At 32.5% G+C, this 53,921-nt stretch carries 50 protein-coding genes; 19 read left to right on the forward strand and 31 right to left on the reverse strand.

Going from position 1 to position 53,921, the window contains the following annotated elements:
• The first annotated feature begins 100 nt into the window (after positions 1–100).
• The gene (locus CD129_RS04665; protein ID WP_078357867.1) at positions 101–388 is read left to right on the forward strand and encodes a putative quinol monooxygenase; all 288 of its coding nucleotides are present in this window, start codon (positions 101–103) and stop codon (positions 386–388) included.
• Between the two features lie 43 nt (positions 389–431).
• On the opposite strand, the gene CD129_RS04670 is transcribed toward CD129_RS04665, so the two are convergent.
• Positions 432–1,700, reverse strand: coding sequence for a pyruvate MFS transporter (locus CD129_RS04670; protein ID WP_115337068.1), 1,269 nt, complete (start codon positions 1,698–1,700; stop codon positions 432–434).
• A gap of 374 nt (positions 1,701–2,074) precedes the next feature.
• Between CD129_RS04670 and isaB the strand changes: the two genes are divergently transcribed.
• Positions 2,075–2,581, forward strand: a complete 507-nt coding sequence (isaB, locus tag CD129_RS04675) for an immunodominant staphylococcal antigen IsaB family protein (protein WP_115337067.1) — start codon at positions 2,075–2,077, stop codon at positions 2,579–2,581.
• Between the two features lie 424 nt (positions 2,582–3,005).
• Here isaB and CD129_RS04680 read toward each other — a convergent pair whose 3' ends face one another.
• Positions 3,006–3,716: a MerR family transcriptional regulator gene (locus CD129_RS04680; protein WP_115337066.1), complete on the reverse strand. Its 711-nt coding sequence runs from the start codon at positions 3,714–3,716 to the stop codon at positions 3,006–3,008.
• A 360-nt stretch (positions 3,717–4,076) separates the two neighbouring features.
• Between CD129_RS04680 and CD129_RS04685 the strand changes: the two genes are divergently transcribed.
• The 7 genes from CD129_RS04685 to CD129_RS04710 all read left to right on the forward strand — a co-directional run bounded on the left by CD129_RS04685 (position 4,077) and on the right by CD129_RS04710 (position 10,551).
• Positions 4,077–6,062 (forward strand): BglG family transcription antiterminator, encoded by a 1,986-nt coding sequence (locus tag CD129_RS04685; protein WP_338121352.1) that lies wholly within the window; start codon positions 4,077–4,079, stop codon positions 6,060–6,062.
• 19 nt (positions 6,063–6,081) lie between these two features.
• On the forward strand, positions 6,082–6,549 hold the full coding sequence (locus tag CD129_RS04690; RefSeq protein ID WP_115337064.1) for a PTS sugar transporter subunit IIA: 468 nt from the start codon (positions 6,082–6,084) through the stop codon (positions 6,547–6,549).
• A 55-nt stretch (positions 6,550–6,604) separates the two neighbouring features.
• Entirely contained in the window at positions 6,605–6,883 is a 279-nt protein-coding gene (locus CD129_RS04695; RefSeq protein ID WP_078357873.1) for a PTS sugar transporter subunit IIB, read from the forward strand.
• Between the two features lie 89 nt (positions 6,884–6,972).
• On the forward strand, positions 6,973–8,232 hold the full coding sequence (locus CD129_RS04700) for a PTS galactitol transporter subunit IIC (protein WP_078357874.1): 1,260 nt from the start codon (positions 6,973–6,975) through the stop codon (positions 8,230–8,232).
• 20 nt (positions 8,233–8,252) lie between these two features.
• Positions 8,253–9,284, forward strand: a complete 1,032-nt coding sequence (locus tag CD129_RS04705; protein ID WP_115337063.1) for a zinc-binding dehydrogenase — start codon at positions 8,253–8,255, stop codon at positions 9,282–9,284.
• A gap of 40 nt (positions 9,285–9,324) precedes the next feature.
• The gene (locus CD129_RS13160) at positions 9,325–9,483 is read left to right on the forward strand and encodes a hypothetical protein (RefSeq protein ID WP_170167671.1); all 159 of its coding nucleotides are present in this window, start codon (positions 9,325–9,327) and stop codon (positions 9,481–9,483) included.
• Between the two features lie 30 nt (positions 9,484–9,513).
• Positions 9,514–10,551, forward strand: coding sequence for a galactitol-1-phosphate 5-dehydrogenase (locus CD129_RS04710; RefSeq protein WP_115337062.1), 1,038 nt, complete (start codon positions 9,514–9,516; stop codon positions 10,549–10,551).
• 173 nt (positions 10,552–10,724) lie between these two features.
• Here CD129_RS04710 and CD129_RS04715 read toward each other — a convergent pair whose 3' ends face one another.
• Positions 10,725–11,612 carry a nuclease-related domain-containing protein gene (locus CD129_RS04715; protein WP_115337061.1) on the reverse strand — a complete coding sequence of 296 codons (888 nt, stop codon included), beginning with the start codon at positions 11,610–11,612 and terminating at the stop codon, positions 10,725–10,727.
• 205 nt (positions 11,613–11,817) lie between these two features.
• Here CD129_RS04715 and CD129_RS04720 point away from each other — a divergent pair, with 205 nt between their 5' ends.
• Entirely contained in the window at positions 11,818–12,402 is a 585-nt protein-coding gene (locus CD129_RS04720) for a LysE family translocator (protein ID WP_115337060.1), read from the forward strand.
• Between the two features lie 39 nt (positions 12,403–12,441).
• Here CD129_RS04720 and CD129_RS04725 read toward each other — a convergent pair whose 3' ends face one another.
• Positions 12,442–14,085, reverse strand: coding sequence for an alpha-keto acid decarboxylase family protein (locus tag CD129_RS04725; RefSeq protein ID WP_115337059.1), 1,644 nt, complete (start codon positions 14,083–14,085; stop codon positions 12,442–12,444).
• A 211-nt stretch (positions 14,086–14,296) separates the two neighbouring features.
• Between CD129_RS04725 and CD129_RS04730 the strand changes: the two genes are divergently transcribed.
• Positions 14,297–14,743 carry a MarR family winged helix-turn-helix transcriptional regulator gene (locus tag CD129_RS04730; RefSeq protein WP_078357880.1) on the forward strand — a complete coding sequence of 149 codons (447 nt, stop codon included), beginning with the start codon at positions 14,297–14,299 and terminating at the stop codon, positions 14,741–14,743.
• Between the two features lie 218 nt (positions 14,744–14,961).
• Here CD129_RS04730 and CD129_RS04735 read toward each other — a convergent pair whose 3' ends face one another.
• Complete coding sequence (locus CD129_RS04735; protein ID WP_078357881.1) at positions 14,962–16,311, reverse strand: amino acid permease; 1,350 nt, start codon at positions 16,309–16,311, stop codon at positions 14,962–14,964.
• A 250-nt stretch (positions 16,312–16,561) separates the two neighbouring features.
• Between CD129_RS04735 and add the strand changes: the two genes are divergently transcribed.
• Entirely contained in the window at positions 16,562–17,539 is a 978-nt protein-coding gene (add, locus tag CD129_RS04740) for an adenosine deaminase (RefSeq protein WP_115337058.1), read from the forward strand.
• Between the two features lie 109 nt (positions 17,540–17,648).
• Here the strand turns inward: add and CD129_RS04745 are convergent, their stop codons facing one another.
• Positions 17,649–18,269, reverse strand: a complete 621-nt coding sequence (locus CD129_RS04745) for an NDxxF motif lipoprotein (RefSeq protein WP_115337057.1) — start codon at positions 18,267–18,269, stop codon at positions 17,649–17,651.
• A 178-nt stretch (positions 18,270–18,447) separates the two neighbouring features.
• On the opposite strand from CD129_RS04745, the gene bioB reads away from it, so the two are divergent.
• Complete coding sequence (gene bioB, locus CD129_RS04750) at positions 18,448–19,410, forward strand: biotin synthase BioB (RefSeq protein WP_115337056.1); 963 nt, start codon at positions 18,448–18,450, stop codon at positions 19,408–19,410.
• Positions 19,411–19,557: 147 nt separating this feature from the next.
• Positions 19,558–20,919: a CitMHS family transporter gene (locus CD129_RS04755; RefSeq protein WP_115337055.1), complete on the forward strand. Its 1,362-nt coding sequence runs from the start codon at positions 19,558–19,560 to the stop codon at positions 20,917–20,919.
• Positions 20,920–21,296: 377 nt separating this feature from the next.
• Here CD129_RS04755 and CD129_RS04760 read toward each other — a convergent pair whose 3' ends face one another.
• The 3 genes from CD129_RS04760 to CD129_RS04770 form a co-directional block, all read right to left on the reverse strand.
• The gene (locus CD129_RS04760; protein ID WP_078357886.1) at positions 21,297–22,235 is read right to left on the reverse strand and encodes a mechanosensitive ion channel; all 939 of its coding nucleotides are present in this window, start codon (positions 22,233–22,235) and stop codon (positions 21,297–21,299) included.
• A 229-nt stretch (positions 22,236–22,464) separates the two neighbouring features.
• Positions 22,465–22,950, reverse strand: coding sequence for a GNAT family N-acetyltransferase (locus CD129_RS04765; protein WP_115337054.1), 486 nt, complete (start codon positions 22,948–22,950; stop codon positions 22,465–22,467).
• A 164-nt stretch (positions 22,951–23,114) separates the two neighbouring features.
• Positions 23,115–23,444: a DUF4889 domain-containing protein gene (locus tag CD129_RS04770; protein ID WP_078357888.1), complete on the reverse strand. Its 330-nt coding sequence runs from the start codon at positions 23,442–23,444 to the stop codon at positions 23,115–23,117.
• 180 nt (positions 23,445–23,624) lie between these two features.
• Here CD129_RS04770 and CD129_RS04775 point away from each other — a divergent pair, with 180 nt between their 5' ends.
• The gene (locus CD129_RS04775) at positions 23,625–24,515 is read left to right on the forward strand and encodes a fructose bisphosphate aldolase (protein ID WP_115337053.1); all 891 of its coding nucleotides are present in this window, start codon (positions 23,625–23,627) and stop codon (positions 24,513–24,515) included.
• Positions 24,516–24,615: 100 nt separating this feature from the next.
• On the opposite strand, the gene CD129_RS04780 is transcribed toward CD129_RS04775, so the two are convergent.
• Positions 24,616–26,067 carry a SulP family inorganic anion transporter gene (locus CD129_RS04780; RefSeq protein ID WP_115337052.1) on the reverse strand — a complete coding sequence of 484 codons (1,452 nt, stop codon included), beginning with the start codon at positions 26,065–26,067 and terminating at the stop codon, positions 24,616–24,618.
• Between the two features lie 88 nt (positions 26,068–26,155).
• On the opposite strand from CD129_RS04780, the gene CD129_RS04785 reads away from it, so the two are divergent.
• The gene (locus tag CD129_RS04785) at positions 26,156–26,698 is read left to right on the forward strand and encodes a recombinase family protein (protein WP_115337051.1); all 543 of its coding nucleotides are present in this window, start codon (positions 26,156–26,158) and stop codon (positions 26,696–26,698) included.
• A gap of 270 nt (positions 26,699–26,968) precedes the next feature.
• Here CD129_RS04785 and betA read toward each other — a convergent pair whose 3' ends face one another.
• Together betA and betB are read right to left on the reverse strand one after the other, a co-directional pair.
• A complete protein-coding gene (betA, locus tag CD129_RS04790; protein WP_115337050.1) occupies positions 26,969–28,651 on the reverse strand; it encodes a choline dehydrogenase in 1,683 nt (560 codons plus the stop codon).
• Positions 28,652–28,692: 41 nt separating this feature from the next.
• Positions 28,693–30,183 carry a betaine-aldehyde dehydrogenase gene (gene betB / locus CD129_RS04795; RefSeq protein ID WP_115337049.1) on the reverse strand — a complete coding sequence of 497 codons (1,491 nt, stop codon included), beginning with the start codon at positions 30,181–30,183 and terminating at the stop codon, positions 28,693–28,695.
• A gap of 209 nt (positions 30,184–30,392) precedes the next feature.
• Between betB and cudC the strand changes: the two genes are divergently transcribed.
• Positions 30,393–30,947: a choline uptake/conversion transcriptional regulator CudC gene (gene cudC / locus CD129_RS04800; RefSeq protein WP_078357894.1), complete on the forward strand. Its 555-nt coding sequence runs from the start codon at positions 30,393–30,395 to the stop codon at positions 30,945–30,947.
• A 185-nt stretch (positions 30,948–31,132) separates the two neighbouring features.
• Here cudC and cysC read toward each other — a convergent pair whose 3' ends face one another.
• The 15 genes from cysC to CD129_RS04875 form a co-directional block, all read right to left on the reverse strand.
• Positions 31,133–31,732 carry an adenylyl-sulfate kinase gene (cysC, locus tag CD129_RS04805; protein WP_115337048.1) on the reverse strand — a complete coding sequence of 200 codons (600 nt, stop codon included), beginning with the start codon at positions 31,730–31,732 and terminating at the stop codon, positions 31,133–31,135.
• Between the two features lie 19 nt (positions 31,733–31,751).
• Positions 31,752–32,930 (reverse strand): sulfate adenylyltransferase, encoded by a 1,179-nt coding sequence (gene sat / locus CD129_RS04810; RefSeq protein ID WP_115337047.1) that lies wholly within the window; start codon positions 32,928–32,930, stop codon positions 31,752–31,754.
• A gap of 15 nt (positions 32,931–32,945) precedes the next feature.
• On the reverse strand, positions 32,946–33,854 hold the full coding sequence (locus tag CD129_RS04815) for a sulfite exporter TauE/SafE family protein (protein WP_107509621.1): 909 nt from the start codon (positions 33,852–33,854) through the stop codon (positions 32,946–32,948).
• Positions 33,855–33,857: 3 nt separating this feature from the next.
• Positions 33,858–34,490: an NAD(P)-binding protein gene (locus CD129_RS04820; protein WP_115337046.1), complete on the reverse strand. Its 633-nt coding sequence runs from the start codon at positions 34,488–34,490 to the stop codon at positions 33,858–33,860.
• A gap of 25 nt (positions 34,491–34,515) precedes the next feature.
• Positions 34,516–35,256, reverse strand: coding sequence for a sirohydrochlorin chelatase (locus tag CD129_RS04825; RefSeq protein ID WP_107509619.1), 741 nt, complete (start codon positions 35,254–35,256; stop codon positions 34,516–34,518).
• A 15-nt stretch (positions 35,257–35,271) separates the two neighbouring features.
• The gene (gene cobA / locus CD129_RS04830) at positions 35,272–36,042 is read right to left on the reverse strand and encodes a uroporphyrinogen-III C-methyltransferase (protein ID WP_078357900.1); all 771 of its coding nucleotides are present in this window, start codon (positions 36,040–36,042) and stop codon (positions 35,272–35,274) included.
• A gap of 19 nt (positions 36,043–36,061) precedes the next feature.
• Positions 36,062–37,765, reverse strand: a complete 1,704-nt coding sequence (locus CD129_RS04835; RefSeq protein WP_420896991.1) for an NADPH-dependent assimilatory sulfite reductase hemoprotein subunit — start codon at positions 37,763–37,765, stop codon at positions 36,062–36,064.
• A gap of 15 nt (positions 37,766–37,780) precedes the next feature.
• Positions 37,781–39,601: an assimilatory sulfite reductase (NADPH) flavoprotein subunit gene (locus CD129_RS04840; RefSeq protein ID WP_115337044.1), complete on the reverse strand. Its 1,821-nt coding sequence runs from the start codon at positions 39,599–39,601 to the stop codon at positions 37,781–37,783.
• Between the two features lie 109 nt (positions 39,602–39,710).
• Positions 39,711–40,442: a phosphoadenylyl-sulfate reductase gene (locus CD129_RS04845; protein WP_078357903.1), complete on the reverse strand. Its 732-nt coding sequence runs from the start codon at positions 40,440–40,442 to the stop codon at positions 39,711–39,713.
• A 225-nt stretch (positions 40,443–40,667) separates the two neighbouring features.
• On the reverse strand, positions 40,668–42,290 hold the full coding sequence (locus tag CD129_RS04850; RefSeq protein WP_115337043.1) for a BCCT family transporter: 1,623 nt from the start codon (positions 42,288–42,290) through the stop codon (positions 40,668–40,670).
• A 406-nt stretch (positions 42,291–42,696) separates the two neighbouring features.
• Positions 42,697–43,386 (reverse strand): LrgB family protein, encoded by a 690-nt coding sequence (locus CD129_RS04855; protein ID WP_078357905.1) that lies wholly within the window; start codon positions 43,384–43,386, stop codon positions 42,697–42,699.
• Positions 43,383–43,766, reverse strand: a complete 384-nt coding sequence (locus tag CD129_RS04860; RefSeq protein ID WP_115337042.1) for a CidA/LrgA family protein — start codon at positions 43,764–43,766, stop codon at positions 43,383–43,385. The genes CD129_RS04855 and CD129_RS04860 overlap by 4 nt, the downstream gene beginning before the upstream one ends.
• Before the next feature lie 467 nt (positions 43,767–44,233).
• A complete protein-coding gene (cidR, locus tag CD129_RS04865) occupies positions 44,234–45,118 on the reverse strand; it encodes a cidABC operon transcriptional activator CidR (RefSeq protein ID WP_115337041.1) in 885 nt (294 codons plus the stop codon).
• A gap of 35 nt (positions 45,119–45,153) precedes the next feature.
• Positions 45,154–46,488 carry a sodium-dependent transporter gene (locus CD129_RS04870; protein WP_115337040.1) on the reverse strand — a complete coding sequence of 445 codons (1,335 nt, stop codon included), beginning with the start codon at positions 46,486–46,488 and terminating at the stop codon, positions 45,154–45,156.
• Positions 46,489–46,628: 140 nt separating this feature from the next.
• Entirely contained in the window at positions 46,629–47,687 is a 1,059-nt protein-coding gene (locus CD129_RS04875) for a YkvI family membrane protein (protein WP_243832013.1), read from the reverse strand.
• A gap of 201 nt (positions 47,688–47,888) precedes the next feature.
• Here CD129_RS04875 and CD129_RS04880 point away from each other — a divergent pair, with 201 nt between their 5' ends.
• Positions 47,889–48,326, forward strand: a complete 438-nt coding sequence (locus tag CD129_RS04880; protein WP_160149108.1) for a VOC family protein — start codon at positions 47,889–47,891, stop codon at positions 48,324–48,326.
• A 64-nt stretch (positions 48,327–48,390) separates the two neighbouring features.
• Entirely contained in the window at positions 48,391–49,257 is an 867-nt protein-coding gene (locus CD129_RS04885) for a nuclease-related domain-containing protein (RefSeq protein ID WP_115337037.1), read from the forward strand.
• A 507-nt stretch (positions 49,258–49,764) separates the two neighbouring features.
• Here CD129_RS04885 and CD129_RS04890 read toward each other — a convergent pair.
• From CD129_RS04890 to CD129_RS04905, 4 genes are read right to left on the reverse strand one after another with little or no spacing between them, the layout of a single operon-like run.
• Entirely contained in the window at positions 49,765–50,733 is a 969-nt protein-coding gene (locus CD129_RS04890) for a sugar phosphate isomerase/epimerase family protein (protein WP_115337036.1), read from the reverse strand.
• A 23-nt stretch (positions 50,734–50,756) separates the two neighbouring features.
• Positions 50,757–51,800, reverse strand: coding sequence for a Gfo/Idh/MocA family protein (locus CD129_RS04895; RefSeq protein WP_078358580.1), 1,044 nt, complete (start codon positions 51,798–51,800; stop codon positions 50,757–50,759).
• Positions 51,801–51,817: 17 nt separating this feature from the next.
• Entirely contained in the window at positions 51,818–52,534 is a 717-nt protein-coding gene (locus CD129_RS04900) for a ThuA domain-containing protein (RefSeq protein ID WP_107510045.1), read from the reverse strand.
• A 17-nt stretch (positions 52,535–52,551) separates the two neighbouring features.
• Positions 52,552–53,628: a Gfo/Idh/MocA family protein gene (locus CD129_RS04905; protein ID WP_107510046.1), complete on the reverse strand. Its 1,077-nt coding sequence runs from the start codon at positions 53,626–53,628 to the stop codon at positions 52,552–52,554.
• Between the last annotated feature and the right edge of the window lie 293 nt (positions 53,629–53,921).

Consider the following 53,921-nt stretch of genomic DNA (forward strand, 5'->3'; position numbering starts at 1 on the left):
AAGCTATAGAAATTCTAAGCTTTTAAAATTTACTTTTCTATTATGTTCTGTCATGATGCATTATAGTAAATAAAATTGATAGAGAGAAAGAGGTCATCTTATGATTATTATAAATGCTAAATTCGAAGTTCAATCACAATCTGTTGAACAATATGAATCATTAATAAAAAATTTAGTTGAATCATCAAGAAACGAAGAAGGAAATATCGGTTACGAACACTTTAAGTCTACAGAAAAAGAAAATACTTATTTAATGTATGAAATTTGGGAGAACCAAGAAGCAATTGAATCACATAATAATAGTGAACATTTCTTAAGCTTCTTTAGCAATGTAAAACCATTACTAGCTGGACCTGCTGATATTAAAGTAAGTTTAAATAAAGAATAATAAAAAAATCTATTGCCACTTCTATGGCAATAGATTTTTTGTTTTATACAGTTTCATCTTTAACTAACGGATTATCCGGTTTAATAAAGAACCACATGATAATTGCGAATACTACAGGAACCATCATTAATTGTAATGTCCATGTCCAACCAATTTTGTCTGCTAAGAAACCAGCTAAAATCGGACTTAATAGCGCACCTATATTACCCCATAAGTTCATCCAACCAGAAACAGTACCGGCAAAGTTACGACCTAAGTCTGTAGCTGTTGCCCAACTCATTCCCATTGATAAACCTACTCCACCAAGACAAAGTGATAACCAGAAGATATTCAAGTATAAGTTGTCAGTAGCTAGAGCAAAGTATAATGAAATACAGAATACGACGAATCCAGTGATTGCGATAATACCACGTGCAGCAAACTTAGATTTACCGCTTGATAAAATTTTATCTGAAATTGTTCCACCTAACATAATCAATACAAACATTGCTAACCATGGAGCACCAGCAATGAAGCCCATTTTTTCAAAATCAACATGATACTCTTCGTGTATATATGTAGGTAACCAAATTAAGAATAATGTAATTACGAACTGTACTACAAAGTATTGTGCTGCAATAGCATAAAAGCTAAAACGACTAAAGAAGATTTTCCATGGTGCTGATGTCTTTTCAGTATCCACTACATCACGTGTTTGCATAATAAATTTCTTCTCAGCTTCATTTACCATTTTATGTTGTTCAGGTAAGTCTTTAGCGATAATTGCCCATAAAATCGCAATAATTATACCTATAAAACCAAAGATATAGAACACTGCTTCCCAACCGAATGAAGTCATAATAGCGATTGTAACGATTGGTGCAATAACTGGTCCAAAATATGATCCGGCTAATAATGCTGAAGAAGCACGGCCTTTTTCATTTTTGTTAAACCAATAACTATTAAACACAGCATTTGATGGGTACATTGGCGCTTCACCAATACCAAATAAGAAACGTACAAAGTATAGTAAACCGTGATTTTTAACAACACCAGTTAAAATCGTAAATGCACTCCACCATAGTAAAGCGATTGTTAACATTTTCTTAGGTCCAAATTTCTCAGCAAGAATTCCTGAAGGTACTTGCATTAAAGCATAACCTAGTGAGAAGAAGGATGCTAAGAACCCGAATTGAGTTTTGTTCATATTTAAATCTTCCATCATCGGCCCAGCAATAATAGAGATGTTTGAACGGTCCATATATGCAATAATCCCTATGATGAAGAATGCTATAGCAAAATACCATCTTATATTAGTTCTTTTTTCATTCATAAATATCCAACTTTCTTAATTAATTTCCCTTTATATTCATGCGGTCATATGATGACTTTAATTATTAGTAAGTCGAATATAGCATAATTAGGAAACGCTTACAATATAAAATTTAAAAAATCGGCATATATTTTATTGTGAATAAATACACAAAACACTTGAATTGACGGGGTCTATCATACAATACTCTGCAAATTTGTGTGTAAATAGATGACCGTAGTTACACTTCTTTCGACTTGTGTGAATATGGATCTCTATGTTCAATCATTTTATTTTTTGGTTTATGTAGTTCATTAAGGGTATTGTAATATTACAAGTTATTTTCTGACACCCAGCCAAAAGAGAAGTTATATCAATTAAAGGGAGTGAAGACGATGAAAAAAGTATATCAATTGATAGGTACAACTGCCCTATCGACAGGATTATTATTTGGTGTAACAGCTGTCGGAAATACAGACGATGCAATTGCAGCTCAATCAGAGTCAGAAACTACACCATGGTATAACTACGATGGATACACATACAATAATCCTAACTTTGTATTAGATTATAATTTTGTTGAAGCTTTATATGCGGACAATGTTACAATTAATGGCTATCAAACAGATGCTGACGCCAAAACAGATACTGGAGGAAAATCCACAGAAGTATACGATACAAAAATAATGAAAGATCAAAACGGTAAAGTCGGAACAATCATGTTTGATGTCAAATCAGGTGTTGTAACAAAAGAAGAATTTAAAAAAGCACATGAACCAACAATGATAGTAGAAAAAGGTGACCAATATTTAAAATATGGAACATTAAACCAATACTACCTTGCATCATTTGATGAAGATGGTTATCTCGTTCATATGGAACTTGGCGTAATACCTCAATAAAAGTAATACTTTAATATATGAAGAAGTTAGTAATATACAAATCTAATTTTATAGAATGTTAAGAGGCTAAGACAAATTAATTTGTCTTAGCCTCTCATCTTGTAAAGATATCCATATCAGCAATTTCACTGAAACTTGCTTTTAACACACCCCTTATCAGCAATTTTACCTAGAACTGCTTTTAACGCATCTCTTATCAGCAATTTCACTGAGAACTGCTTTTAACACACCTCTTAACAGCAATTTCACCTAAACCTGCTTTTAACACACCTCTTAACAGCAATTTCACTGAGAACTGCTTTTAACACACCTCTTATCAGCAATTTTACCTAGAACTGCTTTTAGCACACCTCTTATCAGCAATTTTACCAACTTTTGTTCATAACGTACCCCTTTATAAACAACACTTTCTACTCTTTTTCTATTAAACATGTGTTTCTATGCAGTAACTCTCAACGCCACAATGTGAGCATTCTAATTTTCTTGTTTGGTAAGTGTGATTGGACTTAAACCATTCTGAGAACAGTGGTTTGAACTCTTGTTGACAATTTGGGCATAAGTAACTTACTACTGAATAGTATTTCTTTGTTGCTATTGCTGCATATATAAAAATAAATGGATATACGGTAATTATGGGTTGCCACTTTTTCTTCATAATTGATGTGATAATACTACTATATTGAAATGCACCTACTATTAATGATGTGCCCATAAATTTTCTTCTGAATGTTTTCATTTCTTGATGCTTTTTTGATTTGTTTTTTAAATTAAGTACGTTTGATACTGGATATTCACTTTCTTTACTTATATTCTCTCTTATAAATTTAATTTGTTCTACTTGTTCTGTCTGCTGTTGTATTCCGTTTTCGAGATCTAATAGTTTCTCGCTTAATAAGATATTCAATGTATTGATTGAATGGTTTGAATTCAATAGTTCTTTTATTTCTTTTAATGAAAAGTTCATATCTTTCAACGTTAGTACTAGTCTTAATTGATTGATGTCCTCTTCTGTATAAAGTCTTCGATTGTTTTCTGAAGTATTACTAGGGCTAATAACTCCTTTTTTATCATAATATTGAACGGTTCTAACTGTAACGTTACATAAACTTGCTACTTCTCCAGTTGTTTTATTCATATTAATTCCTCCTGTTTCATTTTTCTTATCTCAATTGTACTTGATGACGCAACGTCATTATCAAGCTTTAACTTATACTTTTCTCAAAAAATCCAGGGAAGTCTACCCGCACTATTAATAGTATGTGTTCAAAATAAAACATTTACAAAAGAGCAGTACATTAGGGATTCTCAACTGTTAATCACAACGGTGTACAACTATTTATATAACATTTGTGATTAACGTTTGTACAACTCTTTGATGTGCTGTGTTAAGTTATATTTAACAACAAAGGAGGGATTCAAAATACAGAAGGAAAACTTTAATATCATTTCAGAAATGATTAAAAACCCCAAAATTAAAGGTAAAGACTTAGAATCAATGTTTAACATTTCTCGCAGACAACTAGGATATAGGATTCAAAAGTTAAATGACTGGTTTAAAGAACAAGATTATCCGGAAATCGAACGAACTAGCCAAGGTTATTTTATCGTTGATGACAGAATTAAAGAATTTCTAAATGTTCCAAACGAATCCACCTATCAAGAAAATGAGCAGGTATACACTTCTTACCAACGCGCGCATCTCATTTTGTTGATGTTGTTTAGTGAAGAAGAAGGACTTTCATTAAATCACTTTTCAATAGATTTAGAAGTTAGTAAAAATACTATTTTGAATGATATTAAAAAGTTGAAAGAACTTCTCAAACCTTATGAAGTTAATCTTCAGTATAGTCGTACAAATGGTTACTACTTAGTTGGTGATGAGTTTGAAATACGTCGCCTTCTTATGAGGCTAGTCGATAAAGCATTCACATTGCAAATTTCTCAGTCTGATATTGTAAATGGTTTAAAGGTTGAAGAAGATAAAATTGATTTAATTAATATACAAATTTCAAAAATCGAACAATATTTAGATAGAAAATTTATTGATCAAAGTACTCGAACATTACCATATAAACTTTACTTAATTTTACGAAGAATCAAGCACGACAAAATCGTTTCATCATTTTCTATTGGTTATGATGACTTATCTGATACAAAAGAATATCAAGCAACAGAAATACTAACATCAACATATTCAGATATTCCAAGACAAGAGAAATTATTTATAACATTGCAACTACTCGCAACAAGTGTTCAATGGTCAGATATCAGTGATGTTCAACATATTCCAGAGTTAAATAAGGCACTCGAAGAAATGATTGAACAATTTGAAAAAATTACTTTTATTAATTTTACTGATAGAGAATCTTTAATGAATCAACTGATGCTTCATATGGAACCAGCTTTTTATCGTATTAGATATGAATTGTCTGATATAGATGGTTTAGAAAATTCATTGAAAGAAGATTATAAAGAACTCTTTCATCTCGTAAAATTATCATCTAAACCTTTAGAAAAGTTTTTCGGTCACTCATTGCCAGAAAATGAAATTGCTTATTTAACCATTTTAATTGGAGGCAGTTTAAGAAGCCAAGACGAAGAAATCGAACAAAAAGTAAAAGCAGTGGTAGTTTGCACACAAGGTACTTCCATTTCACAGCTGATGCTACAAGAATTACGTAGTGTATTTCCAGAATTCATATTTCTAGATGCTTTGTCGTTACGTGATTTTAATCAATATGAGTTAGATTTTGACATTGTATTTTCTCCAATACATATCATGACGAATAAACGATTATACATCACTAAAACAATATTAACTGCTCAAGAAAAACACGAATTACGTCAGCATGTGTTTGGACAATTAAACAACACAATAGAAACTGATATACAAGTAGAAAAAATGCTGTCAATTATCAGAGAGCATGCAACAGTTCATAATGAATCTGAACTTTCCAAAAAAGTTAAAGAACAATTTGAAGATACGTATGCTTATTCCTCTGTGAAGGCATCAACATTATCGATCAATAGTACTTTGAATTTACAAGATCTGTTACCAACGAATCATATCCGTTTTGTTCATAGTGTTGTTGATGTCGAAGAAGCCATTCGCTTAACAGCCGAACCGCTTGTCAAAATGAAATATATTGATTCTCAATATATAGATAAAATGCATAAAGCTTTCGATGATACTTATATGGTTATCAACCAAAACATCGCAATCCCTCATGCAGAAGGAGACCAAGTCGTTCATAGAACATCTATGAGTATGTTGGTATTGGAAGAACCTCTTGAGTTAAGTACTGGATTCAAAGTTCAAATTTTTGTAGTGATAGCTGCAACAGACAAATTTAAGCATTTGAGACCACTACTCCAATTGAGAGATATGTCTCAAGATAATGATGCAATTCAACAAATTGTTAAGGCAGATTCAAAAAAAGATATATTAGAAATCATTCAACATTTTTCAAAAATAGATTAAATCAAAGGGGTTGCATAAAATGCAAGATTTAAAAATCGATGTCTCAAACGTCATTCTTGATTTAGAGGCAACGACAAATGTGGAAGCATTGAGTAAGTTATCAGAGGTCATGCACCAAAACGGTTATGTCAAAGATACCTACAAAGACGCTGTTATTGAAAGAGAAAAATCATTTGCAACTGGTTTACCAACTGTATATTGTTCCGTTGCAATCCCGCATACCGATATACAACATGTCGAATCAAAATCAATAGGTATTGCAGTTCTAAAAGAAACAGTTCCATTTGTCATTATGGGAGAGTTGGAAGAAACAACAGATGTTAAGTTAATTTTCATGTTAGCAATGGATAAAGAAGATGCTCAACTTTCATTATTGCAAAAATTAATGGGCATTTTCCAAAACGATCAATTACTATCATTCATTGTTAACGCAAAAGATAAACAATCAATTGTAGATGCAATAGACAAAGAACTAAGTGAAGCATAAAAAATTAAATGGAAGAGTTGATTCTTATATCGACTCAAATTAGGAGGAAATTATTATGAAACAAGTATTAGTAGCATGTGGAGCAGGAATTGCAACATCAACAGTGGTAAATAACGCAATCGAGGAAATGGCTAAAGAACACAACATTAAATTAGATATAAAACAAATTAAAATCACTGAAGTCGGTCCTTATGTTGATACAGCTGATTTATTAGTTACAACAGCAATGACTCAAAAACAATACGATTTCCCAGTAATTAATGCTCGTAACTTCTTAACTGGTATCGGAATTGAAGATACGAAAAAAGAAATTCTAGAAGTATTACAAAGTTAAAACAACTAAATTTAAAATCTAGCATGAGGTTGAAATAAGAATCATGATATTTCATCCTCATTCTTTTAAAAAAGAGGATGGTGTAGAGAATGAATGGTTTCGTAAATTTTATTCAAGCTTTTCTTGATTTAGGTGCAACGGTTATTTTACCGATTGTCATATTCTTATTAGGATTATTCTTCAGACAAAAAGTCGGTGCAGCATTTAGATCTGGTTTAACGATTGGTGTTGCCTTCGTAGGTATTTTCTTAGTAATTGATTTACTTGTTAACAACTTAGGACCTGCTGCACAAGCAATGGTTAAAAACTTAGGGGTTAGCTTAAACGTGATTGATGTAGGTTGGCCAGCAACTTCTTCAATTGCATGGGCTTCTGTTATAGCAGCATTTATTATTCCATTAGGTATCGTAATTAATGTCATTATGTTGTTAACTAAGACGACTAGAACGATGAACGTTGATATTTGGAACTTCTGGCACTATACATTCTGTGGTGCTATGGTTTATGCAATATCTGGTAGCATTTGGCAGTCACTAGTTGCTGCTGCATTATTCCAAATCGTCTGCTTAAAAGTAGCTGACTGGACTGCTCCAATGATGAGCAAATTCTATGATTTACCAGGCGTATCAATTGCAACTGGTAGTACGATTTCTTATGTACCTGGTATTTTCTTAGTTAAAGGACTTCAAAAAATCCCTGGTATCAACAAATTAAACGCTGATCCAGACACTATTCAAAAAAGATTTGGTGCTTTTGGTGAATCTATCTTCGTAGGTCTTGTACTTGGTTTAGCTATCGGTTTATTAGCTGGATACAATGCTGGAGATGTTATCAACTTAGGTATGTCTATGGCGGCAGTTATGGTATTAATGCCTCGTATGGTTAAGATTCTTATGGAAGGTTTAATGCCTGTATCTGAATCAGCACGTACTTGGTTAAACAAACGTTTCGGAGACCGCGAAATTTACATTGGTTTAGATGCTGCTGTAGCTTTAGGACACCCTGCAGTTATTTCAACAGCATTAATCTTAGTTCCAATCACTGTGTTATTAGCAGTTATTTTACCAGGTAACCAAGTATTACCTTTTGGTGACTTAGCAACTATTCCGTTTATCGTAGCATTCATAGTAGGAGCAGCACGTGGTAACATCATTCACTCTGTTATTGTAGGTACAATTATGATTGCTATCTCACTATACATTGCAACTGATGTAGCACCTATTTTCACAAGTATGGCTGACGGTACTAACGTTAAAATGCCATCAGGATCATCACAAATCTCAAGTCTTGACCAAGGTGGTAACATCTTAAACTATATTATCTTCAAGTTCTTTGATTTGTTCAACTAACATTAAGGGGATGACATTACATGAAAGCATTAGTAAAAACAGCACCAGGATTTGGCAACTTAGAAGTGTTAGATAGAGAAATTCCAGAACCAGAAGAAAACGAAGTGAAAATAAAAGTTCATTACGCAGGTATTTGTGGTACTGATGTTCACACTTATGAAGGACACTATAATGTTAACTTTCCAGTAACGCTTGGCCATGAGTTCTCAGGTGAAATCGTGACTATTGGAGAAAATGTTCAAGATTTCGAAATTGGTGATCGCGTTACTTCTGAAACTACTTATTACATTTGTGGAGAATGTGAATATTGTCAAACAGGTGATTATAACTTATGCAATCATCGAAAAGGTTTAGGTACGCAACAAAATGGTGGATTTACTCAATATCTTGTTGCAAGAGCTGCAAGTGTTCATAAATTACCAGATAACGTATCTTATAAAGCTGCTTCTATGACTGAACCTTTAGCATGTGCACACCATGCTGTATCAAAAATTGATATTAATCAAGGTGATACTGTTGTAGTCATGGGTCCTGGACCAATCGGATTACTTGTAGCACAAGTGGTTAAAAGTAAAGGCGGTAAAGTTGTTATTACTGGATTAGATAATGATAAAGCACGTTTAAATAAAGCTGAAGAACTTAATTTAGATCATGTAGTAAACATTCAACATACAGATTTAAAAGAATATGTAAACAACATAACGAATAACTATGGTGCAGACGTTGTATTAGAATGTTCAGGTGCAGTACCCGCAGCCAAACAAGGACTTGATTTATTACGTAAAAAAGGACGATATGTTCAAGTAGGTATTTTTAAGGATGCTGAAATTCCTTTTGATTTAGAAAAAATCGTTCAAAAAGAAATTAGAGTTGTCGGTAGTAGAAGTCAGAAACCTGCCGATTGGGAACCATCGTTACAACTCATGAGTACAGGTCAAGTTGATGCAGAAGCGCTTGTTACAGCTGAACTTGATATTACAGAGTGGGATGAAGGTTACAATCACATTAAAGGTGGCGAAGGGATCAAAGTATTACTACGCCCTATCGAATAAATAAATTATCTTTTATAGATAAAAAAGGAGAATGTTGATTATGGTAGAACACATGTTAGATTTTATGCTTGGACCGATGAGACGTATTACAGGATTCTATATGGATAACTTATTATTTTGTAATAGTGCTGTTTTTGTAAGTTATTTTGGAGCAAAACTTTTCAAGAAAAAGAAAGTCACTTCAGAACAAACATCATAACAAGTAAGAATAGAGGGGAGGATATCATTATTGAAAGCCCTAAATTTATACGATATTGAAGATTTAAGATTTGAAGAAACAACAAAGCCAGAACTTGAATCACCTGATGATGTCATTATTAAAGTTAAAGCAACCGGCATATGTGGGTCAGATACATCACGCTATAAAAAGCTTGGACCATATAAAGAAGGTATGACATTTGGTCATGAATTTTCTGGTGTAGTTGAACAAATAGGCAATGATGTCACAGACTTAAATATAGGAGATACTGTAACAGGTTGTCCCGCTATCGTCTGTCATAAATGTCATTACTGTGAAAAAGGCGAATATTCCAGATGTGAAAATTTATATGTAATAGGCTCATATGAACCAGGTTGTTTCGCAGAGTATGTTAAATTGCCAGCTAGTAATGTACTAAAACTCCCAGATAATGTAGATTTAGATACTGCAGCAATGGTTGAACCGTCTGCAGTTGTCGCACACGGATTCTATCGTACACGTATGAAACCTGGTGCAACAGTAGCAATTATGGGATGTGGTAGTATAGGCTTACTAGCTATACAATGGGCGAAAATATTCGGTGCTGCAAAAATCATAGCCATAGATATCGATAATCATAAACTAGACATTGCAAAAGAACTAGGAGCAGATTATACAATCAATTCAAAAAAAGAAAACTTAGATGACGCTATCTCAGCTATACCAGATAAAATAGATGTTGCCGTAGAATCAGCAGGATCTCCATTCACAATAGGACAAGTATTAACCTTACCAACTAAAGGTGGAGAAGTCTTATTATTAGGCATCCCTTATTCTGATATAGAAATTAAACGACAACACTTTGAGAAAATATTACGAAACGAACTAAACGTAATAGGATCATGGAACGGTCTATCCGCACCCTTCCCAGGAGAAGAATGGACAGCAACATTACACTATATGTCCACTGGAGAAATCAATGTAGATCCCATCATTTCAGATAGACTCGATTTAGAAAAAGGACCAGAAACATTTTATAACTTAGTAAATAGAAAGCAACATTACGACAAAGTAATCTTTCATCCATAAATAAACATGACCATAAATTAATAATACCTTAAGAAAAAACAGGGGCACGCCATGCGCGCCCCTGTTTTTAATGTTCGACTTCAGCTCCCAATGTTGCTAGTCAGACTCATCTTGCAATGTTCAGGGTCCCAATGTTGCTAGTCAGACTCATCTTGCAATGTTCAATGACTATCTTATCTATTTTTTTGGGTTTTATAATATCTTTTTGGATTCTTTTTTGTACTACTAAAATACTTATCACATACTCTTCTTATAGTATATCTATTCCCTGCTCCACACCACTCTTGGGCTTCTGATAAAATAAATGCTTCCCCTTTACACAAATAGAGTTCTAACAAATTAAATAAATAGACATTTTGTCGTATATCTTTGAAATCACATAATCTACATTTCAAGTATTTCTTGTGGTCTTCTATTTCAATCGTATTCAATCTCTTACATTTCGGGCATTTCAAACCTGGTCTTAAACAAGACATTGGGACTTTTTTAACATTCTTATAAATATGTGAAAAGTCGCTATGCTCTCGTTGAAACATATGTAAGATATTTTCATTTTCTAAAGAATTTTTATTTTTGAGTATATATTTAAGTTTATGTAATTCTGTTGGTAATAAGATATTGAAATGATTAGGTATGGTACCTTTTAAAGTGAATTTGTGGTTTGTAAAAATAAGATAAGAATGCAAGGGTTTGTGAATATTCATGTGGGATATTAAGTAATTTAATTCATGATTGGCTCGCCGTAATTGCTGAAAAGGGGTATAAAACATATTTCCAAATCTGTTTATAAGCTGTTCATCTTTAATAGTATAATCTCCAGAATAATGTTTAACCTCAAAGTGACATATAGCATCGTCCGTTACAATTAAAAAATCAATTTGAACACGGTTTTTGTGGCTTATGTGAAAATCATATAAATAATGAAGATCAGGATATTCATCTAGAATACGTTTAATGAAAATTTCTCCCTCCAAACCTTTAATATAATTTCTTGTATCTTCATCAAGTCTATCCTGAATAATACGATTTTTAAGAGCTAATAAATATGTTTGACTGTTCATCGATGCACCTCCGAATTTCTTTACAATTATTATAGAGAATACCCAAGAAAAGATAAACTAAAATACTAAAGTTTCACTATCTATTACGTCGGTACTATTTAACCATTTTATTTCATCTAAATGATATGCTACCAATCGAGCATTTACAATACATCCATCTAAAGATACAATACACTCAATAGTTATCCTTGAAAGGGAGTTTTATATGACATTTTTATCTATGACAATTTATGCTATAGTTTCGAGCTTCACGCCTGGACCAAATAACATTATGTCTTTATATTATTCTAAACAAACTGGTCTACGAGGTACAATAAAATTTTGTATTGGTGTTGCACTAGGATTCTTTCTATTACTTCTCGTTTCAAATTTCTTTAGTAATGCTTTATATCACGTCTTCCCAAAAGTACAACTATATATGAAAATTTTCGGGGCAATTTATTTACTTTATTTAGCATACAAAATTGGAACAAGCAAAGGTACTGACGCTCAATCGTTTAGTAGCAGATACAATAATATTAAATTTGGTATGTTGTTACAGTTCATAAATCCTAAAGGTGTGATTTATGCATTAAGTGTTGTTGCTGCATTTATAACACCGAACTTTGAACATTTCTCCGTCCAAATTATCTTAATTACATATTTAGCACTGATCGGGTTCCTTTCCTCTTTCAGTTGGAGTGTCTTTGGTTCAATATTTAAAAAGTTTATCAATGAACATGAATTAGCTTTTAATATTATAATGGCACTTCTTCTCGTCTATACTGCCATCTCAATTCTCTTCACATAAAAGTACCCCCCCTAATCCATGGTTTAGGGGGGGTTTGTATTAACTATTTTGTTTTGAGAATGCTTTTCCGATTGCGTCTAGTTTTTCTGGTGCGTCTGAAGCAGTCATTTTTACTTCGATGAAATGCATTTGATTTGGTTCATTGTTAATCTGTAAGAATACATTTTCCAAATCTGCGGATGTTTCTACGTCATGTATTGCTACTTTATCTTTACCACCAAACACTACTGGCAATAATTTGTAATCCCACATTTGAATATCGTTATATGGTTGGTGTTCGCCGTGGATTTTACGTTCTACTGTATATCCGTCGTTATTAATTACAAAAATAACAGGTTTAAGGTCTTCTCTAATCATAGTTGAAATATCTTGTGCAGTTAGTTGTAATGAACCATCTCCAATTAATAAGATGTTTCTTCTATATAAATTAGACATTTGCGTTCCAATCGTTGCTGGTAATGTAAACCCGATTGAACCCCATAATGGTTGGCCAATAAATGTATTATCTTTATATAGATTCAAATCGTACGCACCGAAGAATGAAGTTCCTTGTTCTGCTAATATGATGTCGTCTAGACCAATAAAGTCTTGCATCATTTTAAAATACGTTTCTTGTGTTAATGGTTCATTATTAGGTGTATATTGCCCTTTTTCCTCACGAATATTTTCCGGGAAATTCGCATCATTCTTATACTCAATATTAAGTAAACCATTTACAAGATTAGATAATGTAAATTCTGATGCTACAGTATCATTCAATTTGAAGTCTTGATGATTAATCATAACAACATCATCAATATCAAAACCATATGAATATCCAGCAGTCGCTGAGTCTGTTAATTTAGCACCTATATTTAAAATCGCATCACTGTTATCTACATAATTTCTAATGTTTTCTTCAGCAATGCTCCCATCATAAATACCCATATAATATGGACTTTCTTCATTAAAAGCACCTTTACCTAAAGATAATTGAGCTACTGGTATTTCAGTTTGTTGTACAAATTGTTCTAATTTATCGTGTAATTTAAAGCTATTAATTTCGTGACCTGTAATGATGACAGGTTGTTTAGCTGTTTTTAATTTTTGTTCGATCATTTCTATATATTTAGATACATCTTGTTTCACTGCTTCAGCTGGTTTAAATGCTTCTACTACATCTATTTCAGACTGTGCGACATCAATTGGTAAATGAAGATGAACTGGTCTTTTTTCAGCAATTGCTGCATTAATTAATCTTGGTATTTCAGTTTGAGCATTTTCAACAGTAATATAACCTTGAGCAGTAGTAATTTCTTTGAACATTTTTCGGTAGTTATCAAACTTACCTTCACCTAATGAGTGATGAACATATTTTCCTGCTTCTTCAACAACTGTCGTTGGTGCACCAGTAATAGCCACAACCGGTACGCGTTCTGCATAAGATCCAGCAATCCCATTTACTGCACTTAATTCTCCAACACCAAATGTCGTAACCATTGCACTTATACCATTCATTCTTGCATATCCATCAGCAGCATAACTTGCATTTAACTCGTTAGTATTACCAACCCACTCCATATCATCTCTGCTAACAATGTCATCTAAAAATGCTAAATTAAAATCTCCAGGTACCCCAAATACCTTTTCAACTCCAACAGTGCTTAATGCATCCATTAAATATTCCCCAACACGTTTTTTCATAACCTTGTCCCCTTTTCTATATATAGCAGTTATTTAGGTCAATAAACTTGACCTATTAGCGTAAAAAAATAACACCTAAATTCATTATCAAATGTTTAATAATATCCTTAACAATTATTATATGCTTACTAATAAATTAAGTCAACTTCATTGACCTAAAAATGAATTTTTTAATCCTATCCTTTATAATAGATGAAAAGGAGTCGACACAATGGATAATAAAAATAATTATGACCATATGCTTTTTTACTTCGCATACAAAACATTTATAAATACAGCTGATGATATTATAAAAAATCACGGCATGAGCAGACAGCACCATAGATTCTTATTCTTTATAGATCAAATGCCAGGTATCACTATGAAAGATTTATTAGATACATTAGAAATCTCAAAACAAGCATCACACGCATCACTCAAGAAACTAAAAGAAAAAGGTTTAATCAGATATGTAGATTCAGATAACGATAGAAGAGTAAAACAACTGTATCCAACTAAAGAAGGCAGTGAACTCGTTCATACTTTAAACAAAGCACAAAACGAACTATTACAACAAACATTTGAAGAAGCAGGTACAGACTGGCACGATATTATGGAACACTTAGCAAGTAAGAAAAGTGGCTTTAAAAATGTTAAATCTATAAAACCAGTTGAATAAAAACGTATTAAAAAGACTGCCAACTAAGTCAGAGACAAATTTGGTAGTTTTTTCTCTTCAATTAACTATCTTTCTATTAAAATACAGACACCTTTCTGTCTGACTTCAGACAACCCGAAGACTTACCAGTGCCTTTTAAAGATTGATTACATTAAATTTCAAAATATAAAAATAGGGGCCGAGACAATTAGTTTGTCTTGGCCCTATTTATAATTTTATTAAGGTTTTTTGATAAATGCGTATAAACTAATACTAAAGATAAATATTATACCAATAATCACGGAAACTCTTGTTTCTGAATTAAATAACATCCCAATGACAACGGCAATTAGCATGATAATCGTTATAATATTACTTACTGGTGCGAATGGCATTTTAAAGGGATGGTCTTTGATTTGTTCTCTTTTTCTAAAATTGATATGACTAATTAATATTGCAAACCAAGGTACCATGCCTGGTAAGACACCTGCACTGAATACATAGACGAATATGTCAGTATCTTTTCCTAATATTAAAGGTAAGACAATATTTAATATAATACCTAAGAAAATACCTATTGAAACAGCAATAACTGCGATATGTGGGACACCATTTTTATTTGTCTTATAAAATATTTGGGATATTTGTTTTTGTTTTGATAACGTATAAAGCATACGACTTGTACTAAATATACCCGAGTTACAACCTGACATTGCTGCTGTAATTACGACAAAATTAATAATAGTAGCTGCAGCAGTAATACCTACTTTTGCAAATGTCGCAACGAATGGTGAACCAATATGATTCACTTCGTCCCAAGGATATACTGTTACGATAATAAAGATTGAACCGATATAGAATATTAATATTCTCCAAACAACACCATTAATTGCTTTAACGATATTTTTCTGAGGATCTTTCGTTTCGCCTGCAGTAATACCAATTAACTCGATTCCTATGTATGATCCGAATACGATAGATAATGCAAAGAAGAAACCACTTATTCCACCGGTAAAGAACCCACCATGATCCCATAAATGACTAATTCCAATTGGATTAAAGTTATTGCCGATACCAAATAGTATCAATCCTAATCCTGCAATAATCATTAAAATAATAGTGACGACTTTTATAGCTGCAAACCAAAATTCAAATTCTCCAAACCATTTAACAGAAACTAAGTTTGCTGATAGTAAAATAACAACTACAGCTAAACCAGGTATCCATTCTGGTAAATCTGGCCACCAAAATTTAAAATATGACCCAACTGCAATTACTTCACTCATACCGACAATAATCCAGTTGAATATACTACTTCCAGCTGTTACAAATGAAAATGAAGGATGTATGTAATCATTAGCAAATTTAGCAAAAGAACCAGTATCTGGGTAAACATAGACCATTTCACCTAAGGCTCTCATAATGAGGAATACAAATACACCTGCAATTGCATATGCAAGTAGAACTGAAGGGCCTGTCCATTTAATTGTACTAGAAGCACCCATAAATAAACCTACGCCAATTGTTCCTCCAATAGCAATCATCTGCATTTGTCTTGATGTTAATTCTCTTTTTAAGTTATTATTCATTTTTGCGCCTTCTTAATATGTATATATTGAATTTTCAATAAACATTTTTTTAAATATTTTATTAATATAGCATTTTTAATATCTACATTCCAACTATTATTAATCAAATAACAAATAAATTTATTAGTTTAATCACAAAATTTACACAATTTCTCTAAATACTATCAGTTTTATCTGAATTTGTTTATAATATACTACTATGTTTACAATTAAACATTAATACAAATAAAAATAGAAAGGATAATTATCAATGACTCCAATAAATAATATCCCCAAGACTGAATTACACTGCCATCTAGATGGATCTGTGAGCATAGAACTTATCCAACAATTAGCACAAGAACAGCAAATACATATTAATATAGAAGATATTCAAGTTGATCAAACATGTGACAGTCTTGATGAATACTTAAAATCTTTCGATACAATTTTAAAAGTATTACAAACAAAAGATAGTATTGAAAAAGCTGTTATAGATGTAGCTCAACAAGCACATAACGACAACATTAAATATATAGAAATCAGATTTGCTCCATTATTCCATACAGATAGAGGACTAAGCGTTAAAGAAATACTAGACTCCGTTAATATAGGCGCAACAAAAGCAGAGTCACTTTATCCAATCAAAGTGAACATGCTTGTATGTGGAATGAGGCATCATGAAAACAAAACGAATATTGACCTCTTTACAGAAGTTAATCAACTAAATAAAGACAATAGTCATGTTATCGGTTATGACTTCGCTGGCCCAGAAGAAGCATTCCCTACTAAGACCATTCAAGAAGCCATTCAGCATACTATAAAGTCAGGAAATCATTTAACATTGCATGCAGGTGAATGCGGATGTATACATAATATAATAGAAGGAATTGAACTCGGCGCTAGAAGAATCGGTCATGGCGTAGCTGCTACGAGTGACAATACCGCACTAGAATATATTAAAAATCACAATGTATTACTAGAAATCTGTCCAACAAGTAACTTACAAACAAAAGCCATACAGACATTGGATGAACTCAACATAAGAAAACTTATAGAACAGAACATTTCATTTAATATCAATACAGATAATAGAACCGTTTCAAGCACCAATTTAAATAATGAATATACCCTATTATATAATCACAATTTAATATCAACAGATGAAATTAAGCAGCTAAATATTAAAGCAATAGACCACGCATTTATAACAGATGCAGAAAAAGAAAACTTGAAAACTAAATATTAATGACGATATACAAAAAGCATTTGCCTCTTAAGGCAAATGCTTTTTTTGTATATAGCTAACTTACTTGTATCAATTGTTGGAATTCATATAATTATTCCATCATAAATTGTTACATCTCAAAGGCGTTTGATTTAACATTTATTTTCTTTAGAAATTTTTCTATTTTTGCTTGTTGTCTTCCATTTACTTTGCTTTTTTCAGGCATTATATCTTTTATTTCTTTAGTTGAAATAGACCCATTCTTTGTTTCTTTTTCTATTTTTTGAACGCTATTTCCTAATTGTTCAATTGTTTGATTGTAAGCTGTAAAGTATTCACTTACTCTGTTTGTTTCTTTTTGATATCCTTCAGGAAGTTTATTATTTTCTATATAAACTGAAAAGTTTTGATCATTCTTTTTTAATAGTGCTTGCCCTTTTTCTAATTGGGCAGCCTCTTTCTTTGTTAAAGGCTTTTCATCCCAAACTTTTTCTTCAATTGTAGATGTAACACTATATACACGTTCATTTGTATCTAAGTATTTTTGAATGCTTTTATGTATTTCTGACTTTGAAATAGTTTCTTTATTTTTATTTGATTCGAATACTGTACTTGGTAATTTTGCATTTTCTTTTTTATTAGCTTGTTCTTCTGTATTAGTTGAGCTTGATGCTTTTTCTTCACTGTTTCCACATCCTGAAAGTATCGTTATTAAACAACAAAACAGGATTGCTGATGTTATTTTCTTCATTTGATAGCCTCACTTTATATATATTTAAGAACTTTCAATATATATTTTAGCACTATGAATACTAATTTCATACCATTATTTGTAATTTATACCACTATTGTAAACCTAATATAAAATATGGTTTACAATAGTGGTAATTATTAGTATTCTATTAATAATCATAAAGGGGGACAACATAATGAATTTAGGCACAAATATAATAAATGGACAGTACTTAACTTTTAATGAGGCGTTAAATATATATCAAGATCCTGAAATCGATACTTTAAAACTTGTGAATGAGGCTTACAAAGTGCGTCACCATTATTATGGTAAGAAGGTAAAATTAAATATGATTTTAAATGCTAAAAGTGGTATTTGTCCTGAAGACTGTGGTTATTGTGGGCAATCAAGAGATGTTAAACAGAAGTCTCAACGTTATGCGCTTATTCCAGAAAACCAAATTGTTGATGGTGCTAAAGTTGCTTCTGACAATAAAATAGGTACATATTGCATTGTGATGAGTGGTCGTGGACCTAGTGATAAAGAAATATCTCATATTACAAGTTCTGTAGAAGAAATTAAAAGAAACCATCCTCAGTTAAAAATTTGTGCTTGTCTTGGTTTAACTAATGAAGAACAAGCTGAATCTCTAAAAAATTGTGGTGTGGATCGTTATAACCATAATATTAATACAAGTGCTAACTATCATGATGAAGTCGTAACAACACATAGTTTTGATGATCGTGTAAATACGATAAATATAATGAAAGACAAAAACATTTCACCTTGTTCTGGTGTAATTTGTGGTATGGGTGAATCTGATGAAGATATTATTGATATGGCTTTTACACTTAATGACTTAGACGCTGATAGTATCCCTATGAATTTTTTACATCCTATTAAAGGAACGAAATTCGGAAGTATGGATGACTTAACACCTATGAAATGCATTAGAATATTGTGTATGTTCAGATTGATTAACCCTACTAAAGAAATTCGAATCGCTGGTGGTCGTGAAGTTAATTTAAGAAGTCTTCAATCTTTATCTCTCATGGTCGCAAACTCTATTTTTGTGGGTGATTACTTAATTACCGGTGGTCAACCTAATCAATTAGACTACGATATGATACAAGATTTAGGGTTCGAAATTGATTGTTAAAATATTCTGTAAATTTAAGAATTATTATATTCTTTTATTATCTCAAATGATATAATATGTATTAAGTTTTCTATTTCACTTAAATGTGATTTAGAAAACTTTTTAAATTACGTTATATGTAAGCGCTATATTACAAGGGGGATGTATATGGAAGAACCAAATACACTGCTGACGATAGTTGGATTAGTTATTATTATTTCAATCGTTGCAATGTTAATTATGAAAAAGATTAGTCCAGTTGTAGGTATGATTTTAATACCTGTCATTGGAGCATTAGTGATTGGCCATGGTTTTGGAGACATACGTAAATACGTAGATTCCGGTATTGATCAAGTTTTCAACGTAGCAATCATGTTTATTTTTGCTATTATTTACTTTGGTATTATCTCAGACAGTGGTTTATTTAGACCATTCGTTAGAGGTATGATCAAACTAACTCGAGGAAATATCATCATCGTTGCCATTGTAACGACAATTATTGGTACATGTGCACAATTAGATGGTGCTGGTGCTACAACATTTTTATTAGCTATTCCTGCTTTATTACCATTATATAGAGCTTTAAAAATGAGTCCTTATTTATTAGTTCTTCTATTGGCATTGAGTGCCGCTATTATTAATATGGTACCTTGGGGCGGACCAATGGCAAGAACTGCTTCCGTATTAAAAGTCGATAATATTAATGATTTATGGTATCAAGTCATTCCACTACAACTAATCGGTATCGTACTAGCAATATTATTCTCAATTTATCTAGGATTACGTGAGAAAAAGCGTATTTCAAAAGAATTTCCTGATGAAGAAAACATAAAAGTTGATATGGATAAAATTATTGCAAACTATGAAAAAGATCAAGAAGAAAATGCTTCAGTTAAAGGTGAAGCGACTAAACATACTTACATACTTTGGTTAAACTTAATACTTACAGTTATCATCGTTACTATGATGTTACTAGATATAGTTCCACCTGAATTTGCATTTATGCTTGGTGTGGCTATTGCATTACCATTGAACTTCCATGATGTAGATGAACAAATGGAAAGAATTCGTGCACACGCACCTAACGCATTGATGATGGCAGCAGTAATATTAGCTGCAGGTGTATTCTTAGGAATATTAAATGAAACAGGCATGTTAGATTCAATCGCCTTATCATTAATCGCTGTACTTCCAACAGTCGTTGGACCGTACTTACACATTATAATAGGTGCGCTAGGTGTACCATTAGACTTATTAACAAGTACAGATGCTTATTACTTTGCGATTTTACCTATAGTAGAATCAACAGCAAGTCAATTCGGAGTTCCTTCACAATCAACAGCATTCTCATTAATGATTGGTAACGTAATTGGAACATTCGTAAGTCCATTCGCACCAGCCGTATGGTTAGCTGTTGGACTTGCTGAAATAAGTATGGGTAAATATATTAAATACGCATTCTTCTGGGTTTGGGGCTTCTCAATCCTATTGCTAATCATAGCAATACTAATGGGTATCGTTACAATATAGATTTGTCACTTAGTTGATAGACATAAATAGACATTACAATATGAGAGAGCTTGAGACTTTTGTGTCCCAAGCTCTCTTATTGTATGGTGTTAATGTTAATTTAGAGGATTTCTTAGATTAACTACTCTATTAATCTACAACATACTCAATCTCTTCGATTAACTCTTGAATTAATCTACAACATTCCCAATCTCTTAGATTAACTACTCATTTAATCTACAACATACACAATTTCTTCGATTAACTACTCTATTAATCTACAACTCATCTCATTTTTTCAAAAAACTTTATTTTCATCGTCCTACCCAGACATAGAGGCTGAGACAAATTAATTGTCTCAGCCTCTTATCATTTTACATATTAACTTTGTACGCTAATTATTTATCTTTTGATTCAGCTTTACGTTCAATTTTTGATAATGTTTTTTCTGCAAATGACTTACCACCGATACCGAATGAGATAGCAAATGCTACTGCTACTGCACCTAAGATAAGTAAGAATGCTACATTAACAATACTTTGAGCAAAGTTTAATTGATCTAAAGTCATAAATACTGAAACGATGATTACTAAATACTTAACAATTTCTGAAACGAATGTGTTACCTGTTGATTTCTTAATTAATTTAGATAATAAGTTACCACCAACAAAACCAATTAGTAAAATGATTGCTGCTGAAATTACTAATGGTAAGTAACCGATAATTGCTTCACCAATTGTATTTAATACTTCTAAATTAACTGTATTTAATGATTCAACAACGAAGAATAATCCAATAATTGCTGAAATCACCCAGCCTGCAGCTGAAGGAATATCAATACTTTCTTTGTTCTCACCAAAGTTTACATAGTGGTTGTATTTACTAACATTTAAATTAGTTAGTAAGTTTTTAACTAATGTACCTAATACTTTTGCGATAAATAAACCTATTACTAATATTACAATCGCAACAATAATTCTAGGTAAGAAGTCTAATACACTGCCCATCATGTTCTTAATAGGTGTTGATACAGATGTCATGTTTAATGCATCAAACACTGATGGTAAGAATAACAAGAATATAATGAAGTAAGCTAATTTACCAAATGTCTGAATTAATCCTTCAGACTCTGATTTACCACTTCCTGATTCAGTTAACCCCTTTTTCTCTAGCCATTTTTCTACACCAAGTGCACTTAAACCTTTCACAATAACTGTTTTAACTATGACTGCGATAAGCCATGCAACAATTAATAATATAATTGCACTAATCAAGTTTGGTATAAAACCAATAACGCTATCTAAAGCACTTAAAAACGAATCTGTAATTTTACTCATATTTAATTCCTCCTTTCTTGATATGTTACCCTAGTATAATAATAATAATCATATTTTAAATAATATTTTCAACATTATTCTGAAAATATTAATTTTAGATTCAAATTAAAGTTGAACTAATAATTAATATGCTTCGTAGCTACACTTTTCTCCACCTGTGTGAATATAGATAAATTTGAAGCTGAGAACAAATTAATTGTCTCAGCTTCAAATTTTCATTTATTTCCCACTATATATTCTTTATCATTCGCGTTTCACGTAAAACATTTCCTAGTTCTTCAAGCTCATACTTACCGTCTTTTTCAAATCCCATTTTCTCATAGAATTTAACAGTCGGAATATTATCTTCAAGTACCCAAAGGCTTAATTGATCAAATTCAGATTTCATTCTTTTTTCCGCTTCATTCATTAAAAGCGTCCCGATACCTTTATGCTGATATTCTTGTAATAGGTATATAACCATAATTTCACCACATTTGTTACTCGTGTCTTCATCTTTATCTTTACTATACATTAGAAATCCAACAACTTTACCATCGACTTCCGCCACAATACATGGTGCATTAAACATATGATGTTTTTCAATATAAGACTCTAAGGACAAACTATCTAAATAACTGTCAGGAACAATCCCCTTGTATGTAGTTACCCAAGATTCATAATGAACTTTAGCTATAGACTCTATATCGGATTCTTTTTTATTACGTATAATCATATAATATCAGCCCCTAATAATTTTATAATTTATATATAATATTACTATAATCCATTTACATTTAATAGTTCTTATAACTAAGTTTATTAAAATCTTTTTTATAGTCTAGTCAGTTACTAAAAAAACTACCAACAATTTTATATTTGTTGGTAGCTTTTTTTATATTACATTTCCATATCATGTATTTTCATCATTAAGCCGTGTGGTACGTCGTCATGAGTTACTACATCTTTTTTATAAAATGTTTTTCCATCGTCTTTAGAAATCAGTTTCACGAAGTCACCTTTTTTAGGTTTGAAGTCTTTCGTTGATTCCAGTTTAACGTTTTCTGTTACTTCGTTATTTTTCTCGCTCACTACTTTTTCTGCTGTTGTTCCGTTCTCCATATACCCGTAGTATGTGCTTTTTTGTGTTGAGAATAATAATAATGATGCTACTGCTATAGCAAGAACTGCCAAGCCACTAATTAATAATATTGCTGATTTTTTATTCATTGAGAATCCTCCCTAACCTACATCATAAAACGTCTTACTTAATTATGAAATGACCTTCGTGGAATCTTCTTAAATTCGACATATTTTTTTAGATATACAGTTTGAAAAGTTGAATAACTTGCCATAAAAACTAAAAATCATCATAATATTAAGTGAAGAATATCTAAAGGAGTGGAAAAAATGAACCAAGAACAATTTGAAAAAATGAAAAATGGTAAAGGTTTTATAGCTGCACTAGATCAAAGTGGTGGTAGTACTCCGAAAGCTCTTAAAGATTACGGTATTGAAGAAGATCAATATAGCAATGAAGATGAAATGTTTACACTTGTTCACGAAATGAGAACACGTATCGTTACATCACCAGCCTTTACACCAGAAAAAATATTAGGTGCCATTTTATTTGAACAAACAATGGACCGTGAAGTAGAAGGCAAATACACATCAAACTACTTAGCAGATAAAGGTATTGTACCTTTCTTAAAAGTCGACAAAGGACTTGCTGAAGAAGAAAATGGCGTTCAATTAATGAAAGTTATTCCAGGTTTAGATGAATTATTAAAACGCGCTAAAGAACGCAACGTATTTGGTACTAAAATGCGTTCAAATATTTTAGAAGCAAATAAAGACGCTATCGCTAAAGTCGTTCAACAACAATTTGAAATTGGTAAACAAATCATCGAAGCAGGATTAGTTCCAATTATTGAACCTGAAGTTAACATTAACGCTAAAGATAAAGAAGAAATTGAAGATATCTTAAAAGAAGAAATCGCTAAAGAATTAGACAAATTAAATGATGATCAATACGTAATGTTGAAATTAACAATTCCAACAAAACCAAATCAATATAAATCATTGATCGAACACTCTAACGTAGTTCGTGTCGTAGCATTATCAGGCGGTTACTCTAGAGAAAAAGCAAACGAATTACTAAAAGAAAATGATGAACTTATCGCAAGTTTCTCACGCGCATTAGTAACTGATTTATTCGCTGGTCAATCATCAGAAGAATTTGATAGCGGATTACAAGACGCAGTAGATTCTATCTATGACGCTTCAGTGAATAAAAATTAATAAAAATTAATAAAAATTAATAAATATATAACTCATATTTAAACAAAACCCGTATAAATTCACTATATAATGAATTTATACGGGTTTTTATGTTATTTTCTTATGTTAAATGTCTTTCATTTAGTTGGCTTAATTCTGAAATAATTTTCCTGCTATCAGTATTTAATTGTTTAACATATACTGTATTATTTTTATCTTCAAATTTCTTCACCATTGAATCGATTGCATTTACTGCTGAGTCATCCCATAAATGAGCATGTGTAAAATCTAATTCGATTTGACTATTTTCAATTGAGAAGTCTAACTGATTCATCATTGAATCGATTGAAACAAAAAATATTTGTCCGGTGAATGCATATTTATATAAATTATTTTCTATTGTCTGATGAACATGAACATTTGATATTTTAGTAGCAAAGAACAAAGAACTAAATATTACACCGACTATGACGCCTATAGCCAAATTATGTGTAAACAACACAATCATCACGGTCAGAATCATAACTACAGCATCCGTTCTAGGTGCTTGCTTAACGTATTTAAATGATTTCCAATCAAATGTACTAATAGATACCATAACCATTATACCTGCTAAAATTGGCACAGGTACTTGTACTACTACATCTCCTAATAATAAAATCAGTATTATTAGAAAGACACCCGCAGTAAAAGTTGATAATCTACTCGTTGCACCTGATTTTACATTTATAACGGATTGACCAATCATAGCACAGCCACCCATTCCTCCAAATAGCCCTGTGATAATATTGGCAATACCTTGACCTCTAGATTCTTTATTTTTATTACTATGAGAATCTGTTGCTTCATCAACAATTTTAGCAGTTAATAAACTTTCTACTAAACCTACAATTGCCATTGATAAAGAATACGGCAAAATAATTGTTAATGTTTCTAAATTAAATGGAACTTGTGGTATTAAGAAATTTGGAAACGCTCTTGTTATAGTACCTAAATCGCCAACTGTTCTTACATCAGAACCTGTTATCATATACAATGTTGTTAATAAAACAATTGCAATTAGTGGTGCAGGGATTGGTTTGAAATATCTTGGTACAATATAAACAATTAGTAATGTAATACCTATATAAATATATGTACTAATTGAAATACCGAATATATGCTCAAGTTGAGACATAAAGATCATAATTGCTAATGCATTTACAAACCCTATCATTACCGAACGTGGTATGAACTTCATGAGTCTACCAATTTTGAGAATACCTAATATTAACTGTATAATACCCATGAGTATAGTTGCTGCAAATAAATAATCGACGCCATATTCTTTTACTAAAGGTGTTACAATAAGCGCAACAGCTCCTGCAGCTCCAGATATCATAGCAGGTCTACCACCTACAATTGAAGTTATCGTAGCAATAATAAAAGCAGCATACAATCCTACCATTGGATCTACACCTGCAATTATAGAAAATGCAATGGCTTCAGGTATAAGCGCTAGTGCTACAACGATACCTGCTAGTAAATTTTTCCCTGGATTAGAAAACCATTCTTCTATATAAGTTTTTAACATCATACATACTCCTATTTTTTTCAATAGAGTTATTATAAACAAAAAAGTTTCATATGTATACATTTATGAAACTATTGAGGTGAAATTTATGAATTACGGTTATATTAGACCCATTGAATTACATGATACGATTGCTGAACAGCATTCAAAGTTAAGCAAATTTTCTTTAACAATTATTGAAGAATCTCATGCTCAAACTGAAATAAGAAAAGAATTAAATACTTTATTTTATAGTAAATTACAAAGTGGGGATGTATTATACATAACTGATTTGTGTATTCTTGCAGATACCTCATACCAATTAGAAGAATTAATTGCGATTGCCCAGGAAGTGAATGTAGAAATTTATATTATTAATGCTGAAGTAACGATTAGCCAAAATAAGCATATGAATTTTAATAAATTTTTAAATCTACTAAACCAGTTTCAAAGCGATATGATTAAATTTAGAACTAAGTCAGGTATCGCAAAAGCCAAAACAGAAGGTAAGACTATAGGAAGACCAAAGCGAAATGATATTAATTTAAAAAACGCAATCGATATGTATCACTCTAAGAAGTATACTTTAGAAGAAATTAAAGAGGCGACAAACATTAGTAGAGCGACATTATATAGACATTTAAATAAATAACAATTATAAGCTAAGTCATAAATAAGGTTTTTTGAAAATATGAGATAAGTCATAGATTAAGTCGGAAGTTAATCTATGAGTTCGGTCAAGTTGTTGATTAACTCCATCATTAATCTAAGACATACTCAAAATTAACACCATTCAATGAAAAGAGCCGGGGACTTAAATGATTTTCATAAAAAATAAGAGCAGAAATTCAATTTTAATAATGAATTTCTGCTCTTATTAAATTTCTAGGACAATTACGTCTTAGCCAACCATCATTTCATTCTACTTCATTATACCTGCGTCTTTATTGTGCACGCCGTGTTTGTAGTAATCTATTTCTTCTGGTTCTAATGGTTTTTTTCCTCTTATAATATCTGCTGCTTTTTCTGCTAGCATCAATACTGGTGCGTGGATATTACCATTTGTTGTACGTGGCATTGCTGATGCGTCTACTACTCGTAGATTTTCCATACCGTGTACTTTCATTGTTAATGGGTCTACAACAGCCATTGGATCTGATGCGGGTCCCATTTTAGCACTACATGATGGGTGTAATGCTGTTTCTGCATCTTTCTTAACCCATTCTAAAATTTCTTCATCTGTTTGTACTGATGGTCCTGGTGATATTTCTCCGTCATTAAATCGTGCTAATGCCGGTTGAGCTAGAATGTTTCTTGCTACTTTAATTGCTTCTATCCATTCTTGCTCGTCTTCTTTTGTTGATAAATAGTTAAATACGAATTTTGGTTTTACGAATGGGTCTTTAGATTTAATCTTCAGACTACCTCTTGAGTTAGAATACATAGGTCCAATATGTACTTGGAAACCATGTTTTGTATCTGCTTTTTGTCCGTCATAACGTACTGCAAGAGGTAAGAAATGGAACATTAAGTTTGGATAATCTACTTCGTTGTTTGATCTCACAAATCCTCCACCTTCAAAGTGGTTACTTGCTGCTGGTCCTTTACGTCCAAATATCCATTGTAAACCAATGAAAGGCATTTTAAATTTATTTAAACTTGGTTGTTGTGAAACTGGTACAGAAGATGCATGTTGAACATAAACTTCTAAATGGTCTTCAAAGTTTTCACCTACACCTGGTAAATGTACGCGCGTTTCGATGCCTAGTGAGTTTAAATGTTCTGAATCACCGATGCCAGAAAGTTGTAGTAGTTGTGGTGTATTGAATGCGCCACCTGATAAAATAACTTCTCCAGCTCCTACAGTATGTTTCTTACCATTTTTCTTAAACGTAACGCCTGTCGCTCTTCTACCTTCGTAATTAATTTCTGTTACAAAAGCTCTTGTTTGTACTGTTAAATTTTTACGCTTCATAGCTGGTCTTAAATAAGCAAGTGAAGCTGAAATTCTTCTACCGTTATGAATTTGACTATCAAATGGTCCAAATCCTTCTTGTCTAAATCCATTCACATCAGGTGTTTTATTAAATCCTGCTTCTACACCCGCTTCAAAAAATGCTTGGAACAATGGATTTGTTGCTGGGCCTCTTCTTAATTTAATTGGACCATTATGCCCACGGTATTGATCTGATTTATCTGCACCATATGCTTTTTCTAATCTTTTGAAGTATGGTAAACAATTAGCGAATTTCCAACTTTCCATGCCTTCTGGTTCTCCCCATCCTTCATAGTCCATAGGGTTACCACGTTGATAAATCATTCCGTTGATTGAACTAGATCCACCTAATACTTTACCTCTTGTATGTGCAACTTTTCGACCGCCCATATGAGGTTCTCCATCTGTTTCATATTTCCAGTCATAGAAACGATTACCTGATGGATACATAAGAGCTGCTGGCATTTGAATTAACAAATCCCAAGCATAGTCACTTCTACCAGCTTCTAATACTAATACTGTTTTATCTTTATCTTCACTTAAACGACTTCCTAATACTGAACCGGCACTTCCGCCACCGATAATTATATAATCATAAGATTTCTCCATGCTTTAATATCCTCCTATATTTTCAATAATCATTGTTGTTTTTATTTGCTAAACCAATTCACTGGTTCAGGTTGTATATTTGTATAAATGTGTTTAGAAATAATATATTCTTCTAATCCTTCTTTACCTAGCTCTCTACCGATACCAGATTGTTTATATCCACCCCATGGTGCTTGTGCAAAATAAGGATGGAAATCATTAATCCAAACCGTACCCATTTTCAATTTGTTAGCGATTCTATTTGCTTTGCCTATATCTTGAGTAAATATGCCTCCAGCTAATCCATAAATTGAATCATTAGCTAGTTCGATTGCTTCTTGTTCTGAAGAGAATCCTTCAATTGTTACAACTGGACCAAACACTTCTTCTTGAACAATTCTCATTGAAGTATCACAGTTTGTAATAACAGTAGGTTCAAAGAAGAAACCATCTTGTAAGTCTGCTCTTTCTGGACGTTTACCACCAGCGGCAATTGTTGTCCCTTCTTCTTTAGCAACTTCTATATATTTTTCAACTTTTCCTCTATGTTCTGCTGAAATTAGAGGACCCATTTCAGTTTCTTTATCAAAACCATTACCAATTTTAATTTTGTTTACTCTATCAACTAACGCTTCTTCAAATTGCGCTTTAATATCATTGTGTACGATTATGCGTGAACCAGCTGAACAAACTTGACCAGCGTGGAAATATCCACCGTTTAATGCTTGATCAACAGCTAACTCTAAATCTGCATCATCAAAGATAATGTTTGGATTTTTACCACCTAATTCAAGCGCAATGTTCGTTACATTGTCTGCTGCGCGTTTCATAATGTGTTTACCAGTTTCAATACCACCAGTAAATGAAACAAGGTCAACTTCTTTATGAGATGATAATACGTCACCAACTTCTGAACCTTTACCAAGTACAAGGTTAATCACGCCATTTGGAAAACCAACTTGTTCCATTAATTCAAATATACGAATTGTTGTTAACGGTGTAATTTCACTTGGCTTCATAACTAATGAACAACCCGTTACAAGAGCTGGAGCAATTTTCCATGAAGCTTGAAGTAATGGATAATTCCAAGGTGTAATTTGAGTTACAACACCAACAGGTTCTTTAACTATTTTACTTTCTGAATTAGGAATAGGTGATTCAATAATTTCTCCACCATCATTTCCTGCTAACCCAGCAAAATACATAAACACATTATGAATATCATCCATATCTGCAAATGATTCTTCTAATGTCTTACCAGTGTCTAACGTTTCAAGAGTCGCGAGCTCTTCTTTATGTTCTTTTATTAAATCTGCTATTTCTCTAACTTTTTGACTTCTATTCTCGCTCGTCTCGTGTGACCATTCTCCTGATTCAAATGACTTTCTTGCAGCCAATACAGCTTGCTCAGCGTCTTCTTTAGTACCTTCTGAGACTGAAATCACTACTTCTTGATTATATGGATTAACGATGTCACGAGTCGCTTTGTTTGAAGCTTCGACCCAGTCACCATTAATAAATTGACGTCTTGATAAACGATCTATATATTCCATTTAAATTACCTCCGTTAACTTTGTTAAATTTTTATTTAACGAACTTTACAAACTTATGTTAGCATATAAATATAAAAGGCGTCAAATCTTCAATATCAAATTAAAATCATAACTTTATACAGGTATTACAAATAGACAAGTAAGGGAAAAGCAACTACAATTTAAAAGAATTCATGGTACAATTAAAGTAATTATTGGAGGTGTATGTAGTGGTACGTTCAGATAACTACAAAAAACAATTAGACCAAGCTAAAGACATCGTTATAAATGGAATTGGAGAAACGATGGATTTATATGGTATTAACCGTAGTGTTGGTAATTTATATGGCACGATGGTATTTGAAGGTAGTATGACACTTGATGAAATGCGCGAACAACTCCAAATGAGTAAACCGAGTATGAGCGCTGGTGTTAAGAAACTACAGGAGTTTGATATCGTCAAACAACAATTTACAAGAGGTAGCAGAAAACAACACTTTATAGCTGAGAAAGACTTCTTTATTTTCTTTAATAACTTCTTCTCAAGAAAATGGGATCGAGAAATATCTATTAATATGGATTCAGTTAAAGATGCAGAAGTATTACTGAAAAAAGTTATTGAAGCTGATGGTGTTGATGAAGATACTAAAGAAGAAGCAACTATCATATATAAACAATTAGAAGACTACAAAGTTTATTACGAATGGTTATCGAATATTAGTAGCGCTATTAAAACAGGAGAAATATACAAATATTTCCCTATACCAGAACGTGAAGATAAATAAAGTATTGAAGTTATTTCCTAAGTGAAATTTGATACTGTTTAAATCTGGAATAATCTGGGGTAATCCGGGCGAATCGCACGAAGACTTCTGAGTTATCGTGCGATTCATCTGAAATCTATACTCAACTAAAAAAGCAGAGAAAATTCTTAGTATTTAAGAATTTTCTCTGCTTTTTATATTACCTATTATAAATATTGATTTTCTTTTAAGTATGACACGATTTTATTTACTGACTCTTCAATACTTTCGTGTTCTGTATCGATTACAATTTCCGGATTAGATGGTTCTTCATATGGTGCATTAATGCCTGTAAATTCTTTAATTTCACCACTTCTTGCTTTTTTATATAAACCTTTAGGGTCTCTTGACTCACATTCATCTAAGCTACATTTTGTGAACACTTCAATAAACTCTCCGTCTTCTAGAATGTTTCTTACGATGTCTCGATCTTCTTTATATGGTGAGATGAATGCTGTCATTGTTACAACACCCGCATCTACCATAAGTTTACCTACTTCTCCTATACGACGAATATTTTCTTTTCTATCTTCTGGACTGAATCCAAGATTTTGATTTAATCCGTGACGTATATTATCTCCATCTAAACGATATGATGTTATTTTTTGTTCAAACAATGCTTTTTCTAATGCTACTGAAATTGTTGATTTACCTGATCCTGATAAACCTGTAAACCAAATAACGACACTTTTATGACCATTTCTTTTTTGTCGTTGTTCTTTTGTTACTTCTGAATCATGCCATGTAATATTTGTTGACGCGCTCATTGTTTCACTCCTCAAGAAATTAGTTTTGTTTCAAGCCTTTAATTAATACATCTGCTACTTCTGGTCTTGAAAATTCTTTCGGTAATTGTTCTCCATTACGCAATTTCTCTCTTACTTTTGTTCCGCTTAAGTGGACATGATTTGATTTATCATGTGGACAAGTTTTAGCTGTTGTCATATTGTCACAAACAGTACAGAAAAATGCATGTTCAAACTTAAAGATTTGAATGCCAATTTCATCTTCATATTGTGAGATTAATTCTTGTGCATCATAAGTTCCATAATAATCGCCTACTCCAGCGTGATCACGACCGACAATAAAGTGTGTACAGCCATAGTTTTTACGTACTAATGCATGCAAAATTGCTTCACGTGGTCCCGCATATCTCATAGCTGCTGGATATATAACAAGTCTTGTTCTTTCTTCAGGGTAATAATGTTTCAAAATGACTTGATAACTTTCCATTCTAATTTCTGCTGAAATATCGTCAGATTTTGTTTCACCAACGAGTGGATTTAATAATAATCCGTCTACTGATTCAAGTGCTATTTTTTGAATATATTCATGTGCACGATGAACAGGATTTCTTGTCTGGAATCCAACAACTGTTTTCCATCCTAAATCTTTAAATAATGCTCTTGTTTCACTTGGGTCTAAATGGAAATCACTAAATTCATCGTGTTTAGGACGATCTACTAATTGAATAGGTCCTCCAAGATATACATTCCCTTTTTCATATACAAGCTTAACACCTGGATGACCTACATCTGTTGTGCCATATACATTTTGAGCTTCTTTTTCTTTATCGTACGTATATTTCTCTTCAAGCTTTAACACACCATAAAGATGATTATCTTCACCATATAACGCGATGTTAGAACCTATTTCAAAGTTATTTGCTTCTTCTTCTGTTACAGGCAATGTAATCGGAATGCTCCAAACTAGCCCATTTTCTAGACGTATATTTTCCACTACACTTACGTAATCTTTTTCACCTAAAAAGCCTGTTAATGGACTGAATCCACCTATTGCAATCAGTTCTAAATCTGATAAACTCCAAGGATTTAAAGTTAACTTAGAGAATGACTCTGCTGCTTCAATTAATTGTTCTCTTTCTTCACCTGTAACTTGACGGTTGATCAATTCACCACCATGAGGCTTAATTGTTTCGCTAATTTGTTGAGTTGCTGATACCATTCTGATTCACTCCTATTAATTTATTTGATCTACTTCTTTTGATTTTTGATTTTGAATGTTGAAAGGAAATTTATTATGTTGGTAAAGCGTAAATAATACGAGACCTAACCATGCAACGACAATTCCTATCTTAACTATATAGACTGTTGTTTCATTACTTACAAAACTGCCTAATAACACACTGCTATTTGTAAAAATAATAAGTCCGCCTACAAGTACTGCTAGAACATATACTGGCAAAGTCTTTACTAACCAAGCTGAAAATGGTGCTGCAACTACGCCACCAAATGCTAATGCCACAACTAATAATATGCTAATTTGACTCCATCCAAGGAAAATGATAAATCCTAATGATGTAGAAATTGTTACAAAAAATTCACTCGCTGAAACTGTACCTATAACATATCTCGGTTCTATTTGATTTCTAGATAACAGTAATGGTGTATTGACTGGTCCCCAGCCTCCTCCACCAATTGCATCTAAAAATCCTGCTATAGCACCTTGAGGAACAAGTATAAATCCTGATAACTTTCCACCATTCAGTTTATTATTTTGTTGTTTTTTAAAAACAAACTGATAAATAATGTAGACGCCCATAGATAATAAAAATATTGCTATAAAAGGTTTTATAAAATCACTATGTAGATTGCTGAGTACACCTGCACCAATAAAACCTGTGATGGCACCAGGTAACGCCAGCTTTAAAATAATGGATTTATCTACATTTTTAAATTTCAAATGAGAAATACCAGATGCTGCTGTTGTTGCAACTTCAGAAAAATGAATCGTTGCTGATGCGATTGCTGGAGCAACACCAAATGTTAATAATAATGAAGAAGAAGTTGCACCAAATCCCATCCCGAGAGAACCATCAATTAATTGAGCTAAAAATCCTACAATCGCAAATATTGTTAGTTTTCGCATATACTACTCCTCTCTTGTTCTCTTTTTAGGTTGTCGTCTTAACCAATTTGTTAATTTGTTTTGTTCATCTTTATCAAAATATTGATCAGATAATATAGATTCTAACAATTGGTTTTTTTCTGTATTTTCTAGGTTTAATGATTTAATAATTATGCGACTTTCAAATAAAAATTCTACGTATTCTTCATAATCAACAGGATATTGCTTCTCTAAATCATCCAAAATATTACTTACTAACTTTGGACTCGCACCAGTTGATGTCACGCTTATTTGTAATTTCCCTCGTTTTAATGTCCCAGGAAATATAACATTTCCGACTTGTGCATCACTGACCATATTTATAAGACTATGTTTCGGGGCTGACTTTTTAATAACATCGTTTACCTCTTGTTGATTTGTAGCAGATATAATAAAGTCGGCATCTTCCAGATCTGATGATTCGAATATCTTTTTCTTCCATATTATTTTTTCATCAAGATAAAGTTGAAATAAGTCTTCTGTGAGTTCTGGGCTAATAACGTGAATCACAGCATCGCTTTCAAGTATGGCTTTCACTCTTCGTTTTGCTATTTTTCCACCGCCGATAACTTTGACTTGCTTATCTGTAAAATCAATATTGAGCGGAACATATGCCAATAGAAATCACCCTTTATTCATATATTCAAACTTTTTCAGTAGTAAGCGTTTCAAGAACACGGTCTTTCAATGCTTCTTGTATAGAAGGATGATGACCTAAGTGTTTACAAACGATAATGTCACTGTTCATATTATGTTCTTTAGCTGTTTTCTCTATGTGACGCTCTAACACGCCTGTGAACCAAAGATATGGTGCTATGAATATTTGTGAATGTTCAGCTTGTAATGCTACTTGTAACGCATCTTCAAATGATGGCTCACACGCAGCTAAGTAACAAACTTCTACATTTTCAAATTCTGTCGTTTCATATAATGCTTTGCCAATAGCCGTTATATCTATTTTAGTTTGAGGGTTATAACTTCCTCTCCCTACAACAAGTAGTTTTGCGTCTTTTTTGATTGAAATATTCGTTTCTTGAATGCGTTCATTCAGAATAGCTGATAATCTTGGTTGAACACCTAAAGGCTTTCCATAAGTAAATGTAACTTCAGGATGTTTTTTCTTTATTTCATCAATTTCATTCGGTATATCTTTAAAGTAATGACCTGCACTGAGCAATAATACGGGTATAACAGAAATTTCAGTAGCACCATTGTCTATTAATTTTTTTACACCTTGTTGAATATCTGGTTGTGCTAACTCTAAGAAGCAAATCTCCTGTAGAGGAATATCTATTTTCTTTTTAACTGAGTCTATAAAAGTAATAGCTTCTTCTGTTGCTTCTTTAATTCTGCTACCATGACTGACATATAATACGCCTATCATTGTATCCCTCCAGTATTAATAAATGAGTTGTGGAACCTGTTGTTCGTTCGCTACTTCTTCAAACCAACTCATTTTTTCTCTTAGTTTGACGACTTCTCCAATGACAATCATTGCAGGATTTTTAACATGTTTTGATTTAGTGACAATATCATCCAAAGTACCAGTTACAGTTAATTGATGATTTGATGTGCCACAATGTATTAATGCAACAGGTGTATCAGAACTTCTACCATGTTTAACTAACAATCTTTTAATTTCTGGTAGCTTTTTGACGCCCATATAAATACAAAGTGTTTCTGGTCCTAAAGCTAAATGTTTCCAATATTCGTCTTCATCTATAGAATCCTTCATCACGCCTGTTATAAAAGCAACCGACGAGCTGTAATCTCTATGTGTAACAGGGATTCCGGCATAAGCTGGTGCTGCAACACCAGCTGTAATACCAGGAACTACTTCAAATTGAATATCATAATTTTTTAATGTTTCCGCTTCTTCACCGCCACGACCAAATATAAATGGATCTCCACCTTTTAATCGTGTTACGGTATGACCTTCTAAAGATAACTTCACAAGTAATTCATTAATTTCGTCTTGCGTTAATGAGTGATTTTTAGGGCTTTTTCCACAATAAATCATTTTTGTATCTTCAGTTGCATATTCAAGTAACGCTTTATTAACAAGTCGATCATATAGAATGACATTGGACTGTTTAATTGCTTTAATACCTTTAACTGTTATTAGATCTGGATCACCTGGTCCAGCACCAACTAAGAATACTTTGCCCATGCTTCCACCCCTTTTCTGTTTAACTATGAAAGTCTTGTCCTGAGTGCACTTCTTTTATAATGCCTTTACGGATAACAAAGTCTCCAAAGTGTTCACCATCATTTTTTTCTTTACCATATTGAATAATAATTGGTCTTAAACTTTCTAAAATTTCATCTTCACCTATATTTTCTTTATATAGTTTATTTAGACGGTCTCCAGAGAATCCACCACCAAGATACATGTTGTATTTACCTGGTGCTTTACCGATAAATGCAATTTCAGCTAGAGCTGGTCTTGCACAACCGTTAGGACAACCTGTCATACGAATTGTAATTTCTTCTTCATTTAAACCTGTTTCATCTAAAAGACCTTCAATTTTATTAATAAGTGTAGGTAAATAACGTTCTGATTCAGCCATTGCTAAACCACAAGTTGGAAAGGCTACACATGCCATTGAATTTCTTCTAAGCCCTGTATAATTTTCTCCATCTGTAATACCATATTTATCTATAATTTTTTGAATTTGAGCCTTTTTACTTTTGGCTACATTAGCAATAATTAAGTTTTGGTTCGGAGTTAAACGGAAATCTCCTGTATGGATTTCAGCAATTTCTCTTAAAGCTGTTTTTAACTTGTAGTCTTGTGTATCTTTCACACGGCCATTTTGAATAAATAATGTAAAATGCCATTTGCCACTACCTTCAGTCCACCCGTAACGATCTCCATTATGTTTAAAATCGAATGGTCTTGGTTCTTCAATTTCCCAACCTAATCTTGTATTTAATTCTTCACGAATCCAATCTACACCTAGTCGGTCAACTGTATATTTAAATCGTGCATTTGTTCTATCTTCTCTATTACCGTGGTCTCTTTGTATTGTTAATAGTTTCTCACAAACATCTATCGCTTCTTCTTTAGGGAAGTAACCAAGCAATCTACCTACTTGAGGGTATGTCTTCGTATTACCGTGTTTCATACCCATTCCACCGCCAACAGTGACATTAAATCCAACTAATTGGTCATCTTCAATTATTGAAATGAGTCCAATATCTTGTGAATAAACATCTATATCATTTGAAGGTGGAACAGCGATACCGATTTTAAATTTTCTAGGCAAATAAGTCTTACCATACATCGGTTCTACTTCTTCTTTAGTATCAACTATTTTCTCATCATCTAACCAAATTTCATGATACGCTCCGGTTTGTGGTGATAAATGATCACTAATATCTGTTGCAAGTTTATCAACTTCTTTATGTACACCTGATTGATATGGATTTGGGTTACACATAACATTTCTGTTTACGTCACCACATGCAGCTAAAGAATCCATAACTGCGTGATGAATACTTTGCATAGAGCTTTTTAAATTTCTTTTTAAAATTCCGTGAAATTGAAATGCTTGTCTCGTTGTTAATTTGATTGTGTCATTTGCATATTCTGTAGAAATATCATCCATTGCAAGCCATTGATCAGCTGTTGCTGTACCACCTGGAACTCTAACTCTAATCATGAAACTATAAGCAGGTTCTAGCTTTTGTTTACGACGCTCGTCACGGATATCTCTATCATCTTGCATATAACTTCCGTGGAATTTCAGCAATTTTGTATCGTCTTCTGCTATTGCTCCTGTTATTTCATCAGATAAACCTTCTTTAATTGTTCCTCTTAAATAATTACTTCTATTTTTAATGTGTTCCATTTCATCTAATTTTTCGGATAAATTAGTTTGAGTGCTCACAATAATGCCCCCCTCTTAATAAATATCTCTTTGATATCTTCTGTCTTTTTTCATTTGAGTTAAAAAGTCTTCTGCTTCTTCTTCGTTATAATGTCCTTCTTTTTGAATCACATTCAAAATGGATTGATGTACATCTTTGGCCATGCACTTTTCATCTCCACAAACATATAAAGCAGCGCCTTCTTGAATCCATTGATAAAATTCTTTACTATTTTCTTCAATTCGATGTTGTACATACACTTTCTCTTCAGAATCTCTAGAGAATGCCACGCTCAATTTATCAAGCACGCCATCTTTTAACCAACCTTGCCATTCTGTTTGATATAAAAAGTCTGTTGTAAAATGTTGTTCTCCAAAGAATAACCATGCTTTATTATTAAGTTCTAATTCTTCTTTTTCTTGAATATAAGATCTAAATGGTGCTACGCCTGTACCAGGACCAATCATGATAACAGGTGTTTCATTCGTTTTAGGAAACTTGAAGTTTGGATTCTTTTTCAAATAAATTGGTACAGTATCGCCAGGTTCTAATCGTTCAGCGAATTGTACTGAGCAAACACCGTTTCTATCTCGTTCATTTGCATGATATCGAACGGCACCAATTGTAAGATGTACTTCTTCTGGTGTAGCTTGATAACTACTAGCAATTGAATATTCTCTAGCAGGTAATTTTCGTAAAATCTGATGTAGTGCATCTGGTTGTAAGTCTTCTGGTGGAAAGTCATTAATTAAATCAATTAAATCGCGACCTTCAACATAACCGTATATCCAACGGTCTTTTTTAACTTTTTCAGATAACACGTCGTTTCCAAAAATATTAGCTGCTTTTGTAACAATCGGTTTTGTAAGTTTCATAATTTCAAAATGATTTGTCAGTGCATCACGGAGCGTTAATGTATCACCCGCATCATTTATAGGAACACTTTCATCTGGATTCCAAACGAGTGTTTCAATTAAGTCTGATACTACTTCAGGGTCATTTTTAGGGAATATACCAATGCAATCTCCTGGTTCAAAGGAGTCGGTGAAACCTTCTAAAGATAGTTCGATATGTCTCACTTCCTTATTTGAACCTCTACCATTTAAATTGATGTTTTCAAGTATTTCAGCTTCATATGGATTAGATCTTGAATACGTTTGAGTAGCAGATATATCTTCAGGGTTAACTTTAACTGGTTCAGTTGATTCATGACCTGATATATGACCTATAGAATTCAAGATACCTTCCATCCATTTTTCTGCTGGTTCATCAAAGTCTAAGTCACAATCGACTCTTGAATGTAATCTCTCTGCACCAAGTTCTTCTAGTCTATTATCAAAATCTTTACCAGTTTGACAGAAGAATTCATAAGACTCATCTCCTAAAGCTAAGACAGAATACCTTAAGTCATTTAACTTAGGCGCCTTACGACTATGTATAAACTCATGGAAAGTGATCGCATTATCTGGTGGATCACCTTCACCATGAGTTGCAGTAATAATAAATAAATCTTCGACTTTCTTTAAATCTTTCGGTTTAAAATCTTCCATACATGCAAGATTAACTTTGAAATCTTTTTCTTTTAATTTACTTTCTAATGTTTCTGCTAATCCTTGAGCATTTCCTGTTTCAGAACCAAACAATATTGTGATTTCTCGTGTTTTTGGTTTTGGTTCATTACTAACTGGTGCTGCTGTTTCAACTATTGATGCACTTGGTTCATTACTTTGGGCAGCTGCCGCTGATAAGTAACCACTAAACCAAATCTTTTGCTCCTTAGTAAGTGTTGAAAGTACTTGATTTAGCTTTTCTGACTGTTCTTGATTAAATGGGCTATTTGTTACTGTTAATTCCAAAAATGTCACCTCATCCTGTCCAATTTTTATTTTCATTTTTACTATTCATATAGGAATAGTATGTTTTATACTTAAAAAAAGACTATAAAAAATCTTTTAATGAGATACTTTATTTAGGCTTACTATTTGCTGTATGCAAACCACATTCAGTTTTATTAAAATTATTCCATCTTCCTTCACGTGAATCCCCTGAAGACGAAACTTGTGATGTACAAGGTATACATCCGATACTTGGATAATTGAAATCATGCAATTCGTTATAAGTTAAATCATGGCGTTCCATATACGCCCAAACATCATCCCATGTCCAATAAATTAAAGGACAAACTTTAATAGATTTAAATCTTTCATCTTTATTAATAAAGTCAGTGTTTTGTCTACTAGGTGATTGTTCTCTTCTCAATCCTGAAACCCAAGCTGTCGCACCAGAAAGTACTTCTTCTAAAGGTTTAATTTTTCTTATATAACAACATTGGTTTGGATCACTTGTCCACAAAGCTGGTTCATATTGATCAGCTTGCTGTTCTAATGTTAGATCTGGTTTTTTTAATTCGATATTCAACGAAGGATATCTTTCTTTAACACGATCAATTAAGTCATATGTTTCTTGAAAATGTAAATCCGTATCTAAAAATACGATTTTCGCATCTTTTTTAACTTTTGAAATTAAATCTATCAAAATCATACCTTCTGCACCAAAACTACATGAATATACTATAGAATCTCCATAATGTTCATAGGCCCATTTTATGATTTGATAAGCACCTTTAGTTTCATCATCAATATTAATGTCTTTAAAAGGATCTGTGTCAAAACGTTCATAAGTCAACACTTCTGTCATGATATACAACGTCCTCCTTATGTTTATTTCTAAAGCTTTTCTATCTAAAAACTACCTAAAAAACGATAAAATATTTTAAGCAGATAGGATTACTATGAAATAATAAATTATGCTCATTAGCATACCCGATACAAAATATGATGTCAACATTTCTTTTTTAATTTTCAGTTAATTTTACAAATAAAAAAAGTTCGTAATTCATCTGAATTACGAATTTTTTTCAATCTATAAATTATCGTCTTCTTTTTTCTCACTTACTTGAACAATCCTTAATGAACGTCTTTCTACTGCTTTTAGTTTATCTGCACGTTCCTCTAATTTAATCCGATCACCATTTAATGTTCGTATAAATGAAATCATCATCATAACAAATATTATGGTTAAGGGAACACTGGCTAAAATTGAAGCTGTCTTCAATACATCCAATGCTCGTTCTCCACCTACCAACATTAGGGAGAATGGTAATAAACATAAAGCGAAAGCCCAGAATAAACGATTTGCTTTTAATGGTTCATCGATCACTTTCTTTTGAGTTGCTGCTGCTAATATATAAGAGCCTGAATCAAATGTAGTAGCTAAATATAAGAATGCTGATATTAAGAATAAAACAATCATCGCTTTTGGAAACGGTAATTGATGCATTACTTCTATAATAGTGGTTTCTGCACTATGCTGATTCAAGAATTGAATGACATCAAACTGGCCTGAAATTTGTAGAAATACTGCATAGTTCCCAAAAATACCGAAGAACAATACACAACCTAATGTTCCATATATAATTGTCCCTAAGACAACTTCTTTCAAAGTACGTCCTTTAGAAATCCTTGCAATAAACAGACCTATAAATGGTGCATATACTAACCACCATGACCAATAGAATATCGTCCAATCTTGAGGGAAGTTCGTCTCTTCTCTTTTCCCAATTCCACCAAACGGTTCTAACCAAGTAGCCATTTGGAAGAAGTTTTTAAGCATATTACCAAACCCTGAAACAGTCGTTTCCATTATAAATACTGTAGGACCAACAATAAGTACAATACCTAAAATTAAGAAAGTTAACCAAACATTAATATCACTTAATTTTTGTATGCCTTTTTTAAGGCCAGTATACGAACTAAATGCAAATATAACTGTGATGATCAGTAAGATTACACTTCTCATGACCATATTTTCACCATCTAGTCCGGTTAACCTTTCAATACCTGCTGAAATTAATGGCACACCAAGTGCTAAAGATGTAGCAGCACCACCGAGCAAACCAAAAATAAATAAAATATCGACAATTTTGCCTGGTAATTTGTCTGTTTGTCCTTTTAATATTGGTCTACACGCCTGACTAATTTTATAAATTGGTTTTTTCTTAACAAATACTAAATAACCAATAGGCAGTGCTGGTAACACATATATAGCCCAAGCAATTGGACCCCAGTGGAACATGCCATACATCGTTGCAAATTGGAGTGCTTCGTCAGTCATACCACTTGCACCATATGGCGGTACTTGATAGTAATATGCCCATTCAATTACACCCCAGTAAAGTATATCTGAACCTATACCTGCGCAAAACAGCATAGAAATCCAACTAAAATTATTGAACTCAGGTTTGTCACTTGCTTTACCTAAAGTTACATTCCCATATTTACCAAACGCTATGTATAATACAAACGCAAAAACAATTAGACCAAGTGTTAAATACCAAGGACCTAATGTATTGGATATTATATCATTAATACTTGTTATCACTTCTTGACTAGCTTTCGGGAAAACCATCATTGGTATAACTGCGATAAGCAATACAGCTACAGTCCCGTAAAATGTCCACCAGTCCATTACTTTATGTTTCTTCACTTCTGAACACTCCTCGTTGTCGATTAATGTACATCGTCAATATAATCACTTTTAATGAACACGATGATTTAAATCACATTGAAGACACTATAGAACTTTTAATAAAAATGCAAATTACATACAAAGGTAATTACGATTATTTATGAATAAATATATATAACGAAGCATTTTTAGCGATTGGAAATATTGCTATAACAATTGTGTTAAGTTATAATTTAACAAACTAAACAAATATTTTTTACTTTCATTTAGTATATTTATACGTAATTTATGAATAAAAATTTATATAAAAATATTTTTCATTACGTCGTTTTGTTAATAAAAATTTATATAAAAATATTTTTCATTACGTCGTTTTGTTAATAAAAAAAGAAGTCATGGAAATTTCACACCATGACTTCACATTCTAAATATATGTCGTAATTAAGTACATGACCGGTAACATAATTGCACTTAAGACTGCAGTCAATATCATACCTATTGTACTAAATGCTCCAGCTTCAATATTAGCCTCTAATGCTTTTGCTGTTCCAAATGCATGTGAAGCATTTCCATAAGTTAACCCTTTCGCTAAATCACTTTTAAATCTAGCTTTACTTATATAGAAATTACCTAATATACTGCCAATCAATCCAGTCGCAATGATAAACATGACAGTTAGTGTATCCGTTCCACCCATTTGATGAGAAACCTCTATCCCAACAGCTGCTGTCATAGATCTAGGCAATATCGTAACAATAGTCGAACTAGGATACCCCATTACATAAAGCACACTATAAATAACAATAAAATTAACCATAATACCTGTTAATACGCTCGTTATAATAATCTTAAAGTTTGCGACAATTAATTTTCTATATTTATATAAAGGATACGCTAAACTCACAACAGAACAATCTAAAAATTGATGTATCCAAGAGCCACCCACCATATAGTCCTTATAGTTGAATCCTAGAATAAGTAATACACTCACAATCATGATAGAAGAAATGAGCGCTGGGTTAAGAAGAGGATGTTTATACTTCAGTTGTAATTTCTTAGCGATTATAAAACATGCTAGTGTTAAAAATATCATCGTAATTGTTTTTATAATCATGCTGTTTTCTCCTTATCTTTTTTATTTAACTTTAAAATCTTTTCACAAACATAACCTGATGACAATGCAACTAAACTCGTACTTACAATCAATAAAATGACCATAATAATGTAACTCAGTCCAATTTGATCAGCGATATCCATTACACCTACAATTGAAGGTACAAAAAATAGAATCATAACATTGATTAATTTATTAGCTCCAACCTCAATCCAATGCTCAGGTAAAATACCCGTTAATAGTAAGAAAAACAGAAACCCAAGACCAACAATGCTACCTGCAATCGGTATATGCAGTATCTCTTGTAGCCATTTCCCAACTTGCGTAATTATATATATCAAAGACACTTGAAATAATATCTTTATAAATAGTTTCACCATATAAACACAACCCTTTTAATAAATCGTTATAGACATCATTATATGACCATACGAACTATTAATAAAATACATATTATCGATTACACACATTCCGATTTGGAATAGTTAGTCTAAAACATAGCCTGTTATTGTAATGAACAAACTGATTTGATATAAAAACCCCCGAAGTTAGGCAAAAGTCTAACTTCGGGGGTTCTCTTAAATTTTGATTGTCATTCTTATGGTGATCTTACTGGCAGAATTACGAATTGTGCTCCTTAGCGACAGCACCTCTTACAGACATTTCTCAGAATTTTGTCCCTTACAACACCTCTTACGGTCATTTCTCAGAATTTTGTCCCTTACACTACTTCTTACGGACATTTCTCGGAATTATGTCCCTTACACTACCTCTTACGGACATTTCTCAGAATTTTGTCCCTTACAACACCTCTTACGGACATTTCTCGGAATTTTGTCCCTTATGCTTATTTCCTATCTAGGTAGTCTTTTAAAAATACTATCCATTCTTTTGTAACTTGATTGACGTAAGCGCCTTTTTTCCAGATGAGGCCTAAGTGCCAATATATTTTCTCACCTTTCAGCTCAATCATTCTGACATCTTCACTCATTTGTTCTGCTATACTTCGAGGTACTATTGATAGCCCGAGTCCTCTTTCTATCATATTGCTTATAAATGTTAGCTGGGATATTTTGGCTACGGTTTTTGGATAAAATCCTTCTTTACGACAATTTTCTATAATCATATCTCTTAAGTAATAATCGTCATGAAATAATACAAATTCTTCTTCTCTCAGTTCACTAATTGAAACTTGTGATCTCTGTGCGAGTTTATGTAATTTGTTTACGACTAAAAATAGTTCTTCTTTATACAAGGCGACGCTATTATATTTTGAGGAGTCTACTGGCAATGTCGTCACGCCAATGTCTACTTCATCTTTATTTATATAGTATTCTACGGCTTTACCGCCACCTTCAGTAACTTCATATGTGACGTTTGAGTATTTTTTATGAAAATTTTCAAGACTATCTGTTATGAGGTCAACTTTTATCATGGGTGATAATCCTAATCTTATATGCCCTCTTTGAACGTCAAAAATATCATTAAGTTCTAATGTTAAGTGATCAAATAGTGTTAAAAATTCTACGGCTTTTTCATAAAAAACTTCTCCCGTATCCGTCAGTTTAATATGTTTTTGTGAACGGTCAAAAAGTGTGACTTCAAATTCATTTTCAAGATTTTTAACTGCTTTACTTATTGTTGATTGTGCTACAAATAAATGTTCTGCAGCTTGTGTCATACCACCATTTCTGACAATCTCCACAAAATATTTTAACTGTTTAAATTCCATTTCTAGCACCTCTTTTCATGGATGTCATTACAAAATTAAAGCGAGAATATAAATACTATAATGATAATGATAGGTATAATATATCTCATTAAGAATTTCCATAATTTGAACCATTTTAGAGATAATTGATTACCAATTTGAAATTCTTTTTTCACAATTGCTTGGTCCATCCTAAATGAGATGAATACTGCAATAAGCAAACATCCAATTGGAAGTAATATATTACTCACTAAATAATCTGTTGCATCGAATATAGATCTTCCAAATATAGAAACATCTGCTAATACATCATATGATAACGAAGAAGGTATACAAGCAATAAATGTAAGTAAGCCAAGTATCCATACGATTTTTGTTCTAGATCTTTTGCCTTCTTTTTCTAAAGCAGAAATAATAATTTCAAACTGACTGAACGATGAAGTCAAAGTAGCAAATAAGAACAATAGTAAAAATAAAGTTAAAAATATTGATCCAAATGCCATTTGGCTAAATACATTAGGCAATACTATAAATAATAAACCTGGACCTTCTGCTGGCTCTAAAGAAAATGCATACACAACAGGGAAAATAGCCATACCTGCTAATATTGAAACTATAATATTCATCGCTGATACTGACGCAGCTGATGTTGGTAGACTCTCCTTTTTACTTAAATAAGAACTATATGTAACCATGCATGAAAATCCTACTGCTAATGAGAAGAATGATTGGCCAAGCGCATATAAGACACCTTCTGCTGAAAAATCTTCAAAATTAAAACTAAAGAAGAAAGATAGCCCTTCAGAAGCACCTTCTAAAGTAACCGCTCTTATAACAAGTATAATGAAAAAGATAAATAATAATGGCATTAAAATATTATTTGCTCGTTCAATACCTTTTTTAATTCCAAAGTTCAATACGATAACATTCATTAAAATAAATACAAATACACCAATCAATACAGTGAAAGGTTGTCCGATAATTTGTTCGAAGACTTTACCATAGTTTGCATCATCTGAAATAAGATTACCCGTTAAACCTAGTGCCGTATAAATCGTTATCCAACCACCTACAACACTGTAGAACGATAATAATAAGAAACAACCGATTACGCCAAGTCTACCAGTTATTCTCCAAGGTGATTTTGGCGCTAAAGAATCATAAGCCGCAACCGCCTCTTTACTCGTAGAACGCCCGATTATAAACTCTGATATTAACATTGGTAATCCAATAAATAGTGTAAATATAATAAATAATAATAAGAAGGCTCCACCACCGAATTGACCAGCAACATATGGAAATTTCCATATAGCCCCTATTCCGATTGCAGCACCAGCAGATGCCATAATAAAACCTAGTTTAGATGACCATTGATCTCTTTGATTATCCATGTTATCCCTCCATTCATGTCTATTAACTCTTTATTGAAGTATATCGTATAATTGTAGACTACACAGTAATAATTTAATGATTTTAACAATTAAGGCTGAGACAATTAATTTGTCCCAGCCTCAACTCTTGAAAAATATATTTAAAGTTCCTTTTTACCAAATTTCATTTTAAATGGTGCATAAATTAGTACTAAGATTAATACTAACCCTAAATAACCAATTAACGGATAGAATATTGCAACTAAGTCTGTAAATCCTACGGAGCTTAATCCTAAACCGACTATGACTGATACTATGTAAAATATTTTAAATGAATTTGTACCTACAAAAGTAAATCTAGAAGCAAATGCATAAAACATTCCCAATCCAGTATTAAATATCATACCAAATATCACAATCGCCATAAACACACCTAAGATAGGAGAAATTTCATTTACAATACCTAACATCGGCATATCTAGATCTCCTACTGTATCTAGTTTAGAGAAAATAGCTAAATGACTTAATATAATCATGACACCTAATGCAAGTCCACCTAATAATCCACCCATACTAGCGATTTTAGAATCTTTTTCAGCGCCACCCATAACAATAGCCATTGATGCACCTACTGCAGTATTAAATGATGCATAATTAATACCAGCTATAAACCAGTTTGGTAATGTAGAAGAGTATGAGTCAGATATTTTATTTAACTCAGCAAACGATGTATCTACTGTGAAGAAACTATAAACTGATATAATTACAATAAAGACAATAAGAAATGGTGTTATGTTTCCGATAACTTTAACGACACCTTCTACTTTCAACATACCTGCTAAAAGAATTAAAACCGTCATAATTAATGTACCGATAATAGGTGCTAAACCAAATTGTTGGCTTAAATTCGAACCTGCACCTGCTAACATTACGACACCTACACCAAACAGTGTAAAGATAATTACTAAATCAATTGTCCAACCGACTATACTTCCAAAAGCTGATTTACCAGTTACTTTATGTATAACTTCTTTATGTGAATCTGTCTTCATTTTACTTCCGAGCCAAACTAGCATCATACCTACATATGCAAACAGTGCTGTTGTTATGATACCTCCAAATATCCCCATAACCCCAAAACTCGTAAAATACTGTAGAACTTCTTGGCCAGATGCGAATCCAGCACCTACTATGACACCTATAAAAGCACTAGCTATCAAAAAAATCTTTTCATAAATCTCACTCCCCTTAAATATACTATATCAAAGTTTAGTTCCGATTTTTCAATATTCAACCTATTTTTAGAGAAGAAAGACAATTATTTGAAATCGTTTTCATTTTATGATTTAATTTATTAGTTTAAATAACAATTTCATTATATAATGACAAATAACTCATAATCTAAATTGGAGATGTATAACATGAAATTAGAGAAAATGGACCATGTAGGAATTGTCATTGAAGATTTGGAAGAAGTTAAGCATTTTTTCAAAACTTTAGTTTTAGAATTAATTGGCGAACAAAATGTCAATGGTGAGTGGATTAATAACATATACGGAGTCGATGCAGTAGAAGCAACAATTGCTATGATGAAAGTCCACAATGGAGAAACCGCAATAGAGCTTATAAAATTCCATAACCAAGTAGAGACATCTAATGAAACTAAATACTTCCCCAAAAATATCGGTGCCAGTCATTTCGCATTTGCAATTCAAAATATTGAGCAAGTTGTCGAGAACTTGAAATCAACATCATCAAATATAATTGGAGAAATCATTCAATACGAAGACCTATATAAACTATGTTATATAAAAGGACCCGAAGGCATTTTTGTAGAATTAGCAGAAAAACTTAAGTAAGTGATGTGTTTGTATTTGAAAGATGAATGATATATAATAATTGTAAAAAATTAGGAGGTTTTAAATGGGTTTATTATCATATTTCAATGCGGTTAATAATCGCATTGAACAAAACGAAACAACTAGAGAGATTTATAGACAGATGAAAGGAGCAGAAGGAGAAAAAATTGTTAAAGCTATCTTAGATAAAGATCATACACTAAGTTATGAGTACAATGTCCAACTATATATTAAGAACACAATTCAAATTGACTTTTTAGTAGTAGATGATGATAAGATTTTTAATTTGGAAGTTAAGCACTATAAAGGCGACTACTATATTGACGATAACCAAATAAAAAATAATTACGGCAATATATTTCCAACTCCATTTCAACAAATAAAAAGAACCGAATTTGAACTCGAATTCGTAAAAGCTAAACTTAATATCAAACGTAATATCGAATCTTACCTCATATTTACCAACCCAACTTTTACACTTCACTCAGAAATCCCTAATCGAAATCAAGTCTTACTTCCAACAGAACTACACAAAATACCACAGTTATTTAAAATTTATAAAATCGAAGAAAACAAATCTATTTTAAATAAAATAAATACTATAAAACAAGATTTTTCACAAATCTATCCTAATCAATTAGCCCCGTTTAATAAAATAAAACCAGGATTAAGATGCCCTCATTGCAAAAAAGTAGGTCATATAAGATTAGATAACCGTATGAGACATGGGACATGTATGTATTGTTCAGCAACAACCCCAAGACAATTATTATATATAGAAAACTTGAAAGAATTATACGTATTAAAAAATGGACCATTTACTTTAAAAGAAGCGGAATACTGGTGTGGTGGAAAACCACATGCTATCCGAAATATTTGTAATAGTCACTTCAAAAAAGAAGGACATCACAAAAATTACTTTTCATTATAAATAGTGGTTAATCTATGTATTGAGTTGACTCTTCGATTAATTAACGAGTTAATCTACAACTTATGCCATTTCTTCGATTAACTACTGAATTAATCTACAACTTACACCATCTCTTCGATTAACTACTGAGTTAATCTACAACTTACACCATCTCTTCGATTAATGGCCGAGTTAATCTACTACTTACACCATCTCTTCGATTAACTACTGAGTTAATCTACTACTTACACCATCTCTTCGATTAACTACTGAGTTAATCTACAACTTACACCATCTCTTCGATTAACTACTGAGTTAATCTACAACTTACACCATCTCTTCGATTAACTACTGAGTTAATCTATAACTTACGTCATCTCTTCGATTAACTACTGAGTTAATCTATAACTTACGTCATCTCTTCGATTAATGGCCGAGTTAATCTACAACTTCATAATACACCACCAAATATCCAACTAAAAAAACATGACTTCTGCCCATTTTTATAAGCTGAAGTCATGTTTTTCATTATGCCCACCAAATATTATCTAGTGATTCGTTGATATTCACTGTCTGTAAGTTATGTGCTGCTTTTTGGAAGCCTTCTTCTACTGACATTATAGGATCTTCATGTTCTATACTTACGACATAATCATATCCATTTATTCTTAGTGCACTTATAATATCTCCCCATACTTGTGGGCTATGTCCATAACCGACTGTTCTAAATGTCCATGCTCTTGATTGGACTGAACTATATGGTTGCATGTCTGTTAATCCATACATATTGACATTTTCTTGATCAATATAAGTATCTTTTGCATGGAAATGATGTATTGCACCGGCTTTACCTAGTATTTTAATTGCTGCTATTGGATCTATACCTTGCCACCATAAATGACTCGGATCTAAGTTAGCACCTATTGCATCATTTGTTGCTTCTCTTAATTTCAACAATGTATATGGTGTATGTACTGAGAAACCTGCATGTAACTCGATACCAATTTTGACATTGTGATCTTTAGCAAATTTAGCCGCTTCTTTCCAATACGGGATTAGTTTTTTCTCCCATTGCCATTCTAGTATTTCAGAATAAGCTGTTGGCCAAGGTGTCACTGGCCAGTTTGGATGTTTCGAATCTTCGTCAGATCCAGGTACGCCTGAAAATGTATTAACAACTGGTACGCCTAGGATTGAAGCTAATTCGACTGTTTTAATAAATGTTTCATGTGCTTGTTTAGCATGCTCTTTATCTGGAGAAACTGGATTGTCATGACAACTAAAAGCACTAATTTCCAATCCTCTTTGTGTAATTGCATTCATAAACTCTGTTCTTTTATCTTCATTTTCTAGCAATTCATCTAAATTACAAAAATGATTACCAGGATTTCCTCCAGTACCAATTTCAACCATCTTTAATCCAGAATTTGCTACATGATCTAACATTTCTTCAAACGTTTTATCTTGAAAAAGCACTGTAAATACACCGACTTTCATATGTAACACCCCTTATAAATTTATTAAGACTCTATTCTTACACTTCTTCCCTCTTCACTACTTTGATAAATAGCATCTATTAATGAACTTACACGTCTTGCTTCTTCAGGCTTCACAACTAAATCTTCTAAACCTAAACAGCTGTTTACAAAGTTTAAAGATTGTCGTTGTGCTGCATTATCTTCATTATGTTCAGCGTATGCTTGTTCATTAAAAAATGTTCCAAATCGAGGTTGATATATTTCAAACGGATATACATTTAGACCGCCATCAACACCAGACATGCTTAAATGAATTTTATCTTCTTTAATATTTGCTGACCATGAACATTCAAATTGCATTGTTGACCCATCTTCAAAAGTGATAAAACTAGACACATGATCGTCTACTTCAAATGTTTCGTAATCAAATGTTCCCCAGTCATTTATTTGGTTTGGTGTTTTGCTTAATCGATTATAAGTCTTACCTAACACTTCCACCGGTTGAGCATCTTTTTGTAACCACATAGCAAGATCTAATAAGTGGCATCCATAATCTATAAGACTGCCTCCACCTTGAAGTTCTTTATTAGTAAAGACACCCCAACCTGGTACTTTACGTCTGCGTAATGCCTGTACTCTTGTTACGAGCGCATCTCCAACTACACCTTCTTCAATTGCACGGTGAGCTGTTATTGCCGCATCTGTAAAACGATAATGATAACCAATTGCTAGCAATTTGCCAGAACGATTTGCCGCTTCAATCATCGCATCACATTCTTTACGATTCATTGCCATTGGTTTTTCACAAAATACATGCACACCTGCATTTAAAGCAGCAATACTGATTTCAGCATGGAATTTATTCGGCGTACATATAACGACAGCATCTACTTGTTTAAACATTTCATTATATTCCTCAAAAACATTCGTAATATTAAATTCTGAAGCTACTTTTTCAGACAATTCATAGTTAATATCTTGTACGCCTATTATTTCTACTAAGTGGTCTAATTTTTTAAAAGCTGGTATATGTCTGTTTTGTGCAATTCCACCAACACCGATGACACCTAATTTTAGTTTATTCATATTAGAAGTCTCCTATTTTATTTTTTGCTAATTTTCTCAAGAGGTTGTGCATTACCATATTGATGTTTAGGTGTATTTCTATTACACGCCCACTCAACTGCATTTTTAATAACTTGTTGAATTTCTTTATTATAATAAGTAGGATAGCTTTCATGACCTGGTCTAAAGTAGAAAATCTTACCATTACCACGCTTAAATGTTGCACCACTTCTAAAGACTTCTCCACCTTCAAACCAGCTTATAAATACTGTTTCATCTGGTGCAGGTATATCAAAATGTTCACCATACATCTCTTCTTTTTCTAACTCTATATATGAGTTGAGACCTTCTGTAATAGGATGTGTCGGATCTACTACCCAAAGTCTTTCCTTATCGTCAGCCTCGCGCCATTTTAAATCACACGTTGTTCCCATTAAGCTTTTAAAGATTTTTGAAAAATGACCTGAATGCAATACGATTAGACCCATGCCATCTAACACACGTTGTTTCACTTTAGTTACAATTTCATCTTTCACTTCATCATGTGCCTTATGTCCCCACCATATTAATACATCTGTATTAGCTAACACATCATCAGTTAAACCATGTTCAGGCTCATCCAATGTTGCTGTCTTAACTTCATGATTCTCACCTAAAAATTCTGCTATAACATTGTGAATACCATCCGGGTAAACAGCTTTAATTGTTTCACTTTCTACTTCATGTCTATATTCATTCCATACAGTTATATTCATTTTAATATCCCCTTTTATTAATCGAAGTATACAGCTTTACCTGTTTTTGCTGATTGATAAAGTGCTTCTAATATTTGCGTGATTACCATAGCTTCCTCTGGTTTAACAACTGGTTCAGTGTCATTTACGATACTATCAATCCAGCTACGCGCCTCTACTTCTGCCTCATCAACAGTTTCACCTTCATAAAAATCTACACCTTTATTTTCTAACTCTACATTTGTAGTGTATAAAGAACCGAACTCTTCACCATGAATTCTCAAACCGTCTTTCATATCAGCGCCACCTTCAGTACCTGAAAGTGCACATTTTGCTTCATCCACTTCTAATGAATTCAGCGCCCAACTTGATTCAAGAATAATTGTAGAACCATTTTTCATTTTAATAAAACCGAATGCGGAATCTTCAACTGTGAATTTCTTAGGATCCCATGGTCCCCATGCATTTGCAGCATTTTCCTTTTTGCCAAGCTTATGGAAAGTTGAGCCCATTACAGATTCAGGTTCATAATTATCCATCATCCATAATGTTAAATCTAAAGCATGTGTTCCAATATCAATTAAAGGTCCACCGCCTTGCTTTTCTTCATCTAAAAAGACACCCCAAGTAGGTACAGCTCTTCTACGTATAGCTTGAGCTTTACCATAATAAATATCACCTAAGTCTCCACGTTGTGTAGCTTTACGTAAATATTGACTGTCAGGTCTGAAACGATTTTGATAACCAATCGTTAATTTTTTACCATTACGTTTAGCAGCTTCAATCATCTCTTTCGCTTCTTCTGTAGTCTTAGCCATAGGTTTTTCACACATCACATGTTTACCTGCATCGAGTGAAGCAACCGTTAATGCTTTATGAGAACTGTTAGGTGTACATACGTGAATAACATCTATATCATCATTTTCCAACAATAATTTATAATTTTCGTACACTTTTGCATCATTTGTACCATATTGTTCTGCAGCAACTTGAGCTTTTTCAATTTCAATATCACAAAAAGCAACAATATTTACTTCACTTATCTTCTGCAAACTAGGTAAATGCTTTCCATTTGCAATACCACCGCAACCAATGATTCCAACATTTAAACTCATACGTACAGCCCCTTTTATGTATTTATAATAATTTATAGTAATCGCTTACATTAATATTCATATAACTATGATAAAATAAAAAAGTTCAAAGACCAATGAATAACCCTCGTAAAGACATTTATATCTTACATCTGAATTTATTTTCAAAGACTGAAAATATTTTTAAATATTACCACACAATGAAAAGAGGCTGAGACAATTAATTGAGCTGACCCCAATTTGTGGGAATAAAATAAAAACACTTTCGTTGAATTCATATTAAAATGAATTTATACGGAGGTGTTTTTTCTATG

The organism is Mammaliicoccus fleurettii (assembly GCF_003970575.1).
Classification (GTDB): Bacteria; Bacillota; Bacilli; order Staphylococcales; family Staphylococcaceae; genus Mammaliicoccus; species Mammaliicoccus fleurettii.

What these genes read in the sequence shown, in the direction of transcription:
- CD129_RS04665 (WP_078357867.1), top strand. Translation starts at nt 101, where the DNA reads ATGATTATTATAAATGCTAAATTCGAAGTTCAATCACAATCTGTTGAA.
- CD129_RS04670 (WP_115337068.1), bottom strand. Translation starts at nt 1,700, where the DNA reads ATGAATGAAAAAAGAACTAATATAAGATGGTATTTTGCTATAGCATTC.
- isaB (WP_115337067.1), top strand. Translation starts at nt 2,075, where the DNA reads ATGAAAAAAGTATATCAATTGATAGGTACAACTGCCCTATCGACAGGA.
- CD129_RS04680 (WP_115337066.1), bottom strand. Translation starts at nt 3,716, where the DNA reads ATGAATAAAACAACTGGAGAAGTAGCAAGTTTATGTAACGTTACAGTT.
- CD129_RS04685 (WP_338121352.1), top strand. Translation starts at nt 4,077, where the DNA reads ATGTTTAACATTTCTCGCAGACAACTAGGATATAGGATTCAAAAGTTA.
- CD129_RS04690 (WP_115337064.1), top strand. Translation starts at nt 6,082, where the DNA reads ATGCAAGATTTAAAAATCGATGTCTCAAACGTCATTCTTGATTTAGAG.
- CD129_RS04695 (WP_078357873.1), top strand. Translation starts at nt 6,605, where the DNA reads ATGAAACAAGTATTAGTAGCATGTGGAGCAGGAATTGCAACATCAACA.
- CD129_RS04700 (WP_078357874.1), top strand. Translation starts at nt 6,973, where the DNA reads ATGAATGGTTTCGTAAATTTTATTCAAGCTTTTCTTGATTTAGGTGCA.
- CD129_RS04705 (WP_115337063.1), top strand. Translation starts at nt 8,253, where the DNA reads ATGAAAGCATTAGTAAAAACAGCACCAGGATTTGGCAACTTAGAAGTG.
- CD129_RS13160 (WP_170167671.1), top strand. Translation starts at nt 9,325, where the DNA reads ATGGTAGAACACATGTTAGATTTTATGCTTGGACCGATGAGACGTATT.
- CD129_RS04715 (WP_115337061.1), bottom strand. Translation starts at nt 11,612, where the DNA reads ATGAACAGTCAAACATATTTATTAGCTCTTAAAAATCGTATTATTCAG.
- CD129_RS04720 (WP_115337060.1), top strand. Translation starts at nt 11,818, where the DNA reads ATGACATTTTTATCTATGACAATTTATGCTATAGTTTCGAGCTTCACG.
- CD129_RS04725 (WP_115337059.1), bottom strand. Translation starts at nt 14,085, where the DNA reads ATGAAAAAACGTGTTGGGGAATATTTAATGGATGCATTAAGCACTGTT.
- CD129_RS04730 (WP_078357880.1), top strand. Translation starts at nt 14,297, where the DNA reads ATGGATAATAAAAATAATTATGACCATATGCTTTTTTACTTCGCATAC.
- CD129_RS04735 (WP_078357881.1), bottom strand. Translation starts at nt 16,311, where the DNA reads ATGAATAATAACTTAAAAAGAGAATTAACATCAAGACAAATGCAGATG.
- add (WP_115337058.1), top strand. Translation starts at nt 16,562, where the DNA reads ATGACTCCAATAAATAATATCCCCAAGACTGAATTACACTGCCATCTA.
- CD129_RS04745 (WP_115337057.1), bottom strand. Translation starts at nt 18,269, where the DNA reads ATGAAGAAAATAACATCAGCAATCCTGTTTTGTTGTTTAATAACGATA.
- bioB (WP_115337056.1), top strand. Translation starts at nt 18,448, where the DNA reads ATGAATTTAGGCACAAATATAATAAATGGACAGTACTTAACTTTTAAT.
- CD129_RS04755 (WP_115337055.1), top strand. Translation starts at nt 19,558, where the DNA reads ATGGAAGAACCAAATACACTGCTGACGATAGTTGGATTAGTTATTATT.
- CD129_RS04760 (WP_078357886.1), bottom strand. Translation starts at nt 22,235, where the DNA reads ATGAGTAAAATTACAGATTCGTTTTTAAGTGCTTTAGATAGCGTTATT.
- CD129_RS04765 (WP_115337054.1), bottom strand. Translation starts at nt 22,950, where the DNA reads ATGATTATACGTAATAAAAAAGAATCCGATATAGAGTCTATAGCTAAA.
- CD129_RS04770 (WP_078357888.1), bottom strand. Translation starts at nt 23,444, where the DNA reads ATGAATAAAAAATCAGCAATATTATTAATTAGTGGCTTGGCAGTTCTT.
- CD129_RS04775 (WP_115337053.1), top strand. Translation starts at nt 23,625, where the DNA reads ATGAACCAAGAACAATTTGAAAAAATGAAAAATGGTAAAGGTTTTATA.
- CD129_RS04780 (WP_115337052.1), bottom strand. Translation starts at nt 26,067, where the DNA reads ATGTTAAAAACTTATATAGAAGAATGGTTTTCTAATCCAGGGAAAAAT.
- CD129_RS04785 (WP_115337051.1), top strand. Translation starts at nt 26,156, where the DNA reads ATGAATTACGGTTATATTAGACCCATTGAATTACATGATACGATTGCT.
- betA (WP_115337050.1), bottom strand. Translation starts at nt 28,651, where the DNA reads ATGGAGAAATCTTATGATTATATAATTATCGGTGGCGGAAGTGCCGGT.
- betB (WP_115337049.1), bottom strand. Translation starts at nt 30,183, where the DNA reads ATGGAATATATAGATCGTTTATCAAGACGTCAATTTATTAATGGTGAC.
- cysC (WP_115337048.1), bottom strand. Translation starts at nt 31,732, where the DNA reads ATGAGCGCGTCAACAAATATTACATGGCATGATTCAGAAGTAACAAAA.
- sat (WP_115337047.1), bottom strand. Translation starts at nt 32,930, where the DNA reads ATGGTATCAGCAACTCAACAAATTAGCGAAACAATTAAGCCTCATGGT.
- CD129_RS04815 (WP_107509621.1), bottom strand. Translation starts at nt 33,854, where the DNA reads ATGCGAAAACTAACAATATTTGCGATTGTAGGATTTTTAGCTCAATTA.
- CD129_RS04825 (WP_107509619.1), bottom strand. Translation starts at nt 35,256, where the DNA reads ATGATAGGCGTATTATATGTCAGTCATGGTAGCAGAATTAAAGAAGCA.
- cobA (WP_078357900.1), bottom strand. Translation starts at nt 36,042, where the DNA reads ATGGGCAAAGTATTCTTAGTTGGTGCTGGACCAGGTGATCCAGATCTA.
- CD129_RS04845 (WP_078357903.1), bottom strand. Translation starts at nt 40,442, where the DNA reads ATGACAGAAGTGTTGACTTATGAACGTTTTGACACAGATCCTTTTAAA.
- CD129_RS04855 (WP_078357905.1), bottom strand. Translation starts at nt 43,386, where the DNA reads ATGATTATAAAAACAATTACGATGATATTTTTAACACTAGCATGTTTT.
- CD129_RS04860 (WP_115337042.1), bottom strand. Translation starts at nt 43,766, where the DNA reads ATGGTGAAACTATTTATAAAGATATTATTTCAAGTGTCTTTGATATAT.
- cidR (WP_115337041.1), bottom strand. Translation starts at nt 45,118, where the DNA reads ATGGAATTTAAACAGTTAAAATATTTTGTGGAGATTGTCAGAAATGGT.
- CD129_RS04870 (WP_115337040.1), bottom strand. Translation starts at nt 46,488, where the DNA reads ATGGATAATCAAAGAGATCAATGGTCATCTAAACTAGGTTTTATTATG.
- CD129_RS04880 (WP_160149108.1), top strand. Translation starts at nt 47,889, where the DNA reads ATGAAATTAGAGAAAATGGACCATGTAGGAATTGTCATTGAAGATTTG.
- CD129_RS04885 (WP_115337037.1), top strand. Translation starts at nt 48,391, where the DNA reads ATGGGTTTATTATCATATTTCAATGCGGTTAATAATCGCATTGAACAA.
- CD129_RS04890 (WP_115337036.1), bottom strand. Translation starts at nt 50,733, where the DNA reads ATGAAAGTCGGTGTATTTACAGTGCTTTTTCAAGATAAAACGTTTGAA.
- CD129_RS04895 (WP_078358580.1), bottom strand. Translation starts at nt 51,800, where the DNA reads ATGAATAAACTAAAATTAGGTGTCATCGGTGTTGGTGGAATTGCACAA.
- CD129_RS04900 (WP_107510045.1), bottom strand. Translation starts at nt 52,534, where the DNA reads ATGAATATAACTGTATGGAATGAATATAGACATGAAGTAGAAAGTGAA.
- CD129_RS04905 (WP_107510046.1), bottom strand. Translation starts at nt 53,628, where the DNA reads ATGAGTTTAAATGTTGGAATCATTGGTTGCGGTGGTATTGCAAATGGA.